Origin of the sequence: Microbispora sp. ZYX-F-249, assembly GCF_039649665.1 — a bacterium.
Lineage (GTDB): Bacteria > Actinomycetota > Actinomycetes > Streptosporangiales > Streptosporangiaceae > Microbispora > Microbispora maris.
Genome location: NZ_JBDJAW010000046.1, coordinates 1 through 55851 on the forward strand (window position 1 = coordinate 1; position 55851 = coordinate 55851).

General features: G+C 71.0%; 54 protein-coding genes, 2 tRNA genes and 1 pseudogene (1 of these 57 only partly in view). 20 read left to right on the forward strand and 37 right to left on the reverse strand.

From position 1 onward, the window contains the following. Positions 1 to 198: 198 nt before the first annotated feature. Complete coding sequence (locus AAH991_RS34285) at positions 199 to 1779, forward strand: trypsin-like serine peptidase (RefSeq protein ID WP_346230087.1); 1581 nt, start codon at positions 199 to 201, stop codon at positions 1777 to 1779. A gap of 76 nt (positions 1780 to 1855) precedes the next feature. Here the strand turns inward: AAH991_RS34285 and AAH991_RS34290 are convergent, their stop codons facing one another. From AAH991_RS34290 to AAH991_RS34310, 5 genes are all read right to left on the reverse strand, one after another. After that, the gene (locus AAH991_RS34290) at positions 1856 to 3664 is read right to left on the reverse strand and encodes an ABC-F family ATP-binding cassette domain-containing protein (RefSeq protein ID WP_346230088.1); all 1809 of its coding nucleotides are present in this window, start codon (positions 3662 to 3664) and stop codon (positions 1856 to 1858) included. 12 nt (positions 3665 to 3676) lie between these two features. Then, positions 3677 to 4615 (reverse strand): 4-(cytidine 5'-diphospho)-2-C-methyl-D-erythritol kinase, encoded by a 939-nt coding sequence (locus tag AAH991_RS34295; RefSeq protein ID WP_346230089.1) that lies wholly within the window; start codon positions 4613 to 4615, stop codon positions 3677 to 3679. 234 nt (positions 4616 to 4849) lie between these two features. Next, a complete protein-coding gene (locus tag AAH991_RS34300) occupies positions 4850 to 6361 on the reverse strand; it encodes a trypsin-like serine peptidase (protein WP_346230090.1) in 1512 nt (503 codons plus the stop codon). A gap of 392 nt (positions 6362 to 6753) precedes the next feature. Next, positions 6754 to 7788, reverse strand: coding sequence for a M36 family metallopeptidase (locus tag AAH991_RS34305; protein ID WP_346230091.1), 1035 nt, complete (start codon positions 7786 to 7788; stop codon positions 6754 to 6756). A 105-nt stretch (positions 7789 to 7893) separates the two neighbouring features. After that, positions 7894 to 8547 carry a TetR/AcrR family transcriptional regulator gene (locus tag AAH991_RS34310; RefSeq protein WP_346230092.1) on the reverse strand — a complete coding sequence of 218 codons (654 nt, stop codon included), beginning with the start codon at positions 8545 to 8547 and terminating at the stop codon, positions 7894 to 7896. A gap of 97 nt (positions 8548 to 8644) precedes the next feature. Between AAH991_RS34310 and AAH991_RS34315 the strand changes: the two genes are divergently transcribed. After that, positions 8645 to 9244: a TIGR03086 family metal-binding protein gene (locus tag AAH991_RS34315; protein WP_346230093.1), complete on the forward strand. Its 600-nt coding sequence runs from the start codon at positions 8645 to 8647 to the stop codon at positions 9242 to 9244. 73 nt (positions 9245 to 9317) lie between these two features. Here the strand turns inward: AAH991_RS34315 and AAH991_RS34320 are convergent, their stop codons facing one another. Continuing rightward, entirely contained in the window at positions 9318 to 10022 is a 705-nt protein-coding gene (locus AAH991_RS34320; protein ID WP_346230094.1) for a hypothetical protein, read from the reverse strand. Positions 10023 to 10210: 188 nt separating this feature from the next. Between AAH991_RS34320 and AAH991_RS34325 the strand changes: the two genes are divergently transcribed. Beyond that, positions 10211 to 12205 carry a sensor histidine kinase gene (locus tag AAH991_RS34325; protein ID WP_346230095.1) on the forward strand — a complete coding sequence of 665 codons (1995 nt, stop codon included), beginning with the start codon at positions 10211 to 10213 and terminating at the stop codon, positions 12203 to 12205. A gap of 2 nt (positions 12206 to 12207) precedes the next feature. Next, positions 12208 to 12900, forward strand: a complete 693-nt coding sequence (locus tag AAH991_RS34330; RefSeq protein ID WP_346230096.1) for a response regulator — start codon at positions 12208 to 12210, stop codon at positions 12898 to 12900. A gap of 62 nt (positions 12901 to 12962) precedes the next feature. Here AAH991_RS34330 and rsmA read toward each other — a convergent pair whose 3' ends face one another. Genes rsmA through AAH991_RS34350 form a run of 4 tightly spaced genes read right to left on the reverse strand, consistent with a single transcriptional unit; the run spans position 12963 to position 17581 of the window. Then, complete coding sequence (gene rsmA / locus AAH991_RS34335; RefSeq protein ID WP_346230097.1) at positions 12963 to 13814, reverse strand: 16S rRNA (adenine(1518)-N(6)/adenine(1519)-N(6))-dimethyltransferase RsmA; 852 nt, start codon at positions 13812 to 13814, stop codon at positions 12963 to 12965. Between the two features lie 26 nt (positions 13815 to 13840). Beyond that, positions 13841 to 14698, reverse strand: coding sequence for a TatD family hydrolase (locus AAH991_RS34340; protein WP_346230098.1), 858 nt, complete (start codon positions 14696 to 14698; stop codon positions 13841 to 13843). 2 nt (positions 14699 to 14700) lie between these two features. Continuing rightward, positions 14701 to 16287: a methionine--tRNA ligase gene (metG, locus tag AAH991_RS34345; RefSeq protein WP_346230099.1), complete on the reverse strand. Its 1587-nt coding sequence runs from the start codon at positions 16285 to 16287 to the stop codon at positions 14701 to 14703. 55 nt (positions 16288 to 16342) lie between these two features. Continuing rightward, positions 16343 to 17581 (reverse strand): glycosyltransferase family 2 protein, encoded by a 1239-nt coding sequence (locus AAH991_RS34350; protein ID WP_346230100.1) that lies wholly within the window; start codon positions 17579 to 17581, stop codon positions 16343 to 16345. Positions 17582 to 17965: 384 nt separating this feature from the next. Between AAH991_RS34350 and AAH991_RS34355 the strand changes: the two genes are divergently transcribed. After that, positions 17966 to 19402 carry a hypothetical protein gene (locus AAH991_RS34355; RefSeq protein WP_346230101.1) on the forward strand — a complete coding sequence of 479 codons (1437 nt, stop codon included), beginning with the start codon at positions 17966 to 17968 and terminating at the stop codon, positions 19400 to 19402. Positions 19403 to 19628: 226 nt separating this feature from the next. Here the strand turns inward: AAH991_RS34355 and rsmI are convergent, their stop codons facing one another. After that, a complete protein-coding gene (rsmI, locus tag AAH991_RS34360; RefSeq protein WP_346230102.1) occupies positions 19629 to 20459 on the reverse strand; it encodes a 16S rRNA (cytidine(1402)-2'-O)-methyltransferase in 831 nt (276 codons plus the stop codon). Positions 20460 to 20566: 107 nt separating this feature from the next. Between rsmI and AAH991_RS34365 the strand changes: the two genes are divergently transcribed. Next, positions 20567 to 22174 (forward strand): dolichyl-phosphate-mannose--protein mannosyltransferase, encoded by a 1608-nt coding sequence (locus tag AAH991_RS34365; protein ID WP_428834060.1) that lies wholly within the window; start codon positions 20567 to 20569, stop codon positions 22172 to 22174. Positions 22175 to 22277: 103 nt separating this feature from the next. Next, complete coding sequence (locus AAH991_RS34370) at positions 22278 to 23714, forward strand: hypothetical protein (RefSeq protein ID WP_346230103.1); 1437 nt, start codon at positions 22278 to 22280, stop codon at positions 23712 to 23714. Between the two features lie 69 nt (positions 23715 to 23783). On the opposite strand, the gene AAH991_RS34375 is transcribed toward AAH991_RS34370, so the two are convergent. Both AAH991_RS34375 and AAH991_RS34380 read right to left on the reverse strand, forming a co-directional pair. Beyond that, positions 23784 to 24626 (reverse strand): cellulose binding domain-containing protein, encoded by an 843-nt coding sequence (locus AAH991_RS34375; protein ID WP_346230104.1) that lies wholly within the window; start codon positions 24624 to 24626, stop codon positions 23784 to 23786. Positions 24627 to 24755: 129 nt separating this feature from the next. Continuing rightward, positions 24756 to 25166 carry a VOC family protein gene (locus AAH991_RS34380; protein WP_346230105.1) on the reverse strand — a complete coding sequence of 137 codons (411 nt, stop codon included), beginning with the start codon at positions 25164 to 25166 and terminating at the stop codon, positions 24756 to 24758. An 83-nt stretch (positions 25167 to 25249) separates the two neighbouring features. Between AAH991_RS34380 and AAH991_RS34385 the strand changes: the two genes are divergently transcribed. Together AAH991_RS34385 and AAH991_RS34390 are read left to right on the forward strand one after the other, a co-directional pair. After that, the gene (locus AAH991_RS34385) at positions 25250 to 26212 is read left to right on the forward strand and encodes a helix-turn-helix transcriptional regulator (protein WP_346230106.1); all 963 of its coding nucleotides are present in this window, start codon (positions 25250 to 25252) and stop codon (positions 26210 to 26212) included. A gap of 4 nt (positions 26213 to 26216) precedes the next feature. Continuing rightward, positions 26217 to 27134, forward strand: a complete 918-nt coding sequence (locus tag AAH991_RS34390; protein ID WP_346230107.1) for an amidohydrolase family protein — start codon at positions 26217 to 26219, stop codon at positions 27132 to 27134. Here the strand turns inward: AAH991_RS34390 and AAH991_RS34395 are convergent. The 10 genes from AAH991_RS34395 to galU form a co-directional block, all read right to left on the reverse strand. Continuing rightward, positions 27118 to 27492, reverse strand: coding sequence for a VOC family protein (locus AAH991_RS34395; RefSeq protein WP_346230108.1), 375 nt, complete (start codon positions 27490 to 27492; stop codon positions 27118 to 27120). The genes AAH991_RS34390 and AAH991_RS34395 overlap by 17 nt on opposite strands. Further along, positions 27489 to 28127 (reverse strand): TetR/AcrR family transcriptional regulator, encoded by a 639-nt coding sequence (locus AAH991_RS34400; protein WP_346230109.1) that lies wholly within the window; start codon positions 28125 to 28127, stop codon positions 27489 to 27491. Before AAH991_RS34400 ends, AAH991_RS34395 begins: the two co-directional genes overlap by 4 nt. Positions 28128 to 28204: 77 nt before the next feature. Beyond that, on the reverse strand, positions 28205 to 29632 hold the full coding sequence (locus tag AAH991_RS34405) for a sensor histidine kinase (protein WP_346230110.1): 1428 nt from the start codon (positions 29630 to 29632) through the stop codon (positions 28205 to 28207). Positions 29633 to 29874: 242 nt separating this feature from the next. Then, positions 29875 to 29951, reverse strand: a tRNA-Ala gene (locus tag AAH991_RS34410). A gap of 50 nt (positions 29952 to 30001) precedes the next feature. Beyond that, positions 30002 to 30709, reverse strand: a complete 708-nt coding sequence (sepX, locus tag AAH991_RS34415) for a divisome protein SepX/GlpR (protein WP_346230111.1) — start codon at positions 30707 to 30709, stop codon at positions 30002 to 30004. A gap of 381 nt (positions 30710 to 31090) precedes the next feature. Then, positions 31091 to 31732 carry a GNAT family N-acetyltransferase gene (locus tag AAH991_RS34420; protein ID WP_079313233.1) on the reverse strand — a complete coding sequence of 214 codons (642 nt, stop codon included), beginning with the start codon at positions 31730 to 31732 and terminating at the stop codon, positions 31091 to 31093. Between the two features lie 55 nt (positions 31733 to 31787). Beyond that, a complete protein-coding gene (locus AAH991_RS34425; RefSeq protein ID WP_346230112.1) occupies positions 31788 to 32264 on the reverse strand; it encodes a MogA/MoaB family molybdenum cofactor biosynthesis protein in 477 nt (158 codons plus the stop codon). Between the two features lie 3 nt (positions 32265 to 32267). Then, positions 32268 to 32744 carry a cyclic pyranopterin monophosphate synthase MoaC gene (moaC, locus tag AAH991_RS34430; protein WP_079313231.1) on the reverse strand — a complete coding sequence of 159 codons (477 nt, stop codon included), beginning with the start codon at positions 32742 to 32744 and terminating at the stop codon, positions 32268 to 32270. Then, on the reverse strand, positions 32741 to 33925 hold the full coding sequence (gene glp, locus AAH991_RS34435) for a molybdotransferase-like divisome protein Glp (RefSeq protein WP_346230113.1): 1185 nt from the start codon (positions 33923 to 33925) through the stop codon (positions 32741 to 32743). Before glp ends, moaC begins: the two co-directional genes overlap by 4 nt. A gap of 4 nt (positions 33926 to 33929) precedes the next feature. Beyond that, positions 33930 to 34835: a UTP--glucose-1-phosphate uridylyltransferase GalU gene (gene galU, locus AAH991_RS34440; RefSeq protein ID WP_346230114.1), complete on the reverse strand. Its 906-nt coding sequence runs from the start codon at positions 34833 to 34835 to the stop codon at positions 33930 to 33932. 33 nt (positions 34836 to 34868) lie between these two features. On the opposite strand from galU, the gene AAH991_RS34445 reads away from it, so the two are divergent. From AAH991_RS34445 to AAH991_RS34455, 3 genes and pseudogenes are all read left to right on the forward strand, one after another. After that, positions 34869 to 35435, forward strand: a complete 567-nt coding sequence (locus AAH991_RS34445; RefSeq protein ID WP_346230138.1) for a 5-formyltetrahydrofolate cyclo-ligase — start codon at positions 34869 to 34871, stop codon at positions 35433 to 35435. Positions 35436 to 35468: 33 nt separating this feature from the next. Beyond that, positions 35469 to 36974: a potassium/proton antiporter gene (locus tag AAH991_RS34450; RefSeq protein WP_346230115.1), complete on the forward strand. Its 1506-nt coding sequence runs from the start codon at positions 35469 to 35471 to the stop codon at positions 36972 to 36974. Positions 36975 to 37026: 52 nt separating this feature from the next. Then, positions 37027 to 37248, forward strand: a pseudogene (locus AAH991_RS34455) (FmdB family zinc ribbon protein); the annotation flags it as partial. A 14-nt stretch (positions 37249 to 37262) separates the two neighbouring features. Here AAH991_RS34455 and AAH991_RS34460 read toward each other — a convergent pair. Beyond that, positions 37263 to 37430 (reverse strand): hypothetical protein, encoded by a 168-nt coding sequence (locus AAH991_RS34460; protein ID WP_346230139.1) that lies wholly within the window; start codon positions 37428 to 37430, stop codon positions 37263 to 37265. Between the two features lie 75 nt (positions 37431 to 37505). Between AAH991_RS34460 and AAH991_RS34465 the strand changes: the two genes are divergently transcribed. Both AAH991_RS34465 and AAH991_RS34470 read left to right on the forward strand, forming a co-directional pair. Beyond that, on the forward strand, positions 37506 to 38312 hold the full coding sequence (locus AAH991_RS34465) for an S-methyl-5'-thioadenosine phosphorylase (RefSeq protein WP_346230116.1): 807 nt from the start codon (positions 37506 to 37508) through the stop codon (positions 38310 to 38312). A 133-nt stretch (positions 38313 to 38445) separates the two neighbouring features. Beyond that, positions 38446 to 39207 (forward strand): SAF domain-containing protein, encoded by a 762-nt coding sequence (locus AAH991_RS34470; protein ID WP_346230117.1) that lies wholly within the window; start codon positions 38446 to 38448, stop codon positions 39205 to 39207. Between the two features lie 26 nt (positions 39208 to 39233). Here AAH991_RS34470 and AAH991_RS34475 read toward each other — a convergent pair whose 3' ends face one another. Further along, entirely contained in the window at positions 39234 to 40475 is a 1242-nt protein-coding gene (locus tag AAH991_RS34475) for an MFS transporter (RefSeq protein WP_346230118.1), read from the reverse strand. Further along, positions 40472 to 41560: an alkene reductase gene (locus tag AAH991_RS34480; protein ID WP_346230119.1), complete on the reverse strand. Its 1089-nt coding sequence runs from the start codon at positions 41558 to 41560 to the stop codon at positions 40472 to 40474. Before AAH991_RS34480 ends, AAH991_RS34475 begins: the two co-directional genes overlap by 4 nt. Before the next feature lie 132 nt (positions 41561 to 41692). Between AAH991_RS34480 and AAH991_RS34485 the strand changes: the two genes are divergently transcribed. Continuing rightward, entirely contained in the window at positions 41693 to 44416 is a 2724-nt protein-coding gene (locus AAH991_RS34485) for an ATP-binding protein (protein ID WP_346230120.1), read from the forward strand. A gap of 13 nt (positions 44417 to 44429) precedes the next feature. Here the strand turns inward: AAH991_RS34485 and AAH991_RS34490 are convergent, their stop codons facing one another. Continuing rightward, complete coding sequence (locus AAH991_RS34490; protein ID WP_346230121.1) at positions 44430 to 44876, reverse strand: MarR family winged helix-turn-helix transcriptional regulator; 447 nt, start codon at positions 44874 to 44876, stop codon at positions 44430 to 44432. A gap of 101 nt (positions 44877 to 44977) precedes the next feature. Between AAH991_RS34490 and AAH991_RS34495 the strand changes: the two genes are divergently transcribed. Together AAH991_RS34495 and AAH991_RS34500 are read left to right on the forward strand one after the other, a co-directional pair. After that, a complete protein-coding gene (locus AAH991_RS34495) occupies positions 44978 to 45370 on the forward strand; it encodes a VOC family protein (RefSeq protein WP_346230122.1) in 393 nt (130 codons plus the stop codon). Between the two features lie 13 nt (positions 45371 to 45383). Next, positions 45384 to 45734, forward strand: a complete 351-nt coding sequence (locus AAH991_RS34500; RefSeq protein ID WP_346230123.1) for a DUF1801 domain-containing protein — start codon at positions 45384 to 45386, stop codon at positions 45732 to 45734. 63 nt (positions 45735 to 45797) lie between these two features. On the opposite strand, the gene AAH991_RS34505 is transcribed toward AAH991_RS34500, so the two are convergent. Then, complete coding sequence (locus tag AAH991_RS34505; RefSeq protein ID WP_346230124.1) at positions 45798 to 46922, reverse strand: D-alanyl-D-alanine carboxypeptidase family protein; 1125 nt, start codon at positions 46920 to 46922, stop codon at positions 45798 to 45800. Between the two features lie 863 nt (positions 46923 to 47785). Here AAH991_RS34505 and AAH991_RS34510 point away from each other — a divergent pair. Further along, positions 47786 to 47858 (forward strand) — tRNA-Arg (locus AAH991_RS34510). A 188-nt stretch (positions 47859 to 48046) separates the two neighbouring features. On the opposite strand, the gene AAH991_RS34515 is transcribed toward AAH991_RS34510, so the two are convergent. The 8 genes from AAH991_RS34515 to AAH991_RS34550 all read right to left on the reverse strand — a co-directional run bounded on the left by AAH991_RS34515 (position 48047) and on the right by AAH991_RS34550 (position 54569). Continuing rightward, positions 48047 to 48568 carry a hypothetical protein gene (locus AAH991_RS34515; RefSeq protein ID WP_346230125.1) on the reverse strand — a complete coding sequence of 174 codons (522 nt, stop codon included), beginning with the start codon at positions 48566 to 48568 and terminating at the stop codon, positions 48047 to 48049. A 67-nt stretch (positions 48569 to 48635) separates the two neighbouring features. Further along, positions 48636 to 50000: a tyrosine-type recombinase/integrase gene (locus AAH991_RS34520; RefSeq protein ID WP_346230126.1), complete on the reverse strand. Its 1365-nt coding sequence runs from the start codon at positions 49998 to 50000 to the stop codon at positions 48636 to 48638. After that, complete coding sequence (locus AAH991_RS34525; protein ID WP_169983532.1) at positions 49997 to 50188, reverse strand: helix-turn-helix transcriptional regulator; 192 nt, start codon at positions 50186 to 50188, stop codon at positions 49997 to 49999. The genes AAH991_RS34520 and AAH991_RS34525 overlap by 4 nt, the downstream gene beginning before the upstream one ends. After that, positions 50185 to 51576 carry a replication initiator gene (locus AAH991_RS34530; RefSeq protein WP_346230127.1) on the reverse strand — a complete coding sequence of 464 codons (1392 nt, stop codon included), beginning with the start codon at positions 51574 to 51576 and terminating at the stop codon, positions 50185 to 50187. Before AAH991_RS34530 ends, AAH991_RS34525 begins: the two co-directional genes overlap by 4 nt. A gap of 257 nt (positions 51577 to 51833) precedes the next feature. Further along, a complete protein-coding gene (locus tag AAH991_RS34535) occupies positions 51834 to 52196 on the reverse strand; it encodes a hypothetical protein (RefSeq protein WP_346230128.1) in 363 nt (120 codons plus the stop codon). 17 nt (positions 52197 to 52213) lie between these two features. After that, positions 52214 to 52864 (reverse strand): DUF2637 domain-containing protein, encoded by a 651-nt coding sequence (locus AAH991_RS34540; RefSeq protein WP_346230129.1) that lies wholly within the window; start codon positions 52862 to 52864, stop codon positions 52214 to 52216. An 18-nt stretch (positions 52865 to 52882) separates the two neighbouring features. After that, on the reverse strand, positions 52883 to 54235 hold the full coding sequence (locus AAH991_RS34545; protein WP_346230130.1) for an FtsK/SpoIIIE domain-containing protein: 1353 nt from the start codon (positions 54233 to 54235) through the stop codon (positions 52883 to 52885). Beyond that, a complete protein-coding gene (locus AAH991_RS34550; protein ID WP_346230131.1) occupies positions 54228 to 54569 on the reverse strand; it encodes an SCO3933 family regulatory protein in 342 nt (113 codons plus the stop codon). Before AAH991_RS34550 ends, AAH991_RS34545 begins: the two co-directional genes overlap by 8 nt. 125 nt (positions 54570 to 54694) lie before the next feature. On the opposite strand from AAH991_RS34550, the gene AAH991_RS34555 reads away from it, so the two are divergent. Then, positions 54695 to 55051: a GntR family transcriptional regulator gene (locus AAH991_RS34555; RefSeq protein ID WP_346230132.1), complete on the forward strand. Its 357-nt coding sequence runs from the start codon at positions 54695 to 54697 to the stop codon at positions 55049 to 55051. A gap of 177 nt (positions 55052 to 55228) precedes the next feature. On the opposite strand, the gene AAH991_RS34560 is transcribed toward AAH991_RS34555, so the two are convergent. Beyond that, on the reverse strand, positions 55229 to 55447 hold the full coding sequence (locus AAH991_RS34560) for a hypothetical protein (RefSeq protein ID WP_346230133.1): 219 nt from the start codon (positions 55445 to 55447) through the stop codon (positions 55229 to 55231). Between the two features lie 150 nt (positions 55448 to 55597). Here AAH991_RS34560 and AAH991_RS34565 point away from each other — a divergent pair, with 150 nt between their 5' ends. Next, positions 55598 to 55851 carry the start of an XRE family transcriptional regulator gene (locus tag AAH991_RS34565; RefSeq protein ID WP_346230134.1) on the forward strand. 487 nt of this gene lie beyond the right edge of the window, so the window shows 254 of its 741 coding nt (coding positions 1-254); its start codon is at positions 55598 to 55600; its stop codon lies off the right edge, out of view.

Sequence of the window (55851 nt, forward strand, 5' to 3'; positions counted from 1 at the left end):
CCGCTCTGACGCTCTGACTGGACCATAGGAAAGGGCCCGGCCTTGAGCCGGGCCCTTTTCTTATATCCCGGGACGGCTGTCGCGCATCGCTCCAGTAACAGCCCTTACGTCCCACTGATCTTCTCCGATAACTTTATTTCCATCCTTTACTGACGCATGGGGCAAATGTCACGCCCCACGCCAGACCTGGGAGAACAAGTGAAGCGCACCCTCGCTATCGGCGGCGTGGCGGCCGGCCTGCTGGCTTCCGCACTCGTCGCCTCCCCTGCACAGGCGGAGAAGGTTCCGGTCAAGCCTCTGGCCGAGACCAACTTCGCCGCCAAGCAGGTGGCAGCGTTCTGGTACGGCCAGAAGATGGCCAACCTGATCAACGCCACGCCGTACAACGTCGAGACCAAGGTCTCCTCCAAGGTCGTCGCCCACCTGCCGAAGGAGCCCGCCTCCGTCAAGGCGGGTGTCGTCGGGTCCAGCGGTGACCAGAAGGCCACCGGCACCTCGAAGAACGTCAACCTGCCCCGGTCCTCCGGCAAGGTGTTCTTCGTCGGCGCCGACAACAAGCCGCACTGGTGCTCCGCCACGGCCATCCAGAGCGGGCACAAGAACCTCGTGGCGACCGCCGGGCACTGTGTCTTCAGCACGGCGAAAGAGAAGGCCACGATGAACAAGTGGGTCTTCGTCCCCGGCTACTACCAGGGCAAGACCCCGTGGGGCCTCTACGTCGGCAAGACGGCATTCACCCACTTCGACTACGAGGTCTACGGCGACGGCGACTTCGACTACGCGTTCGTCGCCGTCTACAACGGTGTCCAGGTCACCGACGTGAAGACCGACAGCGTCAAGAACTGGGTCGACAAGCGCGTCTTCAAGACCCTGGCCGAGGCCGAGAAGGCGCAGAAGGACGTCGAGATCAAGCAGACCGGCTGGGCCGGCAAGATCGTGCCGTTCGTGTCGAAGCCCGAGACGGTCGTCAGGGACAAGAAGAACAAGGAATACCAGCAGACGTGGATCGACGTCTGCAGCTGGGCGTACTGGCAGAACCTCCAGGCGCCGGCTCTCACCGCCGACAACAAGGCCCCCGCGACCAAGGACGCCGTGGAGATCCTGAACAAGGGCCGCGGTCAGACGACGGACTTCAAGACCGCGCCCGGCACCGGGGTCAAGATCACCCGCGTCTCGCTGACCGAGTACAACTCGGCCAAGGACGAGGTGAAAATCAACGACGTCGTGTTCCGGGTCTCGGAGGACGGCAAGAGCGTCTACTTCATCTACGACCACGGCTACTACAAGGTCAACTTCTGGGCCAAGTACGACCTGGACTACAAGCTCGTCGGCAAGATCGTGGACATCACGCTGAAGGACGTCGGCCGCCTCGGCGACAACGTCCCCGGCCAGGGCCTCGCCTACAACCAGAAGGTCGGCCAGCCGACCTACGTGTTCGGCTACCCGAGCGGGTCGCACCCGGACGGCAACTACGCCTTCACCGGCAAGACCCTCAAGTACAGCTACGGCAAGACCTTCCCGGCCGTGGCGCCGTCCATCAAGGGCGAGGCCCTGCAGGGCATCAAGTCGTCCTTCACCGGTGAGGGCGCCCTCGGCTCCGGCTGGCTGTTCAAGTACGACAACAGCAAGCGGTTCGGCTACCTGAACGGCGTCACCATCGGCGTCTCGGACACCGACGGCAACGACCGGTACGACACCAGCATCTCGCCCTACTTCGACGGCGAGACCCTGGGCGTCTACAAGGTCGCCGCGGCCACCGCGTCCGGCAAGATCGTCTAGTCGCCGATCACATGCGAAGGGCCCGGCAGCCTGCCGGGCCCTTTCCTTTTATCCGCCTACTCGCCGAACTGCCCGCCTACTGGTCGAGCCGTTCGGCGAGCGTCATCCACTCCAGCTCGGCCGCCTCCTTCTGCGCGGCGATGTCGCGCAGCTCGGCGTCGAGCGTGCCCAGGCGCTCGAAGTCGCTCGCCGCCTCCGCCATCTGGGCGTGCAGCTTCGCCTCGCGCTCGCCGAACTTGTCGATCTGCCGCTCCAGGCGGTTGAGCTCCTTCTGCAGCTCGCGCAGCTCCTTGGCGGACAGCCCGGCGTCCTGCACCGGCTGACTGTCCGGCCGCACCTGCTCGGCAGGGCCGGCCGCGCCGGAGGCCGCGCGGGCCGACAGGGCCTGGCCCGCCGCCCGGCGCTCCAGGTATTCGTCCACCCCGCCCGGCAGCATCGACATCGTGCCGTCCCCGAGGAGCGCGACGCAGCGGTCGGCCACCCTCTCCAGGAAGTACCGGTCGTGGCTGACCACCACGAGCGTGCCCGGCCACGCGTCGAGCAGGTCCTCCAGCTCGGTGAGCGTCTCGATGTCGAGGTCGTTGGTCGGCTCGTCGAGCAGCAGCACGTTCGGCTCATCCATGATCAGCCGCAGGAGCTGCAGCCGCCGGCGCTCGCCGCCGGACAGGTCGCCGACGACCTTCCACTGCGCCTCGCCCCGGAAGCCGAGACGTTCCAGCAGCTGGGAGGCCGACCACTCCTTCTTGCCCACCTGGACGTACTTGCGGATCTCCTCGACCGTCTCCAGCACCCGCCGTGTGGGGTCCAGCTCGGCGAGCTCCTGCGACAGATGCGCGAGCCGTACGGTCTTGCCGCGTACGACGCGGCCGGAGTCGTGTTCGACCGTGCCGGACAGCAGGCGCAGCACCGACGACTTGCCCGAGCCGTTGACCCCGATCAGCCCGATCCGGTCCCCCGGCCCGAGCTGGTAGGTGCACCGGTCGAGCACCAGCGGACCCGATCCCGGCCCGCCGGCGTGGAGCGTCACGTCCTCCAGGTCCACGACGGTCTTGCCGAGCCGCGCCGAGGCGAAGTTGAGCAGCTCGACCGTCTCCCGCACCGGCGGCTCGTTGGCGATGAGCGCCTCGGCGGCGTTGATCCGGAACTTGGGCTTGGAGGTCCGGGCCGGCGGTCCGCGCCGCAGCCAGGCGATCTCCTTGCGCATGAGGTTCTGCCGGCGGTCCTCCGCGGCCTGCGCGATCCGCGCCCGCTCGGCCTTGGCCAGCACGTACGCCGCGTAGCCGCCCTCGTAGCGCTCGACCGAGCCGTCGACGACCTCCCACGTGCGGGTGGAGACCGCGTCGAGGAACCACCGGTCGTGCGTGACCACCAGCAGCGCGGACTTGCGCTGGACGAGATGCCCGGCGAGCCAGGCGATGGCCTCGATGTCGAGGTGGTTGGTGGGCTCGTCGAGGATCAGCAGGTCGTGCTCCTCGACCAGCAGCCGCGCCAGTGCCGTACGGCGGCGCTCACCGCCGGACAGCGCGCCCGCGGGAGCCGCGAGGTCGATGTCGCCGAGCAGGTTGGCGAGGATCTCTCTGATCGCGGGGTCGCCGGCCCACTCGTGCTCGGCCCGTCCGCCCAGCACGATGTCCTTCACGGCGGTGTCCGGGTCGAACTGGTCACGCTGTGAGAGCGTGCCGACGCGCAGGCCGCGGGTGTGCGTCACGCGGCCGCTGTCGGGCTTCAGCGTCCCCGCGATGATCGAGATGAGCGTGGTCTTGCCACCGCCGTTGCGGCCGACGACGCCGATCCGGTCGCCCTGCTCGAGCCCGAGCGAGACGTCGGCGAGCAGCGGCTTGGGCCCGAAGGCGTGGGAGACAGACTCCAGATTGACCAGATTCATGGCCTGTAAAGCTTATCCGGCCCCCGCACCGGCGATGGTCGCGCCGGGGACGGGACCATGGGCGGTGACGACGGCCCGGCAGCCGTCGACGTCCGTGATCAGACCGGCCAGCTCGTGCGCGTGCTCGGCCGACTCGGCCAGGAACGCGCAGGTGGGGCCGGACCCGGACACGAGCGCGCCGAGCGCTCCGTGCTCACGCCCGGCGGCGAGCGTGTCCGCGAGCGAGGGACGCAGCGCCAGCGCCGCGGGCTGGAGGTCGTTGGCCAGCGCCTGCCCCAGCGCCTTGGCGTCGCCCCGGCGCAGGGCGTCGAGCAGCGCCTCGCTCACCACGGGACGCGGCGCGGCCTCACCCGCCTCCTCGCGCAGCCGGTCGCACTCGCCGTACACCCTCGGGGTCGACAGGCCGCCGTCGGCGAGCGCGAAGACCCAGTGGAAGACCCCCGCGGTCTCCAGCGGCGCGAGCCGCTCGCCGCGTCCGGTGCCCACGGCGGTGCCGCCGAGCAGCGCGAACGGCACGTCGCTGCCGATGTCTGCGGCGATCTCCATCAGGTCCTCGACCGGCAGCCCGAGACCCCACAGCTCGTTGCAGGCGACCAGGGCCGCGGCGGCGTCGGCGCTCCCCCCGGCCATGCCGCCCGCCACGGGGATCGACTTGCGGATCAGCAGATCGGCCCGGTACGTACGGCCCGCCCGGCCGGCCAGCGCCATGGCGGCCCGGACGGCGAGGTTGTCGTCGCTCACCGGAACCCCGCCGGTGTGGTCCCCCTCGACCCTGACCGTGAGCGGAGCGGCGGTGGCGTCCCCGTCCGCCGGCTCGGCGGCGGTGACCTCGTCGAACAGCGAGACCGCGTGGAAGACGTTCACCAGGTCGTGGTAGCCGTCCTCGCGCAGCGGGCCGACCGCGAGCTGGAGGTTGACCTTCGCCGGCACGCGCACCGTGATCGCGCTCATCGCCCGCTCCCCCGCTCGCGTCGTCCCGGTGCGTGTCGTCTTGGTTCTGGGCGACGGGCGAGGCCACGTCGTCTGTGCCTGACCATGGGACCCGAGCTTAGCGGCACCCGCCCACGGGGACATCTCGCGGATTTCCGCTGGTCACCGGTGGATCACCCGGGCCCGTACATGCGGAAAGGGCCCGGCTTGACGCCGAGCCCTTCCCTCAGTTCACCCGATGGCCGCGGGAGAACCTCAGACGATCTTGCCGGAAGCGAACTTCGCGGCGTACTTGTAGACCGCCAGGGTCTCACCGTCGAAGTACGGGGAGACGCTGGTGTCGATGCGCTTGTTGCCGTCGGTGTCGGAGACCGCGATGGTCACACCGTTCAGGTAACCGAGACGCTTGGTGCTGCTGTAGCGGTAGAGCCACGAGGAACCGATCGAGCCCTGGCCGGTGAAGGAGGACTTGATGCCGACGAGCTCCTCGGCCTTCATGGCCGGAGCAGCGGCCTTGAAGGTCTTGCCGTAGCTCCACTTGAGGGTCTTGCCGGTGAAGGCGTAGCTGCCGTCCGGGTGCGACCCGCTCGGGTAACCGAACACGAAGACGTTCGTGCCGATCTTCTGGTTGTAGGCCAGGCCCTGACCACCGACGTTGGCGCCGAGGGTGCCGACGTCCTTGAGGGCGATGTCGACCAGCTTGCCCTTGAGGCGGTAGTCGACGTCGAAGTTGCCCCAGAAGGTGGCCTTGTACCAGGCGTTGTCCTTGGCGAAGTAGTAGGCCTTGCCGTCGGACGACCAGCCGCCGTCGCCGAACTCCCGCTTGGAGACCCGGCTGACGACGACGCCCCACGTCTTGTCCTGGTAGGTGGAGGTGCCGTACTTCTCAGCCTGCTCCGCCAGGGTCTTCTTGGCCGAGTCGATGGTCTTCGGGTCGACCGCGATCTGAGCGACGCTGGCCTCGACCTTCTTCGAGTCCCGGGTGCGCAGCGGCACCTTGTGGGCCCAGTCGATCCGGCTGACGATCTTGCCCGCGAAGCCGGTGCTCTTGAGCTCCAGCTCCTTACGCGCCTTCTCGGCCTCGGCCTTGGTCTCGAAGTTGCGGTTGTCGACCCAGTTCTTGACCTTGTCGGTCTTGACGTCGGTGACCTGGACGCCGTTGTAGACCGTCACGAACGCGTAGTCGCGGTCGCCGTCCTCGTAGACGTCGAAGTCGTAGTGGGTGTACGCGGTCTTACCGACGTAGATGCCCCACGGGGTCTTGCCCTGGTAGTAACCCGGGATGAACACCCACTTGTCGAGGGTGTCCTTGTTGCTCACCGTGTCGTAGACGCAGTGACCGGCGGTCGCGACCAGGTTCTTGTACTGGCTCTGCACCGCGGTCGCGGAGCACCAGTGCGGCTTCTTGTCGGCGCCGATGAAGAACACCTTGCCGGTGGTCTTCGGCAGGTTGACGTTCTTCGACGTGCCGGTGGACGCCTTCTTGTCACCGCTGGAGCCGACGACGCCGGCCTTGCTGTCAGCGGAGGCACCGCCGGTCGACACGTGCTTGGTGGGCAGCGTGGTCTCGACGTTGTACGGCGTCGCGTTGACGAGGTTGGCCTTGCTCTGGCCGTACCAGAACGCGGCGACCTGCTTGGCGGCGAAGTTCGTGTTGGCCAGGTTGACCGGCGGAGCGATGTCGGTGTCGGCCTGGGCCGGGGTGGCGACAGCGGCGGCGGCCAGCATGCCGACCGCGATGCCGCCGAGGGTGAGGGTGCGCTTCAACTTACTACTCCCTGGTCTGATCGTCGGGCGCCGCTTGCGCCCCATCCGTCAGTAAAGGACGGGTAAGAAGCTATCCGAGGTTTTGCCAGTTGTGACCCCGTCTAGTGGTTTGAGTCTGATCAGCCGGTCAAGATCCAAGCCTTCGCCGCCGCCGGAATCGCTCAGCGCGCCGTCGCGTTTCCGCTGATCACAGAGGCCGCCGTCGCGACGCCGTCACCGAGCGTCACTGATCCACGCAAGCCGCCAATGTGACCCAAATCACATTAATCTGATGGAACGAGATGGCTAGTTGATCACGTCAAACTCGCTCCGTCAGAGCGGATTCACCCGCGCCACGGGGCGCGCCCGGGGTGCGCCCCCGCCCGGCGCACCGGCCGGGCGGGGCGCGGCGCTCACAGGATGCCGCGGTCGGCGAACGCCGCGGTCACGGCGCTCGCGGCGCTCGTGCCGCACAGACGGCGGGCGGCGGCGACGGTCGCCTCGGCCGCCGCCTTGAACGTGGTGCCGGGCACGAAGTCGAACTGCGCCTCGATGATCAGCGTGCTCGCCTTCCGGTCGCCGAGCGCCCGGCGGATGTCCCACAGGGCGCGGGACCAGATCTCGCCGTCCGCGTGGACCTCGCCCCGGACGTCCTCGGGGTAGTGCTTGGTGCCGTCGAGACGGCGCAGGCAGTGCGGCGCGCGCGAGTAGCTCACCGAGTCCCAGTCGGCCACGCACGCCTCGTCGGTCCCGGCCGGGACCCCGGTCGCCCAGCTGCTCACGACCACGGCCAGGTAGTCGCCGAACGCCTCGCCGATCGCGCCGGCCTCCAGCGTGGTGCCGAAGCCGGGCACCTGGCCGTCCTGGACGCTGTGGCCGTACTCGTGGACGATCACCTCGGCGTCCTCGCCGTCGTCGACGCCCCCCTTGCCGAGGGTGATGTTGGCCTTGTCCTCACGGAAGAAGGAGTTGTCGCTGCCGTACTGGTTGATGCGCAACTCGATCTGCCGCTGGTTCACCGGCCGCAGCGTGCCGCCGAAGCCGAGCGACTGGATGTAGTGCTGCGCGGTCGTCACCCAGTGGTAGCCCATGACCTGCTCGAACTGGTCCACATCACGGTGGTACGCCGGGAAGGCGCCGCCGGCGGCCTTCGCGGCCGCGCCGGTCGAGCTCTTCACCCGGACGTACCTGCCGGTGAGCGTGCCGGAGCCGTCCAGGTCGGTCAGCGTGACCTTCGTGTACGCCGGGCCGAACGCGGGCAGGTCGGCGTCCTTGGCGTCGGCCAGGTCCTGCAGGCCGAGTTGCTGCACGGGGTTCGGAGCGAAGACGGTCGCCGTAGCGGTGTCGGCGGCCGCCGTCGCGGTGGCGGGCGTGGCGGCCACGCCCGCCACCGCGACGGCGAGGGCACCGGCCAGGGCGGCAGAGCGCATGAAGGACGTGGGGGGCATGGATTCTCCCGGATCAGGCGATGGGTACGAGGAATCGTTGCCCCGTCCCCACCTTCTCCACAAGAGTTGACGCCTGTCCGTAATGATCGAATCCGGACAGGTGATCTAACCGGATCGGCGCCACCGCCACTCCAGCTCGCCCGGCGCGGGCGGCGGCCCGGGCAACGGACCCGCGCCGTCTGCGGCCAGGCCGGCGAGCAGCATCGCCAGGCAGCGCCGCCGCAGCTCCCCGGTCCGGCCGGGGTCGGGCACACGGACGGCGGCGCAGCTCTCGAGCACCAGCCCCATGTCCTCGGCGACCACGTCGCGGCGCAGCCGTCCGGCCGCGTGGGCCCGCTCCACCAGCCGGTCCATCAGCACGCCGGCCCGCTGCGCGTCGCGCCGCATCTCCTCGGTCGGCGTGAAGGTCCCGGCGAGGTGGACGGTGAGGGAGTGCACGTCGGCGTCGACGATCCGGGTGAGGAAACCGGTGAGGGCCGTCCAGGCGTCCGGCTCGGTCTCGGCGGCCTCCGCCTCCTCGATCCAGTGGCGCAGCCCGTCGTGGCACAGCTTCCGCAGCAGGTCCTCCTTGCCGGGATATCTCCGGTAGAGCGCGCTCATTCCCACCCCGGCCCGCTCGGCCACGGCGGCGACCGGGGCCTTGGGGTCGGCGAGGAAGACCTCTCTGGCGGCGTCGAGGATGGCCGCGTCATTACGCGCCGCCCGCCCCCGCCGCCCGGCGAGGCCGGCGGCGCCGTTGTCGTCTGTCCGCTGTGGCATGCCCACACGGTAGCAGTGGAACAGAACATTCCGTTCTGATAGAGTGGTCAGTAACGGAACGGAACATTCCACTCCGGATTTGACGAAAGGGCACCTGATGAGCGAGACCATGACGGCGAGCTGGCGGACCCTGCTGGCCGAGTCCCACGACGCGCTGCGCGGGGCGATCACCGGCGTCACCCCCGGGGGCTGGGACGCCCCGACGCCCTGCGAGAAGTGGTCGGTCACCCAGGTGCTGCAGCACGCGGCCGGCGACCAGATCGCGTACGCCGCGGCGATCACAGGTGGGCCGTGGCCGTCCGAGGACCCGTTCTCCCCCTCCGGCCACGTCGACGGCGACCCCGTGGCGTACCTCGCCGCGGCGCTGGACGCCTCGGCCGGCGCCTGGGCGACCGTCGACGACCGGGCCGAGCAGGTGCCGGTGCCGCTGCCGCAGGGCCCCATGCCCGCCTGGCTCGCGGCCGGCGCGTGCGCGCTCGACGCCGCCGTCCACGCCTGGGACATCGCGACGGCCACCGGGCAGCCCTCGCCGCTCACGCCCGCGATGGCCCGGCCGCTGATGGAGGTCGCCACCCGGATCGTCGAGCCGCTGCGCGCCTACGGCGCGTACGCCGCGGCCCTCGATGCGGGCGACGACGCCGATGACGTGGTCATGCTTCTCGCCTATCTCGGCCGCCGGCCGGTCCGCGCGTCCTGATCCGCGCTTTCTGATCCGCGCTTTTCGGCGGCGGCACACGCCCCGGGCCCGGGAACGGGCCCGGGGGCGGACCTCATCGCCGCAGGCGAGCCCAGCGCAGCCCGAAGACGATCGCGGCGAGCAGCGGCCAGAGCATCCACCCGTAGAGACCGGCGAGCCACGCCGTGTCGAACACCGCCGACGGCACGACCACGCCGACGACGCTGACCAGGCCCGTCACGGCGAGCACGACGCCGAGCCAGCACAGCCAGCGCATGACGATCCCGCCCCGCAGCGCCGCGACCGAGAACGCCCCCATCAGCAGCGACTGGACGACCACGGCGACCTCTCCGAGCATCTGGCCGAACCAGGACAAGGAGTGCCACGTCAGCACCGTGGCATCGCCGGTCGCGGGCAAGTCCGGCAGCACCCAGAGCAGCGTGATTCCCGTGACGACGGCGTTGACGGCAGCGAGCAGGCCGCCGCTGACCAGGACCACTCCGGCCAGCGGCGAACCGGGGACGGACGCGCGGGCCAGCCGGGCCAGCGCGGCCGTCAGCACGATCAGCGCGACGACGGCCAGCACCCCCGCGAAGGCGTTGACCCGCAGGGTCGTCGTCGACTCGGCCGCCCACGCGCGTACGGCCGCCGCGTCCGCCTTGCCGGCCTGCGGGGACTCGGGCGCCCAGGTGCCGAACATCACCACGAAGAGGGCGAGCGCGGCGATCGCCGCGGTGCCGAGCGCGGGCCGTACGACGGCGGGCGCGTCCTCGGCCGTTCCTGCGTTGACGGTGGACATCTCTCCTCCAGATCACGTGGACTCCCACTGACGCACCCGACCTTCGGCCGCCCGCCGCCCCGGCGGCCACCGGCGGACGTCCTCCCCGATCCCGTGGTCGCGCCCGTGCGGGGACGGGACGGACGTCCCGGGACGGCAGGACACGCGCGGCGTTATGGTTTCCCGGTCGCGAACGCTGGGAGAAGAACGTGGTGACCCGTCTGTCGCGCCCGGCCGCCGGAGGCCTGCTCGGCGCGTCGGCCGTCCTGTTCGCCGCGACGGCGTGGGGCGCGGCGTTCGTCACCGGGGTGACCGCTCCGGCCGCCTCCGACATCGTGTGGTTCGCCGGGTTCCTCGCCTTCCCGCTGGTCGGCGCGCTCATCGCCTGGCACCGTCCGGGCAATCCCGTCGGCTGGTTCTTCCTGGCCGTGGGAGTGCTGCAGTTCGGCGCGGCCGTCGTGGACGGGCTGGCCCAGCACGCCGTCGCGACGGACCCGGCCTCCGTGCTGGGCCCGCTGCTGGTGCTGGTGCAGAACGCGCTGTTCGCCGTGGCCTGGGTGACCGCCACGACCTATCCCCTGCTGCTCTATCCCGACGGGCGCCCGCCGACGCCCCGGTGGCGGTGGGCGCTGCACGCCACGACGGCCGCCCTGGTGGTCCTCATCGCCTCGATCGCCGTCACCCCGGGACGGATCAGCGAGGACGACCCCGCAGTCAACCCCCTCGGCGTACCGCGGCTGGGGCCGGTCGCGCCCGCGGTCACGACCGGCATGCTCGTCGTCCTGCTCGGGCTGACCCTGACCGCGACGGCGTCGATCATCGTGCGCTGGAGCCGGGCCGACGGCGCGGGCCGCGAACGCCTGGCGTGGCTGGCGCTGGCCGCCGTCGTGGTCATCGCCGGCATCGTGGCGCAGCCGCTGACGGACGCGTGGACGCCGGACTGGTTCGGCGCGATCCTGGAGAGCCTCACGGTGGCCGCGATGCCCGTCGCGACCGGGGTCGCGATCCTGCGCACCGATCTGTTCGACATCGCGGCCGTGCTGGACCGCGCCATCGTCTACGCGGCGCTCACCGCGATCGTGGTCGTGACCTACCTGGCCTGCCTCGCCGTGACGTCCACGATCCTCGCCCCCGATCCGAGCCGCGGCTCCGCGCTGCTCGCGACGGCAGTCGTCGCGGTCTCGCTGAGTCCGGTGAAGGAGCGGCTGCTGCGCGGGGTCGACCGGCTGCTGTTCGGCGATCGCGGTCATCCGTACGAGGTGCTGACCGGGCTGGCGGAACGGCTGTCCCGGATCGACGTGCTGGAGGAGCTGCTGCGCACGGTCACCGAGACGCTCACCACCATGCTGCGCCTGCCGCAGGCGCGGGTCGTGACAGGCCGTGACGTCCCCGCCCCGCCCGGCATGCTCGCGTTTCCCCTGGTCGCCCACGGCCGTCAGGAGGGAACGCTGCTGGTCGGCCGCCGCTCCGGGCAGAGCAGGTTCGACGCCCGGGAGCAGGAGCTGCTCGCCGACCTCGCCGGCCAGATCGCCGTCGCGATCCGGGCGGCGCGCCTGTCGGAGGACCTGCGCGAGTCGCGGGAACGCATCGTCCGGGCACGCGAGGAGGAACGGCTGCGCGTCCGCAGAGATCTGCACGACGGCCTGGGACCGCTGCTGGCCGCGGCCAGCCTGCAGATCGACGTGCTCGCCGACCGGGTGGGGGACGCCGACACGGCCCACCTGGTCGCGAAGATCAAAGCGTTGATCAGCCGGTCCGTGACCGACGTACGGCAGGTCGTGCACGGGCTGCGCCCGCCCGCCCTCGACGATCTGGGTCTCGCGGGCGTCGTGCGGGAACACGCCGCGGCGCTGCGTGCGGCGGGTCTGCGCGTAGAGGTGCGCTGTCCCGGCGACCTGGCCGTGCCCAGCGCGGCCGTGGAGGTCGCGGCCTACCGGATCGTGACCGAGGCGATGACCAACGTCGTACGGCACGCCGGGGCCGCGAGCTGCACCGTCACCCTCATGCCGGAGGACCCGTGGCTGCGGGTCGAGGTGGCGGACGACGGGATCGGGGTCGCGTCGCCGCACCGGGACGGCGTCGGCCTGGCCTCCATGCGCGAACGCGCCGACGAGCTCGGGGGCACGCTCACGATCGGGCCCGGCCCCGGCGGAGGGACACGCGTGACCGCTCTGCTCCCCCTGCACGGCTCTGGGAGGATCTGACCATGACCACGCCGGTACGGGTCCTGCTCGTCGACGACCATCCGATCTTCCTCGACGGCCTGCGGACGGCCCTCACCGGACTGCCCGAGATCGAGGTCGTGGACTGCGCCGGCGACGGGCTCGCGGCGCTTACTGCGGTCGCGCGGTCACGGCCCGACGTGGTGCTGATGGACCTGACGATGCCCGGCATGAGCGGCGTCGAGGCCACCCGCCGGATCACCGCGCGCGACGACGGGCCGGCCGTGCTCGTGCTGACCATGCACGCCGACGACGACTCCGTCTACGCCGCCATCCGGGCCGGCGCCTCCGGATATCTGCTCAAGGGCTCCGACCGGGCCGACGTGGTGCGTGCCGTACTGGCGGTCGCGGCGGGCGAGGCGGTCTTCGGCCCGGAGATCGCCCAGCGGGTGCTGCGGTCGTTCGCGGAGGGCCCGCGCGGCGCCTCCCCGCGGCCGTTCCCCGAGCTGACCTCGCGTGAGCTGGAGATCCTCGACCTCGTGGCGACCGGGCTCGGCAACCAGGCCATCGCCCGCAGGCTCTCGATCAGCCCGAAGACCGTGCGCAACAGCGTTTCGACCATCCTCGGCAAGCTGCACGCCGCCGACCGGGGTGAGGCCGTCGCCCGGGCTCGGGCCCACGGACTCGGACAGGCCGCGCGGGGCACGGGCGCGCACGACCCCCACCGCGCGGTCTAGGAAATCCGCACCCCCTGGGGATCCGCACGCTCCGGTCCCACGGCCGGGGAGATCCGTACGGTCTAGGCGATCACGGCCCGCTGCTCGGCGATGCGGGCGAAGTCCTCGATTCGCAGCTGCTCCCCGCGCGCCGATGGGTCGATCCCCGCTCCGACCAGCGCCTTCTCGGCGGCGGCCGGCGTGCCGGCCCAGGAGGCGAGCGCGGCGCGCAGCGTCTTGCGGCGCTGCGCGAAGGCCGCGTCGACGGCGGCGAAGACCTCCTGGCGGGTCGCCGTCGTCGCCGGCGGCTCCCGTCGTACGAGCGAGACGAGTCCGGAGTCGACGTTCGGCGCGGGCCAGAAGACGTTGCGCCCGACCGGCCCGGCCCGGCGCACGTCGGCGTACCAGGCCGCCTTCACCGAGGGAACCCCGTAGATGCGCGATCCCGGCGACGCGGCGAGCCGGTCGGCGACCTCCGACTGCACCATCACCAGCCCGCGCCGCAGCGACGGCAGCACCTCGAGCAGGTGCAGCACGACCGGCACGGACACGTTGTACGGCAGGTTGGCCACGAGCGCGGTCGGCTCGGCCCCGAGGTCGGCGGGCCCGACCTTGAGCGCGTCGGCGTGCACCACCTTCAACCGGCCGGCCACATCGGGGGCCCGTTGCGCGACGGTCAGCGGCAACTGCTCCGCCAGCACCGGGTCGATCTCCACGGCGACGACCTCGGCGACCTCCGGGAGCAGGGCGAGGGTGAGCGAGCCGAGCCCCGGCCCGACCTCGATCGCCACGTCTTCCGGGGTGACCTCGGCGAGCCGGACGATCCGGCGGACGGTGCCGCCGTCGATCACGAAGTTCTGCCCCAGCTTCTTCGTCGGCCGGAGGTTCAGCTTCTCCGCCAGCACACGCACTTCGACCGGCCCGAGCAGACTCATGCCTCCAGTGTGGGGCATCGGCGCGACTACCAGGCGCCGAAGACGGTCTCGCCGTTGGCCGTGATCCGGGCGGCGAGGTCGGCGACGTCCATGCCCTTGACGTCCGCGAGGCAGCGCAGCGTGAGGGGGATCAGGTAGGGCGCGTTGGGCTTGCCCCGGTGCGGCGTCGGCGGCAGGTAGGGCGCGTCGGTCTCGACCAGCATCAGCTCGGGCGGGGCCACCACCGCCGCCTCCCGCAGATATCCGGCGTTCTTGTACGTCACCGGGCCGGAGAACGACATGAAGTAACCGGCGTCCACGCACCGCTTGGCCATCTCGGCGTCGCCGGAGAAGCTGTGGAAGACCACCACGTCGGGGGCGCCCTGGTCGGCGAGCACGGCGAGCACGTCGTCGTGCGCGTCACGGTCGTGGATGACCAGCGCCCTGCCGGTCCGCTTGGCGATCTCGATGTGCGCGCGGAAGCTCGCGTGCTGGTCGTCCTTCGACGCCCAGTCGCGGAAGTAGTCGAGACCGGTCTCCCCCACCGCCCGCACGTGCGGCAGCCGCGCGAGGTCCTCGATCTCGGCGAGCACCTCGGGTGTCGCGGCGTGCGCCTCGTTCGGGTGGATGGCCACCGCCGCGTAGACGTCCCGGTGCTCCCCGGCCACCGCGGCGTTCCACCGCGAGGACGGCAGGTCGTAACCGACCGTCACCAGGCGCGTCACGCCGACCGACTTCGCCTCGGCGAGGATCGACTCGACGCTCGCCCCGGCGGCCTGGGCCGCCAGCGCGACCGGGTCGCCCGAGGACGCCTGCCGGTTGCCGACCATGATGTCCAGGTGGCAGTGGCTGTCGAACACCTCACCCGGCAACGCCTCGGGCTTCACGGGACGCTCGCGCGACATGGTCAGGCGTTCTCGAGGCGTGGGAAGAGGATCTCGCCCTTGACGACCTGGGCGCCGGCGGGCAGCTTGCCCCAGGTGGCGACGTCGGCGATCCGCTGGTCCGCGAGCGCGCCGAGGTGCGGCTCCGCACCGAGGGAGGCCCACAGCTTCTCGCCGGTGGCGGGCATGATCGGGTGCAGCAGCACCGCGATCGCGCGCAGCGACTCGGCCGCCGTGTAGAGGATCGTCGCGAGGCGCGCCTGACCCTCCGGCGAGTCGTCCTTGGCCACCTTCCACGGCGCCTGGTCGCTCAGGTAGCCGTTGACCTGCTTGACGAAGTCGAAGACGGCGCCGATGCCGCCGGCGAAATCGAGGTTGTCGCCGATCAGGGTGTCCGCCTGGGCCGCCGCCGCGGCGAGGCCGTCCGCGACCGCCTGCTCGGCCGGACCCGCGTCCTTGGCCTCCGGCAGCACACCGTCGAAGTACTTGCCGATCATCGCCGCGACCCGGGAGGCCAGGTTGCCGAAGTCGTTGGCGAGTTCGGAGGTGTAGCGGGCGGAGAAGTCCTCCCAGGAGAACGAGCCGTCCTGGCCGAACGGAATCGCCCGCAGGAAGTAGTAGCGGTAGGCGTCCACGCCGAAGTGGCTCGTCAGGTCGCGCGGCGAGATGCCGGTGAGGTTGGACTTGCTCATCTTCTCGCCGCCGACCATGAGCCAGCCGTTGGCGAAGACCTTGCGCGGCAGCGGCAGGTCGTTCGCCATCAGCATGGCCGGCCAGATCGCCGCGTGGAACCGGAGGATGTCCTTGCCGACCAGGTGGACGTTCGCCGGCCAGGTGGCGTCGAACTTCGCCTGGTCCGAGCCGTACCCGACGGCCGTGGCGTAGTTGAGCAGCGCGTCGATCCACACGTAGATGACGTGCTTGGGGTCCCAGGGGATCGGGACGCCCCAGTCGAACGTCGAGCGGGAGATCGACAGGTCCTGCAGGCCCTGCTTCACCAGCTGCACGATCTCGTTGCGCGCCGAGGCGGGCTGGATGAAGTCCGGGTTCTGCTCGTAGTGCTCCAGCAGGCGCGGGCCGTACGCGGAGAGCCTGAAGAAGTAGTTCTCCTCCTTCAGCCACTCGACCGGGCGCTTGTGGATCGGGCACAGGTCGCCCTCGAGCAGGTCGCCGGGCGACTTGTACTCCTCGCACCCCACGCAGTAGGGGCCCTCGTACTCGCCCTTGTAGATCTCGCCCTTGTCGTACAGGTCCTGCACGAACTCCTGGACGCGGTCGGTGTGGCGCGGCTCGGTGGTGCGGATGAAGTCGTCGTTGGCGATCTGCAGATGCTCCCAGAGCGGCTTCCAGGAGTCCTCGACGAGCTTGTCGCACCACTCCTGGGGCGTCACGCCGTTCGCCTCGGCCGTACGCATGATCTTCTGACCGTGCTCGTCCGTGCCGGTGAGGTACCACACCTTCTCGCCCCGCTGGCGGTGCCAGCGGGTGAGCACGTCGCCCGCGACGGTCGTGTAGGCGTGGCCCAGGTGCGGGGCGTCGTTGACGTAGTAGATCGGCGTCGTCACGTAGAACGCCGACTCCCCGGATGCAGTCGTTCCTGTAGCCGCCATGTGCGAATCCTATCGGCCCCGGGGAGGTGACTCCCCGGGATGAAACCGTGGTGTGTCAGGCGACGGACTCGCGTCCGGCGGTCTCGGGCTCGCGGCTGACGGCCTCGGCGGCCTCCTCGGCGGCGGACGCCGCGATGTCGACCGGGTTCTCCCGCGTACGGCGGATGCCGAGGATGCTGATGAACAGCGAGGCGAAGATCGTCTGGAAGCTCATGACGAACGCGGTCGCCGAGGGGACGACGAGGCGCAGCGACTCGGCCGGGATCAGCTCGCCGAAGCCGCGGCCGCCCCAGTGGGCGAGCGAGGCCACCAAACCGACCAGACCGGCCACGGCCAGGGCGCCACCCGCGAGCAGGCCCTTCTCCAGCGTGACGACGTCCACCAGCCTCCGGATGCGCCGGTCCTCGGGGAGGAAGCCCTCCTCGGCCGCGTACACCTTGGTGAACAGCGCGAACAGCACGGCCTGGAATCCGATGATCACCATCGCGGACGCGCCGACCAGCGTGTCGACGTCGAAGGCGAGCTTGCCGATGTAGACCGGGCCGAACGTCAGCGCGGCCCCGGCGACGAGGCCGAGGCTCATGAGCACCAGGCCCGGGATGAAGAACAGCCAGCGGGGGCTGTACAGCATGAGGAAGCGCAGGTGACGCCAGCCGTCCCGCCAGGAGCGCAGGTGCGGCGGGCGGGAGCGGCCGTCGGGCGACAGGGTGGTCGGCACCTCGCGGACGTCGAGCCCCTGCAGCGTGGCCTTCACGACCATCTCGGAGGCGAACTCCATGCCGCCGGTCTGCAGTCCCAGCCGCAGGATCGACTCGCGGCGGAAGCCCCGCAGGCCGCAGTGGAAGTCGCCGATCTCGCTGGGGAAGAACAGCCGGCCGATGAACGACAGGACCGGGTTGCCCAGGTAGCGGTGCAGCGGAGGCATGGCCCCCGGAGCGATGCCGCCGCGGAACCGGTTGCCCATGACCAGCTCGGCGCCGTCCCGGAGCTGCTCGACGAAGGGCATCAGGCTCGTGAAGTCATAGGAGTCGTCGGCGTCGCCCATGATGACGTACTTGCCGCGCGCGGCGCGGATTCCGCCGATCAGGGCGTTGCCGTAGCCCTTCTCGTCAATGTGGACAACCCGGGCGCCCGCGTCGCGGGCCAGCTGTTGCGAGCCGTCGGTGCTGCCGTTGTCGGCGATGACCACCTCGCCGTCGATTCCGTTCTCACGCATGCAGGTGAGGGCCTTGCGAACACAGATCTCCACGGTCTCGGCCTCATTGAGGCATGGCATGACAACGGTAAGTTCCACGTCGCAACTCCTCGCATATGACGGCAGGACACCAATGATGCCCGCTTCCCAGTAGCGTCCGAGTCAAGTCCGCGAAACGGCTGGCATTCTGTAACCGTGACTCCACCCACCGCTGGAGCGGCGGGCTTCCCGCGCCGCCGGCCGAGCGGCGACGCGCAGGACGAGCCCGGCCCGGACTATTCCCAGGGCGCCGGCCACGCCGGTGCGCACGGCATGCCCGCAGGTCACGCGGCCGATTTCGGCGGGGACGGCGGAGTTCTCCTTCGCCGTTTCCAGTGGAAGGCGCCGACAATCGAGGGGAGGAAGCGCGGAAAGACCGGCCGGCCGACGCGGGCCGTTCCCTCCGCGCGACTGTGAATGGTCGCGATCGCTGATCCTCCCTCCGTGAACGCCTCGCCCGCCGGCGGCTGGAGCCGTACGGTCGCCTTACTGCGCCGGCACCGGGTCTTCGCGGTCGCGCTCGGCGTCGCCTTCGTGCTGCGGATCGTCACGATGCTGGGCTTCGGCCCGGCCATGTGGTTCAACGACTCCTACGACTACGTGTCGGTGGCGCTGCGCCCGCGTCCGCACCCGATCCGCCCGGACGGGTACAGCTTCTGGCTGCTGCTGCTCAAGCCGTTCCACAGTTTCTCGCTGGTGGTGTTGACCCAGCACCTCATGGGCCTGGCGACGGCGTTCCTTATCTATGCGCTGCTGACCAGAAGATTTGGGATGCCAGGCTGGGGGGCGACGCTGGCCGCCGTTCCCGTGATGTTCGACGCCTACCAGATCCAGCTCGAACAGCTGATCATGTCGGACACCATGTTCATCCTGCTCGTGGTGGGCGTGGTGACGCTCGTGCTGTGGCGGGAGCGGCTGACCTGGCGCGGCGGCACCGTGGTCGGGCTGCTGCTCGCGCTGACGGCGCTGACCCGGAGCATCGGCCTGCCCATCCTCGCCCTGGTCGTGGCGTATCTGGTGATCAAACGGGCGGGCTGGAAGCCGATCGCCGCCATGGTCACCGCGTGCGCGCTGCCCGTGCTCGCGTACATGGGCTGGTTCAAGGCGGTGAACGGCCAGTTCGCGATGACCAACAGCGACGGGGTCATCCTCTACATGAGGACGTCGCTGTTCGCCGACTGCCACAAGATGAACATCGACGAGCGCCGCGAGCTGGAGCTGGCGCTGCTGTGCATCAACGTCGCGCCCAAGGACCGCGGGCTGTCCGCGCAGGCGTACCTGTGGTGGGACGACCAGAACCAGCTCCACGTCTTCGGCTCGGGCATGAAGTTCACGCCGGAGATCAACGCCAACGCGAGCACGTTCGCGAAGAGGGCGATCCTGTCCCAGCCGGCTGACTACCTGGCCGCGGTGGCGAAGGACTTCTTCCGCGCCTTCCAGTGGGGCCGGCCCCGGTTCCCGGACGCCAAGACCTTCCTGCAGTACGAGTTCGACAACGAGTACACCCGCAAGCTGCCCAAGTGGAGCTCCTATCACAGCACCACGGACAAGGACGCCGAGGCGTACGAGAACGGCCCGGCCGCGACGCACGTGGTCTCGCCGTGGTCGGACATCATGATCGGATACCAGAAGGTCGTACGGCTGCCGGGCCTCGTGCTGGGCCTGCTGCTGCTGGCCGGTCTGTACGGCGTGGTGCGCCGCTGGCGCGACCTCGGCGGGCCCGCGCTACTGCCCTGGTTGGGGGCGGCGGGCCTGATCCTGGCCCCGGCGGCGACCGCGGAGTTCGACTACCGCTATCTGCTGCCCGCGGTGCCGCTCGCCTGTCTCGCCGCCGCCATCACCGCGCGTGATCTTGTAGTTAGTCGCAGGGATGGCCGCTGACCTGGGCAACCACTCGCCGTGATCATGCAGAATTTCCCGCTCTCACGGCATGACCTGGGCCTTTCCATTTCATGATCTTGCACTCGACAGGAACAGGGAGCCGGCGACTTCTCTGCAAGATCACAAAGTGCGTTCACCCAGGTAGATGGGGCGGCATGCCATTTACTGCATGATCACGGAGGACATCGGACCAGGTCAGACCACATCGGTGCGACAAATTACAAGATCACGGCGACGGGGTGGCGTGGACGGCGTTGTAGAGGTCGCGCTTGGGGACGCCGGCCGACTTGGCCACGTCGGCGATGGCCTGCTTGCGCGGCACGCCCGTGCCCTCGCGCCTGGCCACCTCCTCGACCAGGTCCTCGATGCGCGGCGCGGCCTCCTCGGCGGTCCGTCCCGCCACCACCAGCGTGATCTCACCCCTGACCTCGCCGGCCGCCCATTCGGCCAGCTCGCCGAGGCCCCCGCGCCGCACCTCCTCGTACGTCTTGGTGAGCTCCCGGCAGACCGCGGCGGGCCGCTGGGCCCCGAAGGCCTCCGCCATCGCCTCCAGCGTCGCGTGCAGGCGGTGCGGCGCCTCGAAGAACACCATCGTGCGCTCCTCCGCCGCCAGCGCCGCCAGGCGCCTGGCCCGCTCCCCCGGCTTGCGCGGCGGGAACCCCTCGAAGCAGAACCGGTCGCTCGGCAGGCCGGAGACGACGAGGGCGGTCGTCACCGCCGACGGACCGGGCAGCGCCGTCACGGGCAGGCCGGCCTCGACCGCGAGGCGGGTGAGCCGGTATCCGGGGTCGGAGACGCCCGGCATCCCGGCGTCGGTGATCACGACCACCGTGCGCCCCTCGCGCAGCGCCTCCAGCAACTCGGCGGCCCGCGCGCTCTCGTTGGCGTCGTAGTAGGACACCACGCGGCCGCCGATGGCGATCTCCAGGTCGGCGGCGAGCCGCCGCAGCCTGCGGGTGTCCTCCGCCGCGATCACGTCGGCGGCGGCGAGCAGATCGCGCAGCCGTGGGGACGCGTCTTTGGGCTGGCCGATCGGGGCTGCGGCGAGAACGAGCACCCGTCCACCCTATGACCGGTGTGAAACATTCATCGCCGAAAGGCCTGTTGCCGCAATCCTCACGCGAGTCGTGTCCATGACGGGGACGCACCAGTAATCTGTCGAACGTGACCGTGACCGACCATTCCCACAAGGCGTTCGAGCAGCCGGAAGAGGGAGCGCAGGACGAGGCTCCCACGGTGTCCCTGCGCGACCGGCTGGTGCCGCCCATGCCCGGCGATGCCATGTGGGGCTGGCTCGGCCCCATCCTGGTCGCCCTCTTCGGCGGCTTCCTGCGGTTCTACCGGCTGGGCACGCCCCACTCGGTCGTCTTCGACGAGACGTACTACGCCAAGGACGCCTTCGCGACCATCAAGTACGGCGTCGAGCGGCAGTTCGTGGAGGGCGCGGACCAGCTCCTGCTCGCCGGCAACGAGAACATCTTCAAGCAGTGCGGCACGGTGGGCGAGTGCGCCTCCTACGTGGTGCACCCGCCGGTCGGCAAGTGGATGATCGGCCTCGGCGAGCTCATCTTCGGCGCGAACCCCTTCGGGTGGCGCTTCGCCGCCGCGCTGGTCGGCTCGCTGTCCATCCTGATCCTCGCCCGCACGGCCCGCAGGATGACCCGCTCGACGCTGCTCGGCTGCGTGGCCGGTCTGCTGCTGTCCGTCGACGCACTCCACTTCGTGCTGTCCCGTACGGCGCTGCTGGACATCTTCCTGATGTTCTGGGTGCTGGCCGGGTTCGCCTGCCTGGTGGCCGACCGCGACTGGTTCCGCAGCCGCCTGGCCGACTGGCACGAGGCGGGATCACCGGCCGGCGGGGCCTGGCTGGGCCTGCGCCCCTGGCGTCTGGCCGCCGGGCTGTGCCTGGGCGCGGCCATGGCCACCAAGTGGACCGGCGGCCTTTACATCGCCGCCTTCGCGATCATGTCGCTGCTGTGGGACGCGGGCGCCCGGCGGGCGGTCGGGACCGGCCGGCCGTACGGCACGGTCGTCCGCCGCGATCTGCCGCTCGCCGCGGCGTGGATGGCGGCCGTCCCGGTCCTCACCTACATCGTCTCGTTCACGGGATGGTTCGTCACCGACAAGGGGTACGGCCGCAACTGGGACCAGGCCACCGCGAACGGGCCGATCTACTTCGTCATCGACTCGTTCCGGTCGTGGTTCGACTACCAGAAGCAGGTGCTCACCTTCCACACCGGCCTGGAGACGAGCCACCCGTACCAGTCCGAGCCCTGGCAGTGGCCGTTGCTGCTGCGCCCGGTGGCGTTCTTCTACGAGCAGCCGAAGAACTGCGGCGCCTCCACCTGCTCCTGGGCGGTCCTCGGGACCGGGACGCCGATCATCTGGTTCGCCGGCGTCGCCGCGCTGATCGGCATGATCGCGTGGTACGTCGCGACCCGCGACTGGCGTGCCGGCGCGGTGCTGCTCGGCTACGCCGCCGGGTGGCTGCCGTGGTTCTACTTCGCCATCGCGGACAACCGGACGATGTTCATGTTCTACGCGATGCCGATGGTGCCGTTCATGATCCTGGCACTCGTGCTGGCCTGCGGGCTGATCCTCGGCAAGGAGAACCCGGCCCGGCCCAACCGGCGCGTGGTCGGCTCGGCCGTGGTCGGCGCGTTCGTGCTCCTGGCCCTGGTCAACTTCGGCTGGCTCTATCCCGTCATCGCCGCCGAGGTCATTCCGTACGACTCCTGGCACGCGAGGATGCTGTTCGACCGGTGGATCTGAGACCCCCGTATCGTTGGGCGCATAGCGTTGCGCTCAGAGGGGGTGGTCGCGAGTGATACCGGGTCGTCGTCAACGATGGGGTCGATACGGCAGACTGCGGGTCATGCCCGCACCTGACGTCGCCGCGCTCCTCGCGCAACTGGAGCGCTCCGATCCGGACATCGCCGAGCCCGCCCGCGTCGCGGTCGAGTGGCTCGCCGGTGGCGAGGCGCTCGAGACCATCAGCCAGTTCGACGTGTGCGAGTTCCTCTGGTACACGCTGCCGATCAAGGTGCCGGGCGACCAGGCGACCATCGCGCGCGCCCTCGGCGAGCTGCTCAGGCTCGCCGGCATGGAGCGCTACGCCGCCCTGTGCGACTCCCCCGCCACCGCCCGGATCCTGCTGACGTACGCCACGGAGGGCGAGGAGGCCGGGGCCGCGGCCTATCACCGGGAGCTGGAGGCCACCGGGGTGGTCCCCCCGGACATCGCCGAGCTCTCGTGGAGCTCGATCATGGGGCCGGAGGAGCTCGGGGCGCACGTCGCCTGCGCCGCCGCCCTGGAGCTGGCCATCGTCGCGGGCGACCCGGTGGACCGCGAGGACCTGACCCGCCGCTGGCTCACCACCCCCCGTCCCGAGCTGGGCGGCGACTGCTGGCTGCACCGGGTCCACGGCGAGCGGCTGAACCGCTGGGTGCTCGGGCGCGGCACCGCCCGCCGCGAGCTCGCCCAGCCCTTCGAGGTGCGGCTGCACGCGCCGATCACGGCGCCGGACGAGCCGCACCTGGAACCGCTGCGCTGGCTGCTCGACCTGGCCCGCACCGGGGTCCGCCTGACCGAGCGGCTCAACGTCGGGCGTGCCGTCGCCGTCGAGGCGGCCGGCCGGTTCGGCTGGGCGGATCGGACGGTGCGCGGCGAGAACGACGTGCCCGCCCTCACCGAACTGCGGCAGATCGCCGTGGACGACCTCGGGGCGCTGCGGCGCAGCGGCCGGAGGCTGGTGCTCACCACCACGGGCAGGAACCTGCTGGACGACCGCGCCGCCCTGTGGGAGGCGGCCACGACCACGTTGCTCGTCCCCGCCCCCGGCGAGCACGACTTCGAGGTCTCGATCCGCGAGTCGGCGCTGATGATCCTGGTGGACGGCGGGGTGGTGCGGGACGACGACCTGCGCGACCGGGTCGCCGAGGTGGTCAACGGCGAGGGCTGGCGCACGACGGACGGCGGCCGGGTCGGCGGCGCCGACCTCACCGGCCCGCTCGCCCGGCTCCGCCACCGCCTCGACGCCCTGGGCCTGGGCTCCGCGTCCCACACACCCGAAGGCGCGTCCCACACACCCGAAGGCGCGTCCCACACACCCGAAGGCGCGTCCCACAACGGCGGCGCGGCGGTCCGCGAGCCCGGGGCGGCCGGACGCGAGCCCGGGGCGGCCGGACGCGAGCCCGTGAGGCGTGGCGGGGGCGCGCGGACGTGGCGGCTCACGACCGCCGGGCGCCGCGCCGCGCTGGCCGCGCTGCGCGCCCAGGCGCTGCGCCCCCGCCAGTACGCCGGCCTCGGCTGAGCCCTCGCGGGGCACCCCCGTGGCGCACCGGCACCCCATGCCGCACTGGGATGGCCGCGAAGGCGGCGCTCAGGAGGTGAGGACCCTCAGGGTGCAGGGTTCGCCGTTGAGGCGCCACTGCACGGCGCCGCCCTCGGAGGGGGAGCCGTTGAAGCCGAGATGCACCGTCTGCCCGGCGGCGATGTCGGTGCTCCAGGAGGGGGCCGCCGCCGTGACCTCGCGACCGGTCTGGGACCAGGTGGCCGACCATCCCGTGGACACCGTCTGGCCGGGGTCGGTGAACAGGAACGTGAGCCGCCAGTCCCGTACGGGCGTGCTTTTCGTGTTGGTGACCTCGACCGTCGCGGTCATCCCGCCCGGCCAGGTGATCGGCCGGTAGTCCACCCGGCAGGTGATCCGCAGCGGGGACGGCGACGGCGACGGCGAGGCGATGATGTCGTTGTAGATCCGCACGGTCACGGATCCCGACGCGGGTGAGACGGCCCCCTCCTTGTCGATGGCCACGAGGTACAGCTCGTGGTCCTCGAAGGCGACGCCGCTGGGCGGCCAGCGCAGGGAGAAGACGCCACCGGTGGCGTCCGGCCCGAAGGTCGCGACTCCGGACGTGACGCCGTCGCGGGTCTCCATCACCCGGTAACAGGCGATGCCGTCCTCGTCGGTGGCGGGCGTCCAGCTCAGGCCGACACTGTTCAGGAGCACGCTGCCGATCCGCGGAGTTCCCGGCGCGGTCGGCGGCGTGCCCGACGGTGACGTGCTCGGCTCGCACGGGATGGGAGTGGGCGGCGGCGGCGCCGTCGTGAGGGCGTAGGCCGTGCCACCCGCCCCGCTCTCGACCACCGCGGGGACGACGAACGCGGCGGCCGCCAGGAGCCCCGCCGTCATCCAGGCGCTCAGCGCCGTCTTCGATCTCATCGCCGGCACTCCTCGTCTCGGTCGACCGCCCCGGTGACGGTGATCGTCCGCGTCGGACGGCGGCCGGTCAACGGACGCCGGCACGGCGGGCCGTACGCGCCTGGTGGGCGGCGCAGGGCTTTGCAACTTTCATCCGCGGCCTTCGAGCATCTCCAGATAGTGGGCGTTGTACATGATCCCCAGGATGTTGCCGAACGGGTCGGTCACCGAGGCGGTGACGAAGCCGGGGCCGCGCTCCGTCACCGCCCCGTGCAGCTTGGCGCCCATCGACAGCAGTCTGCCGAGGCTCGCCGCCACGTCGTCGACGTGCCAGTAGACGACGGCCCCGGCCGGTTCGGCCGCCGGGTGCGGCGCGTGGCGCCGGTCGATGAAACCGAGCTCGTGCCGGTGGTCACCGAGGCGGAACTCGGCGTAGGCGAGCCGGCCGTCCGGCCCCCTGCGCCGGAAGTAGGCCTCCACGCCGAGCACCTCCGCGTACCACCTCGACGCCTCCTCGACGTCGTCGGCCCAGAAGCTCACAGTCGTCAGTCCACGCAACATCGGTTGCTCCTTCCGTCGATGGCGTGAACGCTAGGATGCATTGAGGAACGTACGGTTCCTCAATCGACGGGAGGCTGCTCGGCATGCTGGAAACCTCCGTACGGCTGCTGCGGCTGCTGGCGTTGCTGCAGACCCGGCCCGGCTGGCAGGGCGCCGACCTGGCGGACCGGCTCGGCGTGACCACGAGGACCGTGCGCAACGACGTCGAGCGGCTGCGCCACCTGGGATACGAGATCCGCTCGGCCACCGGCGCGGCCGGCGGATACCGGCTGGGCGCGGGGTCTTCCCTTCCCCCGCTGCTGCTCGACGACGACGAGGTCGTCGCGGTGGTCGTCGGCCTGCAGGCCGCCGCGGGCAGCACCGTGACCGGCATCGAGGAGACCTCGCTGCGCGCGCTCACCAAGCTCCAGCGGATGCTGCCGTCCCGGCTGCGCCACCGGATCGAGGCCGTGCGCGCCGCGACGGTCGCGGTGCCGGGGCATGGTCCCACGGTGGACCCGGAGACGCTGACCTCGATCGCCGCGGCCATCCGCGACCACGAGACGCTGCGGTTCGACTACCTCGACCACCGGGGGCACGAGGGGCGCCGCACCGCCGAGCCGCACCGGCTCGTCTTCACCGGGCGGCGCTGGTATCTGCTGGCCTGGGACGTCGACCGCCGCGACTGGCGGACCTTCCGCGCCGACCGGGTGCGGCCGCGCGTCCCGAACGGCCCCCGCTTCACCCCGCGCGAACCACCCGAGGGCGACGCCGCCGCCCACGTCGTACGCGGGACGGGTTCGGCCGCCTGGAAGCACCGGGCCGTCGTACGGCTGCACGCCCCGGTCGAGGTCATGGGCGCGCGGCTCACCCCCGCGGCCGGGCTGCTGCGCGCCGACGGGGCGGACGCCTGCGTGCTGGAGACCGGCGGCGACTCACTGCACAACCTGACGACCTTCCTCACCTCGCTCGACGTGCCCTTCGCCGTGCTCGGCCCGCCCGCCCTGCGCGCCCACCTGCGTACGCTCGCCGAGCGCTACCTGGCCGCGGGGGCGGATAACGTGTGAAGTCATGCCGGACGAGACGATCGCCAAGGAAGACGACATCCGGAGCGTGAACGCGTTCTGGCGGAGCCTGGGCCTGCCCGGCCTCGTCGACGTGCACACCCATTTCATGCCGCACCGCGTCCTGACCAAGGTGTGGGCCTACTTCGACTCCGCCGGGCCGCTGGTCGGCCGGGCCTGGCCCATCACCTATCGGCTGCCGGAGGACGACCGCGTCGAACGGCTCAGGGCCTTCGGCGTGCGGGCGTTCACCTCCATGCTCTATCCCCACAAGCCCGGCATGGCCGAGTGGCTGAACGACTGGGCCGCCGGCTTCGCCGCCCGGGTCCCCGGCTGCCTGCACACGGCGACGTTCTTCCCCGAGCCCGGCGCCTCGCGATACGTCGCGCGGGCGATCGAGGCGGGCGCCCGGGTGTTCAAGGCACATCTCCAGGTCGGCGCGTACGACCCGAACGACCCGCTGCTCGACGGAGTCTGGGGGCTGCTGGAGGACCACGGCATTCCGGTGGTGACGCACTGCGGGTCGGGCCCGGTTCCCGGGCCCCACACCGGGCCGGAACCGATCGCGGCCCTGCTCTCCCGGCATCCCCGGCTGCGGCTCGTGATCGCCCACATGGGCACGCCCGAGTACGCCGAGTTCCTCGCGCTGGCCCTGCGTCATCCGTCGGTCCGCCTGGACACGACGATGACCTTCACCCGCTTCACCGAGGAGACCGCGCCCTTTCCCCGGAACGCCGTGCCGCTCCTGCTGGATCTTCAGGACCGCATCCTGCTCGGCACGGACTTCCCCAACATCCCCTATCCGTACGCCGAGGCGCTGTCGGCCCTCGCCGATCTGGACCTCGGGGACGGGTGGCTGCGCGCCGTCTGCCACGACAACGCCGCCGGGGTCTTCGGCCTCGGGCCGCTCACGCCGGGGACATGACCTCGTAGAGGTTGCGCGCCGCGTCGACGAAGAACAGCCCGCGCGGGCACAGCGGATGGTCGATCCGGCCGTTCGCGGGATCGGCCGGGTCGTCGCCGTAGGGCACCCCGGCCTCCCGCAGGCGGGCCAGGATCCCGTCGAAGGTGACCGGATCCACGTCGAAGGCCAGATGCACGCCGACGGGCTCCGCCACGGTCATGAAGTCCAGGGTCAGCGTGTCGTTCACCCGTACGGGCGCGAAGTGACCGTCGCGCCCGGCGGGCGGCAGCTCCGCCAGGCCCATGACCGAGGCGAAGAAGCGGGCCGCCTCGCGGTTGTCCACGGCGGGGACGATGGTGTGGTTCAGCGTGATCGTCATGCCGCGCTCCCCCCGCTCTTGAGGGCGCCGTGCAGGAGGATGTCGACGAGTTCCTCCGGGGACGGCTCCCGGGAACGGGTGAAGAGCATCCCGAGGAAGACCGAGGCGAACTTCCCGGGTTCCAGGCGCAGCGCCGCCCGGTCGGGTTCGATCAGTTCGACGATCGCCTCCCGGGTCGCCGTCATCGAGGCCTCCCGGTTTCCCGGGGCCGGCCGGTCGCCCTCCCTGCCGCCTTCCCGGCCGCCTTCCCGGCCGCCGCGGTCTCGCTCGCGGCGATGACCGGTGCCGTGCAGGGCCCCGATCACGGTCCCCATGCGTCCCAGGTGGGCGTGCAGTGCCTCGGCCGCCTGCGTCAGCCGATCGGGCAGCGGTTCGTCGAGGGAGATCGAGGCCAGCTCGCGCAGCACGTGGCCGGGGTTCATCGCCTCGGCCAGGCACGCGTCGAGCAGTTCGTCCTTGTCGCCGAAGGCCCGGAAGACGGTGCCCTCGCCGATGCCGGCGGCCCGGGCGATCTGGCTGGTGGTGACGGCGGCGCCGTGCTCGGCGACCAGCGGAAGCGCCGCGGCGACGATCATCGCCCTGCGCTGCTCGGTGCTCATCGCCGGCGCGCGCCGGCGTGTGGGGGAATCTGTCATGCCTTCAACGGTACGGAGTGAGTGCTCACTCCGTCAATGGATTATTCACCCCGGCCGCCATGGTCGTCTCACTGGTGTCATCGGTTCGCATGGGGAGGCGGTCGCTCGGCCGCGGCCGTCGCCGCGGCGGGAACGGCCGGGAGGCGCAGGACGAAGCGGGCGCCGACGGGGCTGTCCTCGATTCTCAGGCTGCCTCCGTGGACCTCCGCGATCTGCCTGGCTATCGCCAGCCCCAGCCCCGCACCCCCCGCGTCCCTGCTGCGCGCCGCGTCCAGCCGGGTGAACCGGTCGAACACCAACTCGCGCTTGTCCCGGTCGATGCCCGGCCCGTCGTCGACGACTTCCAGCACGGCCGCGCCGGGATCCTCGCCGGGGTCGTGCCGTACGGACACGGTGATCGTCGTCTTGGCGTGCCGTTCGGCGTTGTCGAGAAGGTTGGTCAGCAGCCGAGCGAGAGACACCCTGTCGCCGACCACGACGACCCCGGGCTCGAGCGCGGATTCGACCCGCTTGGCCGGGTGACGGCGGTTGCGCAGCTCCGCGGACACGACCGTGGCCAGATCGAGCCTGCACTGCTCGCCGCGCATGCCGTGATCCAGCCGATCGAGGGTCAGCAGGTCGTGCACGATCGCCTGCAGCCGGTCGAGGCTGGGCAGGAGGACCGAACCCAGCTGGGGCACGCTGGTCTCCTCCGGTGCGAGCATGCCGTCCTCCACCTCGGCACGCATCGCGGCTATCGGGGTGCGCAGATCGTGGGAGGCGTTGGAGACGAACTGACGCTGGTGCCGCAGCGCGCTCTGCACCTGCTGCAGCGCGCCTTCCAACCGGCCCAGCGTGCGGTTGACGCTCTCGGCCATCGCCCGGATCTCGTCATCGGTGGCCGGCACCGGCACCCGGCGGCTCGGGCAGTTTCCGTTGATCTCGTCCAGCTCCACGCGAATGGCGTTGACCGGTCTGAGCGATGCCCGCACGTTCCGGTAGCCGACATAGGTGATGGCCGCGGCCAGCGCCGCCGCACTCGCCCCCACCAGCGCGGCCAGCCAGGGATCGACCCATGGCGGCACAACCGGGGAGGCGCTGTAGACCATCCATCTGTCGCCCATGCGGTGCGCCCACTGCGCCACCACGATGTTGCATTCGGCGGCGGGGAAGATGTCGCCGCACACGACGCAGCTGATGCTGTTCCTGGTGTCCGGCGGAATGAAGCGCGCCATTCTGGGCTTGCCCCGCATCTTCGTCGTCGACGCGACCACGCGGCCGGACGGGTCGACCACCTGGAGATTGCGGGACTTGTATTCGACGAGAGGGTAGGTCAGCTGTCCCCGCTCGAGCTCGACGGCCACCCGGCCACCCGCCGCCGCGACCTCCCTGGTGACGGTGTCGCTGGCGTAACGATGAACGCCCATCATGACGGACGTGGCCAGCAGCGCGCACAGCAGGATGGCCGTCGCCCCGGTGAACAGGGTGATTCGGCGCGTGATGGAGAAGCGGTCGTGCAGGCGCATCCTCCCCCCTCCTGGCCAGTGGACCACATGGGGCGGAAAGAGCCGGAAAAGAAGTGGCCGTCCGAACGCGACAGGTCGCCACGGTCCCACCCGCATCTCCGGCGGAACACCAAGGGTCGCCCGCCTCTCGTCCTCGTACGTCCAGGACGGCGGGATGGGACACGCGTAGAGGCCCGGCCGGTCGCGCGGTCGCCCGGAGAAGCAGAGAGGCCGGTCCCGCTGGGCGGAACCGGCCTCTGTCGTGGTGGAGCTATGGGGATTTGAACCCCAGACCCCTTCGATGCGAACGAAGTGCGCTACCGGACTGCGCTATAGCCCCAACGACCTCGACTAGATTAGCAAACTCTGCGGGGTGTTCGCGCCACCCGGTCAGTCTCCGGCCGCGCGGCGTCCGTCGGCGTACTGGTCGAAGACCTGAACGCGCTTGCGCGCCTCGAACTTGATGATCTCCGCCTCGCGGGCCAGCGCGGCCAGGGCGCGGCGGCGTTCCCGCTGGCGGCGCAGGTGCTCGGCCCGCGCCCGGGCGGCCTTCTCCCGCTGCTCCCGGTCCACGCGTACGGCCACGCGCAGCACGGCGAGGTAGCCGACGAGGAGCACGCCCGATGGCGCGACGGCCCACCAGGGCATCACGCGGACGGCCGCGGTGACCACGGAGGCCAGCACGAGCAGGATGCTCCACAGGAGCCGCCGCCGGCGCCGGGCGAGGATACGGGCGCGGCGGTGGGCGGCGACACGGCGGGCCCGCGCGTGCCGCTCCGCCGCGACCTGTTCCGCCGTGGCGACCTCGGCCTGGTCCGCGGTGACTGTTCCGGCGCCCGGGGCCACCTCCGCGGAGGACGCGGCCGGCGGCGTGACGACCGTGTCGGCGTCGCCGCCCTCCGCCTCACCGCCGGCGTCGTCGGAGCCGGCCTCCGGGGCCTCGGCGGAGACGGCGGCGGGCGGTTCGGACAGCGTGGACGCCTCGGCCTGCTCCTCGAACAGGTCGTCGTCGGTGTGCCGGTCCCTGCGCAGCCACATGGGCAGCAGGACGCTGAGCCACATGACGACGATGGCCAGGTAGAGGACGGCGCTACCCATGCGCCCACCTCCACACCCCCGGACGAAGGGCATGGTGAACACGTCCGTGGACCTGTGTCGGCGGAGAGGTGTTCACGTCACGCACCGTAGGACTGCGTGTCACTGGATGACGAGCATTCGGTCCGGTGTGTCGCGAGATCGTCAAAGCTCTTCATGTAATTCGATCCCGTGCGAGCGCGTGATCCTCACAGGCCACGCCCGTCACCGCGGGGACGGCCACCCGGGTCGCGGTGGACGGAGCCTGCGTGCATCCGGACGTCTCCCCTGGCGCGGTTTCACCTTTCGTCAGGCAGCATCACAGCGCACGCTGGTGATCGGTTTGCTCTTCGATTGCAGCGGGCCGGGCGAAGCGCCCGTCGCCGGCCTCCGTGGCCGGTACGCCTAGCCGGGGCTCGACTCGCTGCGGCGGGCGGCGGAGTTCATTGTGCGCCGCCACTGGACGAGCAGCCCGCGCGGCACGTCCTCGACGGTCAGCGCGTAACAGATGTGATCGCGCCATGCGCCGTCGATGTGCAGCTGACGCCGGCGGATGCCCTCCTCGCGGAACCCGAGCTTCTCCACGACCCTGCGGCTGGCGTGGTTCTCCGGCCGGATGTTGGCCTCCAGACGGTGTAAACCGGTCGTGAAGAAGCAGTGGTCGACGGCCATGGCGAGCGCGGTCGGAATGATGCCCCGCCCCGCGAGCGCGCCGTCGACCCAGTAGCCCACCTGCGCGGAGCGGGCCGACCCCCACACGATCGCCCCCACGGTGAGCTGCCCGGCGAAGCGTCCCTCGTACGTGACGACCCAGGGCATGGCCATCCCCTGGCGGGCCTCGCGGCGCAGCGTGCCGACCATCGAGACGTACGGCCCGAGGCCGGTGCGGAACAGCGGGGTCTCGGGGTTGCTCGGCTCCCAGGGACGGAGCCATTCGGCGTTGCGCAGCCGGGTGTCACGCCAGTCACGGACGTCACGCAGGCGCAGCGGCCGCAGCCCGACGGGCCCCTCGGCCATGGACGCCGGCCAGCCGCGAAGTCGATCCATTCGTCAATCATCCACCGGAACACGGTCAACGCGCCACGCGGGACGCCACCCGTCCTCAGCGCGCATGGTCGCCGCCGTGGATCTGGTCGACCACATGGGCCAGGATCGGGGCCAGCACGGCCATGCCGTCCCGTACGCCACCGGAGGAACCGGGCAGGTTGACCACCAGCGTCTTGCCCGCCTGCCCGGCGAGACCGCGGGACAGGATCGACGTCGGCACCTTCTCCCTGTTGACCTGGCGTACGGCCTCGGCGATGCCCGGGATCTCCCGGTCCAGCACCCGGGCGGTCATCTCCGGAGTGAGGTCGAGAGGCGTCACCCCGGTCCCGCCCGTGGTGACGATCACGTCGTAGCCCGCGGCGACGCCCTCGCGCAGCGCGGCCTCGACGGCGTCCCCGTCGGGGACGACCCGGGGCCCGTCCACCCGGTCGCAGCCCGCCTCCTTCAAAAGGGAGGCCAGCAGCGGCCCGGAGCGGTCCTCGTAGACGCCCGCCGACGCCCTGTTGGAGACGGTGACCACCAACGCGCGCACGCCTTACTCCTGTCCGGAACGGGTCCAGTGGCCCGTCTTGCCGCCCGTCTTCTCCTCCACCCTGACGTCGCTGATCACCGCCGCCGGGTCGACCGCCTTGACCATGTCCACCAGCGCGAGCGCCGCGACGGTGACGGCCGTGAGCGCCTCCATCTCGACGCCCGTCCTGTCGGCCGTACGGACCCGGGCGGTGATCTCCACCCCCTCGTCCACGACGGCCAGGTCGACCTTCACGCCCGTCAGGGCGATGGGGTGGCACAGCGGCACGAGGTCGGGGGTGCGCTTGGCGCCCATGATCCCGGCGATCCGCGCCACACCGAGCGCGTCGCCCTTCGGCACGTCCCCCGCGCGCAGCACGGCCACCGCCTCGGGCGACAGCAGCACCCGTCCGGTCGCGACGGAGGTCCGCGCGCTCACGTCCTTCTCCGAGACGTCCACCATCCGGGCGGCGCCCGACTCGTCGACATGGGTCAGTTTCATAGCGGTATCACCTCCACCTCACTGCCCTCGGGCAGCGAGGTCACGTCCTCGGGCACCACGATCAACGCGTTCGCCCCGGCCAGCGCCGCGAGCTGGTGCGAGCCCTGCCGGGTCACCGGCGCGACGGTATCGCCGGTCAGCACGGCCCGCAGGTACGACCGCTTGCCCGCCGGGGAGCGCACCGGGGCGGTGACGGTCGCGCGTACCGTCGCCGGCGGCCCGGCCGGGAGGCCCTGCATCACCCGCAGGGCCGGCTTCACGAAGAGGACGAACGACACGAACGACGAGACCGGATTGCCCGGCAGCGTGAAGATCGGCACCTGGTCCGGCCCCACGACGCCGAAGCCCTGCGGCATGCCCGGCTGCATGGCGACCTTCTCGAAGGTCACCGTGCCCAGCGGCGACAGGGCCTCCTTGACCGGCTCGTACGCCCCCATCGAGACGCCGCCGCTGGTGATCACGGCGTCGGCCCGCACGAGCTGGGCGTCCAGGGTGTCCAGGAACTCCTTGGGGTCGTCGGTCACCGAACCGGCCCGGAACCCCTCCGCCCCCGCCTCGCGCACGGCCGCGGTCAGCATGAAGCTGTTGGACTCCCAGATCCGCCCGGCGCCCAGCGGGGTGCCGGGCTCGGCGAGCTCGGCACCCGTGGACAGCACGACGACCCTCGGCCGGGGCCGCACCCGCACCCGGCGGCGGCCGACCCCGGCGAGGATGCCGATCTGCGCGGGCCCGATCCTGGTGCCCTCGCGGAGCACCACGTCGCCCGCCCGGACGTCCTCGCCCGCCCGCCGGATCGCGTTGCCGGGCGGGGCCGGTCTGTCGATCCGTACGCGGGCGGTGCCGCCGTCGGTCCATTCGACCGGGACGACGGCGTCGGCGCCGGTGGGCAGGGGCGCGCCGGTCATGATGCGGGTGACCAGGCCGGGCCCGAGGGCGTTCAGCCCGCCGTCGCCGGCCGCCACGTCCCCGATCACGGGCAGCGTGACGGGCGCGGCGGCCACGTCCTCGGCCCGTACGGCGTAGCCGTCCATCGCCGAGTTGTCGAACGGCGGCAGCGGGACGGGCGAGGCGACGTCCTCGGCCAGCACGGCACCGAGGGCGGCGTCGATCTCGACCTCGAGCGGCGCGAGCGGGCGCACCGCCGCGAGGATGTCGGCGAGATGGCGGTCGACCGGCTTCATCGGCTCACTGTCCGGACTTGTCGAGGAACTCCCGCAGCCACGGCAGGAACTCGGGAGCGAGGTCGTCCCGGTTCGCGGCGAACTGCACCACGGTCTGCAGATACTCCAGCTTGTTGCCGGTGTCGTAGCGACGGCCGCGGAACAGCACGCCGTGCACCGGACCGCCCTCCTCCGGGCTCGCCGAGGCCAGCGTACGCAGGGCGTCGGTGAGCTGGATCTCGCCGCCACGCCCGGGCGGGGTCCGCTCCAGCACGCCGAACACGGCCGGGTCGATCACGTAACGGCCGATGATGGCCCAGTTCGAGGGCGCCTCGTCGGCCGGGGGCTTCTCCACGAGGTCGGTGACGCGGACGACGTCGTCCTCGTCGGTCGGCTCGATGGCGGCGGCGCCGTACAGGGAGACGTGCTCGCGCGGCACCTCCATCAGCGCGACGACGCTGCCGCCGTAGGTCGCGCGCACCTCGATCATGCGCTTGAGCAGCGGATCGCGCGGGTCGATGAGGTCGTCGCCGAGCAGACAGGCGAACGGCTCGTGGCCGACGTGCTGCTTGGCGCACAGGACGGCGTGGCCCAGGCCCTTGGGCTCCCCCTGCCGCACGTAGTGCATGGTGGCGAGGTCGACGGGCTCTTTCACCTGGTTGAGCCGCTCTTCGTCGCCCTTGGCGCGAAGAGCGTCCTCAAGCTCGTACGCTACGTCGAAGTGGTCCTCGATCGAGCGCTTGTTGCGGCCGGTCACCATGAGGACGTCCAGCAGCCCGGCGGAGACGGCCTCCTCCACCACGTACTGGATGGCCGGCTTGTCGACGATGGGCAACATCTCCTTGGGGGTCGCCTTCGTCGCGGGAAGGAAGCGGGTGCCGAGACCCGCGGCGGGCACGACGGCTTTGGTCACGGGATCGAAGTCAGCCATGAGTAGACACTAACGGAGCGGTCTTTGGACAAGATGAACCTACGTCGGCGCATCCTGCGCGCCCGGTCGGAACTCGATGCCGGGACGCTGCGCGAGTCGTCGGCGTCCATCCGGGAGTTACTCCTCGACCAGCCGTGGGTGCAGATGGCGGGCCTGGTCGCCTGCTACTGGTCGACCGGCACCGAGCCGTCCACACAGGGGCTGATCCTTGCCCTGTGGAAGCACGGCGCCACGGTGATCCTGCCGGTCCAGCGCCCGGACGGCGACCTCGACTGGGCGGTGTACGACGGTCCTGACTCGCTGGCGCCCGGCCCCAATGGGATCATGGAGCCCGTGGACGTCCGGCGCGGCGTCGACGCGATCCGTACCGCCGCGCTGGTCATCGCGCCGGCCCTGGCGGTCGACCGGGTCACCGGCGTACGACTCGGCCGCGGCGGCGGCTTCTACGACCGCGCGCTCGCCCGCGTCGGGCCGAACGTGCCGACGGTGGCACTCCTGCACGAAGGCGAGCTGATGGAAGGGGTTCCGGCCGAGCCGCACGACCAGCGCGTACGCTTCGCCGCCCTCCCGAGTGGAATCGCCCGTTTGGTACAGATGTGACAAGATTGACGTAATGGACGGCGAAGGGAGCGGGTGGGTCTGAACGTCTGGCTGCTCCTGTCCGCCGTCGTCGTCATCGCGGCCATCGCGTCCGTACGGATCGCGCACCGCACCGGCCTTCCCACGCTGCTCCTCTATCTCGGCCTCGGACTGCTGCTCGGTGAGGGCGGCATCGTCGGCATCAACTTCGACAACGCCCAGACGGCCCAGCAGCTCGGCATGATCGCGCTCGCCGTCATCCTCGCCGAGGGCGGTCTCACCACCAACTGGAACCACGTACGCGACGCCGTGCCGACGGCGCTCGTGCTCGCCACGGTCGGGATCGCGGTCAGCGTCGTCGTGCTCGCGGCGGGCGTCGCCGTCCTGCTCGGCATGGAGTGGCGGATGGCGCTGCTGCTCGGCGCGTTCCTGGCGTCGACCGACGCGGCGGCCGTGTTCTCCGTGCTGAGACGGCTGCCGCTGCCGCCCCGGCTCGCCGGGATCCTGGAGGCCGAGTCGGGCTTCAACGACGCCCCGACCGTCATCCTCGTGATCATGCTGAGCGCGGGCTCGACGCTGACCCTGTCGCTGCCGCACGTCCTGCTGGACACCACCGTCGAACTGGTCATCGGCGCGGCCGTCGGCCTCGCCGTGGGCCCGGCGGGGGTGTACGCGCTGCGCCGGGTCGCCCTGCCCGCCTCCGGCCTCTACCCGATCGCGGTGCTGGCGCTCGCGTTCGTCACCTACAGCGGGGCGACTCTGCTGCACGGCAGCGGGTTCCTCGCGGTCTACCTGACGACGCTGGTCCTGGGCAACGCCAAGCTCCCCCACCGCGCCGCCACGCGCGGCTTCGCGGAGGGCGCCGCCTGGCTCGCCCAGATCGGGCTGTTCGTCATGCTCGGCATGCTCGCGGATCCGCGCGAACTGCCGGGTGTGCTCGTCCCGGCCCTGGTGTCGGGCCTGCTGCTGGTCCTGCTCGCCCGCCCGGCGTCCGTGCTGCTGTCCGCGGCGGTCGCGCGGCTCCTGCGCCTTGGTGCGCTGTCGTGGCGCGAGCAGGTGTTCCTGTCGTGGGCGGGACTGCGCGGCGCGGTGCCCATCGTGCTGGCCGCGATCCCCTGGGCCGCCGGCCTGCCGGGGGCGAAGGGACTGTTCAACGACGTCTTCATCATCGTCATCGTGTTCACGATCCTGCAGGGGCCCACGCTGCCGTACCTCGCCAAGGTGCTCGGCCTGGCGGCGGAGGGCGAGGCGCGCGACCTCGACGTGGAGGCCGCGCCGCTGGAGGAGTTGAACGCCGACCTGCTGCAGGTCCGCATTCCGTCCGGCTCGCTCATGCACGGCGTGGAGATCTTCGAGCTCCGGCTGCCCGCGAACACCATGGTCACGCTCGTCGTACGGAACGGGCAGTCGTTCGTGCCCGCGCAGACGACCCGGCTGCTGGCGGGCGACCAGCTTCTCGTGGTCACCACGGCCGCCCAGCGGGAGACGGTCGAACGCCGCCTGCGCGCCGTGAGCCGCCGCGGCAAGCTCGCCGGTTGGTACGGCGAACGCGGCAACTGAGCGGAGCTGCCGAAGGGGTCACGGGCGAAAGGGACACCCGGGGGCAATAAACATGGCTGGAGTGGCGTTTGCGCTTGTTGATTGCGTACGATTAGCAATCGACCCGGTCGAGTGCCAGTCTCAGGAGGAGCGAGTGCCTACCTACCAGTACGCCTGTACCGCTTGCGGTGAGCAGCTGGAGGCCGTCCAGAAGTTCTCTGACGACCCGCTCACGGAGTGCCCGGCCTGCCAGGGCAAGCTGCGCAAGGTCTTCTCCGCCGTTGGCATCGTGTTCAAGGGCTCCGGCTTCTACCGGACCGACAGCCGTTCGTCGAGCTCGTCGTCGACGCCGGCCTCCACCACGTCGTCGGCCTCGAAGTCGTCCGGCGACTCGGGCAAGAAGGAGGCGGCCGCCTCCACGAGCTCGTCGAGCTCGTCGAGCACCTCCTCGTCCAGCACGTCGTCGTCCGGCTCCACGGCCGCCGCCTGAGGTTATCCACAGGGGTCGGCGGGACGCGCCGGGTGTGCCGCGGCGTTCGCTAGGGTCGGCCCATGGTCAATCGCGCAGACATCGGGGTCATCGGCGGTTCGGGGTTCTACTCGCTGCTGGAGGACGCCGAAGAGATCGACGTGACGACGCCGTACGGCCCGCCGAGTGACTCGATCACCGTGGGCCGCATCGGCGAGCGGACCGTCGCGTTCGTCCCCCGGCACGGCCGCGGCCACACTTTTCCTCCCCACCGCATCCCCTATCGGGCGAACATGTGGGCGCTGCGGTCCCTCGGCGTCCGCCAGGTGCTCGCGCCCAGCGCGGTCGGGTCCTTGCGCCCGGAGATCGGCCCGGGCGCCCTCGTGATCCCCGACCAGCTCGTGGACCGCACCCAGGGCCGCGAGCAGACCTATTACGACATGGGCGGGGCCGTCCACGTCTCGTTCTCCGACCCCTACTGCCCCTCGGGCCGGGCGGCCGCCGTCGCCACGGCGCGCGAGACGGGCTGGGACACGGTCGACGGCGGCACCCTGGTCGTGGTCCAGGGGCCCCGCTTCTCCACCCGGGCCGAGTCGAAGTGGTTCTCGGGCGCGGGGTGGTCGATCATCGGCATGACCGGGCACCCCGAGGCCGTCCTCGCCCGTGAGCTCGCCCTCTGCTACACGACGCTCGCCCTCGTGACCGACCACGACGCCGGCGTCGAGGCCGGTGAGGGGGTCACCCACGAGGAGGTCCTGGCCTTCTTCGCCGCCAACGTCGAGCGGATGCGCGCTCTGGTCGCCCAGGTCGTCGAGGCCCTGCCGGAGCAGCGTGGCTGCCCCTGCGGCAGCGCGCTCGACGGCGTCGAACTGCCGATCGAGCTCCCCTGAGACCACCGATGCGTGCCATGACCCGTGATCGGCGGCGACACACCGCACGCCGAGCGCCCCTGACGGTTCCCGCCGACGGAACAGGCGACCGTCCGGGGCATGAAGCCCGGTCCCGGGCGGTGGCGAGGACGCCGTGCGAGGCCTGAGGCGCCTGGCGGGGCGCCGTCGCCGTCCGATCGCCGCCGTCCTCGCCGGTGCGGCGGTGGCCTGCGTGCTGCTGGCCGTCCGGACCCCTGACGGCGTGGAGGTCCTCGCCGCCGCCCGAGACCTTCCCGGAGGCCGGCTCGCCTCCTCCGACGTCATGGTCGTACGGCTGCCGCCCGACGCGGTGCCCGCCGGGGCATACGCGCCCGGCACGCCGGTGACGGGCCGCGTCGTCGCCGGTGCGCTGCGCCGGGGCGAGCCGCTCACCGACGCGCGGCTGCTCGGCCCCGGCCTGTTCCGCCGGGTCCTGGCCGTGGGGACGGCGCAGGGACAGGAGCCCGGCGCACAGACGTCCGGCGGGCAGGTGGCTGAGGGCGCGGTCGGCGGTGCTCCGGACGCCGAGGGGAAGGCGGCGCAGGTCACGGAGCCCGAAGCCGCGGGACCCATTGAGTCTCAGCCCGCGGGGACGCAGGTCACGGGGGCGGGATTGGTCGCGACGCCGATCCGGATCGCCGATCCCGACGCCGCCCGGCTGCTGTTCCCGGGTGACGTCATCGATGTCCTCGCGGCCTTCGAGGACGGGCCCTTCCAGGCCCGGACCGTCGCCCAGGAGGTGCGGGTGATCGCCCGGCCACCGGGCCGTACGGACGGCGGCGCGCTGCTCGTGCTGGCCACGACCCCCGGCCAGGCCGCGCAACTCGCCCAGGCCCAGGCGCAGGGCAGGCTGTTCGTCGCCATCCACCCGCGCTGAGGGAACAGCGCGGGGGCCCGGGAGGCTCAACCGACCAGGAGCGTCGCGATGGCGGGGCCGAACGCGGCCCCGAGCAGGTAGGCGAGGTTGAACAGGCCCATCGCCGCCGGCCGTTCCGATGCGGGCACGGCAGCGGCGGCGCGGGCGGCGTACGCCCCCTGCCCGGAGGCGGCGGCGACCGAGGCGAGCGCCTGGGCGGCGAGCAACGCACCCGGCCCGCGGCCCAGCACGGCCAGCACCCCGCCCGCCGCGCTCAGCACAGGGAACACCACCGCCGCCACGCCGAACGAACCGCGGGCGGTGGCCGCGATCACCGGATAGGACGCGAGCCCGCCGAACAGCAACGGCCAGGTGATGGCCAGGCCGACCTGCCCGCGGCTCCAGCCCGAGTGCTCGGCGAGCAGCGGCGGCAACGCGTAGATCATCCCGAAGTTGACCACCGCCAGCAGGAACGCCAGCCCTGCCGAGACCAGGAACACCGGGGCGCGTAGGACCGCCGTCGGCACGAACCCGTCCGGCCGGGCGCGCAACCGCAGCGCCAGCAGCACCCCGGCCGCGACCGCCGCGCCACTCGCGGCCTGCCACGCGTGCGGCAGGACCACCAGAGCCGTCACCAGCGCCGTCACCAGCACCGCGCCGACGAGGTCGAACGGCATGGCCGACAGCGGGGTCACGGGCCGTCCGCGCAGGACGAACGGCACAGAGAGCAGGCTGAGTGCGGGCAGCGCCAGTGTGGCCCGCCAGCCGAGCAGGCCCGCGACCACGTCACCGGTGAGCGGGGCGGCGGCCCCGATCGTCGCGAGCGACGCCGTGACCAGCCCCATCACGCGGGCCGAGCCGGCGAGGCTCATCGCGATCGTGGTGAGCCCGGCGGCGCCGAGGCCCTGGATCGCGCTCCCGGCGACCAGCAGGGGCAGCGCCGGGGCCACGACCGTCAGGGCCGCGCCCAGCAGGACGAGTGCGGCACCGGTGAGCAGCGCCGCGGGGGTCCCCCGGCGGCGCTGCAGACCGGCCATCAGCGGTGTGCCCACCGCGATGGCCCATCCGAAGGCCGTGACGATGAAGGTCGCCGCGTCCACCGTCGTGCCGAGGTCCCGGGCCGTGTCCGCGAGCACCAGGGCCGACCCGGCGATCCCGAAGGACATCGGTCCGGCCAGCAGCGCCAGCCACACCCCCGGCACCCCTCGCGCCGCGCCGCGCGCGTCCGCGCCGCGGTCGCCCTCCGGGTCCCGCGTCCGCGCGACGGCCGGGTCCTGCCCCCCGCTCATCGGGCGGCCCCCACCGGCAGCGCCGGATAGTCGGTGTAGCCGCGGTGGTCGCCGCCGTAGTAGGTGGCCGGGTCGGCCTCGTTGTACGGCCCGCCGGCCGCGACGCGTACGTGCAGGTCGGGATTGGCCAGCCAGAGCCGGCCGAAGGCGATCGCGTCGGCCAGGCCGGAGCGCAGCGCCTCGACGCCGTCGTCGACGGTCGCCGCCTCCTCTCCGCCGTACGGGTGCGGGTTGAGCACGAGCGCGCCCGGCCACTCGGTGCGCAGCGCCTTGGTGAGGGCGCGCGTGCCGTTCTCGGAGACGTGCAGGTAGGCCAGGCCGTACGGGGCCAGCGCACGAGCCAGCTCGGGATAGAGCGAGTCGGGGTCGCTCTCGTCGATTCCGTTGTAGGTGATGCCGGGCGAGATGCGGATTCCCGTGCGGGCCGGGCCGATGGCGTCGGCGACCGCCTGCACGACCTCGACGGCGAAGCGGATGCGCCCCTCGACGGACCCGCCGTAGGCGTCGGTGCGCCGATTGGTGTTGTCCGACAGGAACTGGTGGACGAGGTAGCCGCTCGCCCCGTGCACCTCGACACCGTCGAAGCCCGCGTCCATGGCGTACCTGGCCGCGACGGCGAACTCCTCGATGACCCGGGCGATGTCCGCCGTGGTCATCTGCCGTGGCGTCGGCAGGTCGAGCAGACCCGTGGGCGTGTAGAGCCGCTCGCTGTCGCACCGGATCGGCGACGGCGCCAAGGGGAGATCGCCGTCCGGATACAGGTAGGGGTGGCCCATCCGGCCCGCGTGCATGAGCTGGACGAAGATGCGGCCGCCACGCCGGTGCACCTCGTCCGTGACCAGCCGCCAGGCGGCTGCCTGCTCAGGCGTGTGCAGGCCGGGCGTGTCGATGTAGCCCTGGCCCAGCACGCAGGGCTGGGTGCTCTCGGCGATGACGAGCCCGGCTCCCGCGCGCTGGCCGTAGTAGTCCGCCGTGAGGGCGTTCACCAGGCCGTTCCGCGCGCGGTTGCGGGTCATCGGAGCCATGACCAGACGGTTGGGCAGGTCAAGCGTGCCCAGGGTCGTCGGCTCCAGCAGTTCGCTCATGTCGTCCTCCCCACTTCAGGTGAGCGTCTGTGCCGGTCCGACGGTACGAGCGGGCGGTTACGGGCCGAATCGGTAAGGTTTCGGTACTGCGGTACGGGTGTCAGATGTACGTACCTACCGAGCGGGGGCGCTGTGCTGTACGGGAGGGCGGATGAGCAGGCCGCGATCCGAGCCCTCGTGGACGCGGCGCGCACCGGCCGCAGCGGCGGCCTCGTCCTGCGGGGCGAGAGTGGGATAGGCAAGTCCGCGCTCCTGTCCTGGGCCGCCGGTTACGCGGAGGAGACCGGGCTCCGGACATTGCGGGTCACGGGTCTCGAGGCCGAGGCCGACCTGGCCTTCGCCGGTCTGGTGCAGCTCCTGTGGCCGGTCCAGGATCGGATCGGCGTCCTGCCCCGGCCACAGGCCGACGCGCTGCGGGCGGTGCTGGCGCCGCCGCAGGACGGGCAGCAGGGCGGACCCGACCGGTTTCTGACTGGGCTGGCCGTGCTGACCCTCCTCGCCGAGGTGGCCGTCGACGGTCCGTTGCTCTGCCTGGTGGACGACGCGCACTGGCTGGACCAGGCGAGCGCCGACGCGTTGCGCTTCGCCGCCCGCCGGCTGAACGCCGAAGGGGTGGCCATCCTGTTCGGCGCGAGGGAGGAGGGCTTCGCGGCCACCGGCCTCCCCGAGCTGCGGCCGTCGCGTCTGTCGCCGCAGGACGCGGCCCTGCTGCTGGCCGACCGGAAACTCGCGCCGAGCAGCCGTGAGCAGGTGATCGAGGAGTCGGCGGGCAACCCGCTGGCGCTCATCGAGTTCGCCGCGGCGCGGCGGAGCCACCACTTCGCCGCCGGGCCCATGCCCGTCTCCGATCGGGTGCTCGCCTCGTTCCGGTCGCGGATCGCGCTGCTGCCCGAGAGGACCCGCCTGATGATGCTCACGGCCGCCGCCGAGGGGCGCGGGCACCTGCCGACGCTGCTGGGGGCGGCCGGCGCGCTGGATGTGGGGCTGGAGGATCTGGCGGAGGCCGAGCAGGCCGGGCTGGTCGACGTGACCGCCAACGTCGTGACCTTCCGCCACCCCCTGATCGCCACCGCCGCCTACCACGGTGCGGCGCTGGCACGGCGGATCGCGGTGCACGAGGCGCTGGCGGGCGCGGCCACGGACGACGACTGCCGGGCCAGGCACCTCGCCGCGGCGACCACGAAGACGGACGAGCGGGTCGCGGAGGTGATCGCCCGCGCGGCCGAGCGCGCCCGTGCCCGCACCGCCTACGCCGCCGCGGCGGGCCTGTACGAGCAGGCCGCGCGGCTCACCCCGCACCCGCGATCACGAGCCGGGCGGTTGGGTGAGGCGGCGTGGCTGGCACTGTCCGCCGGGCACCCCAAGCAGGCCGCCGACCTCGTTGACCAGGCCGAGCGTCTGGTCGACGACCCGGGGTCGCTGGCCGGGCTGGCGCCGGTGCGGGCGGCCGTGGAGTTCGAGGTGGGCGAGCGGCGGCTGGCGGCCCGCGTGCTGGTCGAGCGCTCGGCGCACGCGGACCCGGAGCAGGCCGCGCCGATGCTGCGCACCAGCGCGGGGTACGGCTGGTTCTACGGCGACCGGGATGCGATCCTCGCCGCGGCGGAACGGCTGCGCGAGCTGGGGTTGCGCGACCCGATGGTGGCGGGGATGGCGGCTCTCGTACAGGACGACTACGCGTGTGGGCTGCCTCTGCTCACCGAGTTCGTGGCCGGCACGCCACGACCGGCGCCGGACTTCCCGGCCGGTACGGCCCGGCCGGGCGCCGCGCCGGGTTCCGCCGCGTGGGCGGGGCACCCGGCGGGCGGACTGACGATGGCGTGGGGTGCCTTCTGCGCGATGATCATCGGGGACGACACGGCCTCGGCCGAGCTGGCCGAGGCCGAGGTCGGCCGGTGTCGCCGGCATGGGCTCGTCGGCGCGCTGCCACAGGTGCTGCAGGACCTGGCGGGCGTGCAGGTGCAGGCCGGACTGCACCGCGATGCCGAGATGTCCGTCGCGGAGGCCGTCCGGCTGGTCCACGACATCGGACTGGAGCAGCGGGTGCCCCGGCTCAACTCGGTGCTGGCGCGGGTCGCCGCGATCGAGGGCGACGAGGAGCGTTGCGTGCGGTTGGCCAGTCAGGAGCTCGACACCGGGGGCATGGCCGGTGTCGCGGCGCTGAGCCTGCTCGATCTCGGGCTGGGCCGTCACGCAGCGGCTCTCGATCGGCTGGAGGCCGCCGTACGCGGTCCGTTGCGGCACGCGTCCGGGCTGGTCGCGGCAGGTGCCGACCAGGTGGAGGCGGCCGTACGGCTGGGTGAGCCCGAGCGGGCGGCCGAACCGCTGCGCCGCATCGAGGCATGGGCGCGGGCCGGCGGGCAGCGCTGGGCAGAGGCGGTGAGCGCGCGCTGCCGCGCCCTGCTGAGCGACGACGAGACCGACTACCTGCGCGCTCTGACGGCGCACGAGGGGTCAGGGCGGCCGTTCGAGCGGGCCCGCACCGAGCTGCTGTACGGAGAGTGGCTGCGGCGGGCCAGGCGACGCAGTGACGCACGGGTGCCGCTGCGCTCGGCGCTGGCCGTCTTCGAGCGCCTGCGCGCCGCGCCGTGGGTCCAGCGGGCACGGGCCGAGCTGCACGCGACCGGCGAGGTCCTCCTGCCGGCGGAACCCACGGCCGTCGATCCGGTGGAGCGGCTCACCGCGCAGGAGCTTCAGGTGGTCCGGCTGGCGGCGGACGGCGGCACCAGCAGGGAGATCGCGGCACAACTGTTCCTGAGCCCGCGGACCGTCGAGCACCATCTGTACCGCGCCTTCCGGAAGCTCGGCATCCGCTCCCGCCGCGAACTCGCCCGGCTCGGCCTCTCCAGTCGGCGCTGACCGCGGAACAGGGTCAGGTGGTGCTGGCCGGAGCCTGCCGCCAGGCCCGCTGGTCACGCGTGACCTGCCGGAGCATCTCCATGAACGCGGCGTAGCGCTCGGCGCCGAGGGTCCGTTCATGCCGTTCCTCGATGGCGGCGAGGATGGCGCGAGCTTTGGTGATCTCGTCGATGCCGTGCTCGGTGGGGACGATGAGCTTGGCCCGGCGATCGGCGGGATCGGGTTCGCGGGTGACGTAGCCGAGCCTGACGAGCTCGTCGAGGATCGTGCCGATGATCTGCTTGTGCTGACCCGACCGCGCCGCGAGGTCCGTCGCGCGAACGCCCTCCGGATCGAGGAACGCCAGAACCGTCCCGTGCCGCGGGCGCACGTCGGGGTGCCCCTGCTCGGCGAGCGTCTCGAACAGCTCCTCCTGCAGGGCACGTATCAACTGGCCGGCCAGCACACCGATGTCCCCCACGGTCCACCGTCTTTCATTTAGTCACGATCATTGACTGTCAACAATCGTGATTATAGTATGGACTCCGGAACACGGCACACCCCCATCCCCCTGGAGTGCTCATGCTGTTCGTCAACCTGCCGGTCAAGGACCTCGCCGCCTCCCGGCGGTTCTTCACCGCACTCGGATTCGCCTTCAACGACCAGTTCGCCGACGAGAAGATGGAGGCGATGATCATCGGTCCGGAGACCTTCGCGATGCTGCTGACCGAGGAATACTTCGCGACCTACACCGACAAGAAGATCGCCGACACCGGTGAGGTGACGGAGGCCATCTTCGCCCTCGGCGTGGAGAGCCGCCGGCGTGTCGACGAGCTCGCCGAGGCCGCCGCGGCCAACGGCGGCGCTCTGTCCGGCGAGACGAAGGACTTCGGCTTCGTCTACACCCGGGCGTTCACCGACCCCGACGGCCACCTCTGGGAGGCCACCCACATGAACTTCGCCGCGACGCAGTGAGGGAGCCGCGACCATGACCACCAACGAGATCGACGCCTACGTCGAGACGAAGCTCGACCCGAAGTACCGCGAGATCGTGGCGGCCCTGCGCCGGCTTGTCGCCGAAGAGGCCCCCGCGGCCGTCGAATGCCTCACGTACGGCTCGCCCGCCTGGCGAGGCGACAAGATCCTCGCCGTCATCAGCCAGAGCAAGACCCACCTCACCTTCGCCTTCGAGCGGGGCGCCGAGATGACCGACCCGCACGGCCTCCTCGAAGGGGTCGGCAAGAAGACCCGCCACGTCAAGATCAAGACGATGGACGGGATGAACGAGGCCGCGCTGCGCGACTACATCGGCCAGGCCGTACGCCTCGACGCGAGCTGAAGCCGTTCTCCTTGACCGTGGAAGCCTTCGACGGGCCCGTCTTCGTCCAGCCGCCGGGGCCCGTCAGAGGAGCGAGCCGAGCTTGGGGTCGTACTCCCAGTGCCAGGGCTCGAACGGGCTGCTGTAAGCCCAGTCGGGGTGGAACCAGCCGAACCGCTTGCCGTTGGCCTCCAGCCAGTTGAACTGCGCCGAACGGAAGTTCTGCACGCCGCCGCACAGGTCGACGGCGAGCCCCAGCCCGTGATTGCTCTTGCCGGGAGTGGCCGCGAAACCGGGCCGCCGGTAGTAGACCGACTGCTGCTCGCTGAGGCTGCGATAGCTGTCGGAGATGCACATCGAGGTGCCGAACCGCTTCTTGTAGGCGATGTTGAGATCGGCGAAGGCGATCGCCGCGTCCGCCCGCAGCGTCTCTCCGTTCTGCGGCAGCGGGCACAGGATGTTCTTGGGCAGCAGGCCGTTCGGGTACTGCTCCGCCTGGGTGATCCTGGTGGGGTCGCATCCCCCCGCCCCCTGCGTCCCGTCGCCGATCTTCACACCGAGCTTGATCAGTGCTTTGGTCAGCGATCGCACCAGGGTGGACGAGCGCTTGCGCAGAGCGGCCACCTGGGCGCTCAGCTGCGCCTCCTGCAGGAGGCTCGCCGCCCGGAGCTCCTGGGCCTCCTGCGCGAGCTGCTGCTGCCGCTCCAGCAACTTGATCGCGTCGCCGAGCACGTTGTTGCGCCCGGCGACCAGGTGATCGAGGTCGGCGATCCTCCGAAGGGTGTCCGTGCCGTTTCCCACCCGGAAGAACGGGCTGAGCCCGTCGACGGACGGGTCCTGATACAGCGACGACGCCAGGTCGGACAGCGGCTTGCGCATCTTGTTGAGCTCCGCCGTGGCCTGCTGGAGGCTCTCGAGCTTCGTCACCAGCTGTTTCTCCACGGCGCCGAACTTCTTCTGGCGCGCCACCAGGGCCCTGTTCGCGTCCTCGATGGACTTGTACGCCTTCTGGGCCTCACGCCGCAGCTCGGTCAGCGAGGTGGGCTCCTTGCCGAGCTCGCCGGCCCAGGCGGTCGCGGTCGTCGATTCCGGCGCGGTGGTCGTGGCGCCTGCCGAGGCGGCCTCGGCCATGCCGTACGGCGCGCAGACGGCCAGCGAAGTCATCGCCGTGACGACCGCGATCAGCCTGGCTGATCGAGGAGATGACACGATCGACTCCCCCGTTTGCGAACTCGTGACCTGGGTCAGGGACGCACGTTACTACAGCGCCCTGTGTGTCCGAGCCCCGGTTCGCACAAGCGCTATCGACCGGTCACGTCGCATTTGCGCGTTTCCAGCTCATCGCCCGCCTTCGGAATGAGCCTCCTGCTCCCGGCAGAGCTCCCACAGCCATGTGTCCCGCCACTCGGGCGCGCACCTGAAGGTCGTCTCCTCGCGAGATTCCGGCTTCGCCTCCGCCGGACGCCGCACCGCCGGGGCAGCCCTGGGGACGACCTCACGGATGGGCCGGACGATCGGAAGGATCCGTACGAACCCCTCGTAAAGACGCGCCGGCCCAGTCGGCTCGGGCACCGGAGTCGGATCCAGCAAGGGCTCGCGGACCGCCCCCGCCATCGGGACCACGGCGATTCTTCGGGCCTCCGCAGTGTCCCCGGCGGGCGGCACACTCGGCCCCACGCCACGCGCCCGGCCTTCCACGATCGCGGCGGGCGCTCCGGCACTCCCTTCACGCGCCGTCCCGGCCGGTTCCGTCCCTATGGTCGCACCCGGCGCGAAATCGCCCCGGGCGCGTTCCCCGTAGCCGGTGAAGTCGGCCATGAGCATGCCCGAGGCCAGGAACGCCGGCACGAGCAACGCCACGACGAGCACCACCGATCGCAGCCCACGCGCGGCTCCACGTCGCGTTACGGTCACGGCCAGCGACGGTAACCGCCCCGCCTACTCCGCCGTACGGCGACTTGCCATGCCTTTACCGCAGGTCAGCCCGCCGGTGACCGGGGAACTCGAAACGACACCCCCGGTGGAGGCGCGAGCGGGCCCAACCTTTCGCTAGGCTTACTGATGCACATCATGCCTCCGTAGCTCAGGGGATAGAGCACCGCTCTCCTAAAGCGGGTGCCGCAGGTTCGAATCCTGCCGGGGGCACCTAGTTGACCTTGTTGTATGCCGTCCGACCTGGAGGTTCTCTCCGGGTGCGGCTTCCGCCCGTGTGCAGCCGTAGGCCACCGCGAGCAGCCCTGAATCACCGTTCACGGAATATGCACGGGATGATCTTTGGGCTGTTCGGCCAGGTCAACGCAGACAGTGGTGGCGTTCTCCGGTCAGGTCTCGCATCAGTCGTCAGCGGCCACGAGCAGCGAGAGGACGCCGGCCGTGCGGTCGATGAGGATCAGTTCGTGGAAGTCGGTATGGACTCCGCCCCAGTCATGGAAGGCTTCGTGGCCGAGGTCTTCAAGCTGATATCGGCTCGTCGCCGCCGTGAGCAATGAGTAGACCTCTTGTTCCAGGAGGGCGGTCAGGGCAGGGGGAAGCACCCCGAACTGTTCGGCCCAGCCGCGAAGGAGTTCGTTCGCGTGCTCCTCATTGATCTGGACATATCGGGCTGGGGTGATGTGCTGCAGCCAGTAGGGCCCATGCCGCAGTCCTTCGGCCTCTATGCCTCCCCCTGCGTAGTCGTCGCGAAAGGCCACATGGCCGGTTAACGCCGTCAACAACCAGTCGTCGCCGGGATCAGAGCGAGGCAGATCAAACCGCTTGACGTCGACCCATCGGAACGCATGCCCGGTTGGGGAGTCGAAGTGGAAGTCACGAAAGTTGATGAAGGTCTGATCCCGGTAGGCGAGGGTTTCCGACACCTCTCAACGATAAAAGCGGCCGGGGCAACGACCCGACCGCTTGTCTTGAGACCAGTAGGGCGGAACCTTACAGCTCCAGGGCTTTAGTGATCTGCCCGTTGGCGCGAGCCCGTTGCCCCTCGATGCACTTCGCATAGACGCGTAGGAGCACGTCAACGCCGTGCCCTGCACGCTGGGCGACCTCAGTTGGCGGGACGCCCGCGTTGAGCCACAAGGAGACCGCCGCATGCCGGAGGTCGTATGGGCGAGCCGCCAACGGCGACGCGACCTGTTCAACGGTGAAGGCCAGCCGCCGAGCCTCCTGCCAGACGGCGGAGTACGCCGACGAGGAGAACGGCCGACCCTTGCTCGTTCGGAAGAGCCTGCCGTCCTTCGCTGTGCCGTACGTCTCGATGTGCTCGCGAAGGATCGCGACGAGGACCTGAGGGATCGGAATTTCGCGGGTGTCGTCCTTGGCCCGGTGTTTTAGGCCGCGTTCATCGTGGGTCTCCCCCGAGTTCGTCCACCGCTTGTTCGCCTGTGGCCGCGCCTTCTCCAGCGTGATCAGGCCCCACCCCTCGGCGGGGAGATCGCAGTTCTGTTGGCACAGCCCCGAAGCCTCCTCCGGGCGGAGGGCGGCGTAGTACACGCAGGCGAACATGGCCATCATCCGAGGGCCGCGCGTACGGCCCACCTGGGTCACCGCGTCCAGCAACGCCCGCGCTTGAGCCGGATTTACCACCGTTCGAGGGTCGACGGCCCCGGCGGCTTTCGGAGGTTTCCACTTCACCGCATGCAGCGGGTTTGCGGGCAGCTTCTTGAGCTCCACCGCGGATTCCATCATGTGATGGAGCACGGCCCGCTTGCGCCGTACGGTATTGGCCGCCGCCGGCTCGCCGTCGAAGCGGAGGGCGATGGCGTCGAGGGCCGAGCGGATCACGGCCGGCTCCATCAGGTCAACGAGGGGCAAAGACGCCGCTTCCAGCCAGGCGAGCGCCGCCTTGTGTTCCGGCCGCAGCTCTCCACGCCGCTTGTCCGGCAGGAAGGCGTACTCCCGCAGCACCGCGCGGAGGTCCTCGTCCTCCGGCCTGCCCTTCAGATCCTTGACGAGAGCGGGGACGAGAGACAGCAGGGCGTACGTCATCGTCTCGCGAGTCCGGGCCGCCGAGTGGACCCAGCGGGCCGCCATGTATGACCGAGCGAAGTCGAAGAATGTCGGCCCGGTATCGGCTGGCTTGGCCATCGACTCGGGAAGCCCCGTACTCAGGTCGAAAGCCTCGCCCCGCTTGGCCGCCTGCCGCAGATCGGACACAAAGTTCTCGGCGAGTGCCTTCGTACGGAAGGTCTTGGACTTCTCCTTGGGGCCGACCTTCCACCGCGTAACGTACGAAGGCGTCTTGCTGGAGGCGTTGCGACGGATGTCCCAGAACTTCACGTCATAACTGGTGCTCACGCGGCCTCCTGAAGTGAGGCCAGCCAGGCTGTGAGGTCGCTGCGCCAGACGCGGAGTTCGCCGTTGGGAAGCTTGATGCACTTGGGCGCGTGACCGAGTTCGCGCCAGCGGTAGAAGGTCCGGCGGGAGACGCCGCCCAGCTCGGCGAGGACCTCGGGCACCGTCAAGAGTTCGTCGCGCCGGGTCATCGGGCATCGCCCCCATCCGGTGGCGACGATTGCGGCAAGGGCACGCCCGCAAGTCCGGCGACGAGTGCGTCTCCCGGGGAGTAGCCCTTTCCGGCGTACTCCCATTCGCTGATCACAAGGACGGTGTCTTCGTCGAGGAGGGGCAGGCGGCCGGTGGTGACGTCTTCGTCTCGGGCGTGGTTTTGGCGGTCGGCGCGGATGTCTCCGAGGGTGGTGGAGTAACGGCGGGATCGGGTGGAGAAGTGGCCGCGGAAGCCCAGCATGTGCGCCCACTGGGTGACCCGAAGTTCGGCCAACTCCTCAAAGGCACCGAGGCGAAGGCATTCGGCGATGAGTCGCCGGGCGTGGTCGCGGACGGGCAAGGCGGTCAGGTCCTCGCCGGGAACGATGCGCCGGTCGATGGTGCCGACGCATTCGGCGGCCTTCGTGGCGTACTTGGCCACGTACCCGGCTACGGCCTGGTCGGTCAGCTCGCCGTCGATTTTGATCGGGCGGGCGTCGAGCTGCGTACCCCATCGGAGTACGCGTTCCGGTTGGCCGACGCACGCGGGCACCTTAGCCGTGACCACTGAGGTGGCGTGCTCTACGGCCTGCCTCAGCAGGTCGAGCGTCGCCCAGGCCGGGGGCGGGGAGATGGGTCCGGCCGGGCCGTCCAGGCGGATCACGGCGTGCAGGTGGACGACGCCGCGTCGCTGGTACTCAGCCACCTTGGCGAAGGAGACGACGAGCTGGTCGCGCATGTCGCGGAGGGTCAGGCCGCCGAGCTTGGCCAGGTGCCGGCGAAGGGCGTCGGCGAAGCGTTTCCACAGCAGCGGCGCGACCGCGTTGAACAGGACCGAGCCGGTGTAGTCGTAGCAGTCGGGGCACAGCGGCTCGCCGAGGCGGTCATCGTCGGCCCCGTGCCGGGCTGTGCAGGACAGGAGTCGCCCGTGCGGGCAGGTCTCGGCGTCGCGTCGAGGGTGGCAGGGCAGGACGCTCCCGTTGTGCTGCCTGCGGGTGTGGACCGGGCCGAATGACGGCGCGGTGAGCGTGACGAACAGACACGGGTGCGCGGTCACTGTGTCGGGGACGCCCTTACCGCCGACGAGTCCGGCCCGGATGAGGTGATAGGTGTCGGCCCGGTAGGTCTCGGCGCAGGCCGGGCAGCGGGAGGCGCGGCGGGTCTTGCACGGCACGCGAAGGACGCCGTCGGGTTCGAGACGGGTGCTGTAGCGGTGCAGCAGGGTCCCGGTAGCCCTGTCCCAGTGTTCGACCTTGCCACGCAGGTGGATCGGCTGTCGACAGCCGCCCGTGTGGCGGATCTGGAAGGCGAAGCGGGAGCAGTTGGGGTCGTTGAGTCGGGCGATGGCACCGCGGATGGCGTGCGCGTTGGCGGATGTTACGGGCAAGATGGAGACCTCCTTTCGCTCGATGGGTGGAGGGATGGCCCCCGACCTGGCAGGCGTCTTGGCGGATGTACGGCCAGGCCGGGGGCGCGGACGGATCAGCAGAAGCCGAGCCCGTCACAGTGGCGGCAGGTCTCGCCGTAGGAGTCGAGACCGCCTCCACCGCAGTGGCAGCACTGCCACCGCTGAGGCCTGATCGGCACAGGTTTCGTGGTCGGTGCCTGTTCGGTGTCGGGCATAGGTGTCACCTCCTTTCGTGGTCAGGCGGCCTGCGCCGCGTTCTGGTCGGGGATGGGGTCGGGCTGGATGCAGCCCTCGTAGCTGCGTTCGGCTTCGTACTGGGCGCGGCGGGCGGCCAGGATGGCCACGGCCCGGTACTCCACAGGGCCGAAGCAGATCGAGGCGGCGTAGTGGCCGGCCTCGCGCTCGCGCGGGTCGATCGACGTGCCGAGCAGTTCGGCGATGTGGTCGACCTCGGTGCACATGTCTGCGTCCGTGGCGCGGTGCGGGAAGTGCAGGACGTTGACAGTGCGTGGGACGGGAACGGCCGGGTTGGCGTCCAGGAAGTCGGCCAGGGCGCGGAGCCCGGCAATGAGCGCGGGCCGGTAGTCGTCGTTGGTCATGCGGTGATCTCCTTTCGTCAGGCGGGTTCGGATGCGGTTCGCAGGGTGCGCAGCAGGTCGGAGGCGAGCTGGTTGGACACACCGAGGCGGGCGCGCAGCAGGTCGCGGGTGATCGGTTTGCCGTGCTTGGCCTGGTGTTCGTCGGCCACGCGGCGGGCGTAGTCGACCAGGGCCGGGGACGGTCCCGGCTCGCCGTCCTGCGCGGCGGGGACGAGCGCCGGAGCGGGGGACGGCGAGGACGGGACGGCGTCGACGGTCAGGGCGGGCGCGGACGGATCAGTACGAGGGGCGGCGGCACGGCGTTCGAGCATCGAGACGGCGATGAGGAACGCCCCGGCGGGGGTGGCCGCCGTCAGCCAGCCCCACACGGTCGGTTCGGCTTGGTGCAGGTTGGCGGCCAGGGACAACACGATCCCGCTGGCTAGGACGAGCGTCGGCCAGGACACCCACCCGTTGCGTTGCCGTCCGGTCTTCTTGTCGCGCTGCCGTTCTCGGGCGGCCATGACGCAGGTGAGGTCGACGCAGACGGCCACGGCCCACGACATCCAGCCGGTCTGTCCGTGGTCGGTGGCGGTCTCGCGGATGTGGGTGAACGATCCGGCACCCGCGATGGCGGCCAGGACGAGAACCGGCCCGGTGTCGAGAAGCCATGAGGCGAGGCGTCGCATCGTTACCCCCTTTCGTGATCAGGCGGACAACAACTCGGACAGCGCGACCTCATCAAGGCCGGTGACGCGGCCGGGCTGGGCGATCTCGGACCACGTGGGAGTGAGCCGGGACCAGTGCCGGGCGGTGTGTTCTGCGGTCTGCTCGGAGACGTGGAAGGAGCGGGCGCGGTACCACTGGCCGTCCTGGCTGGCGACGATCGCGACGCCGGGCGTTTCGGCGGGGATCGCGCGAGCGGAGACCAGGGCGGCGGGGTCGAGGTCGCCGAGCGTCATGGTCGCGGTCTCGGGGTCGTTGACCCGGTGGCAGATCCGCCCTGAGCACTGGGCGCGTAGGGCGGTGACGCCGGGGCCGAGGTCGGAGCCGATTCGCTGGCCGGAGCAGAACAGGTAGATGCCGAACGCCCGCCCGAGCTGGGCGATGCGCAGCAGCGCGGTCGAGGTGTGGGCGATCTCGTCTTTCTCGGACTTGTCGGCCATCAGGTACAGCTCGGCCAGCTCGTCGACCAGCACCACGACCGGGACTGGTCGCACGCCGGGCGGTAGTTGCCAGATGTTGCGCGCGCCGGCCGTACGGCACAGCCCCATTCGGTCGACCATGAGTGCCACCAGGTCATCCAGCAGGGTCACGCTCTCGGCCCGCGTGGTCGCCAGGGCCGACAGGCGTGGTGCGTACGGGGTGAACTCGACGCCGCCTTTGAGATCGATGCCGACCAGGGCGACCGGTTGCGGAGCGAGCCCAACCAGCAGGGCGTTGGCGAGGTTGGACTTGCCCGATTGGGTGGCACCCGCGTTGATCCAGTGCGGCACCGTGCGGAAGTCGATCGTCCACAGCCCCCCGGTCTCCAGCCGCCCGACGTGGACGGTGAGGAGCTCGCCGGAGGCTGGGAGGTGGTCGAGCCGGACGAGCGGGTCCCGCACGGTGGCGGCCAGGACCACACGGCCGGGCCGCGGGGACGAGACCCGTACGGCGTGGACCCCCCAGGAGTGCGCGAGCCGTTCGGCGGCCTGGGCGTAGTCGGCGGGGATCTGCCCTTCCAGGGTGTGGACGGTGACGCGCCAGCCGTGCCGGGTCGGCAAGGGCACCGACATGAACGGCTTGGTGTCGACCGCGACCCGTTGGAAGCGCCGCCGTACTTTGACGAGCCCGGTTGAGGCGATCGCGCCGGGAACAAGGGTGAACCACCAGCGTTGCCGCTTTTTGGTCAGGCCACAACCGAGGGCGACCTTGCGCCAGGTCGCCCAGATGGTGACGGCCATCAGTGGGAAGCCGACGAGCAGCCAGTACGACCGGTAGTGCAGGTGGCGCCAGGCCCATAGGCCGGCCGCCGAAGCGGCCAGGCCCGGGAGCAGCACCAGCAGGGCGTCACGCATGGGCGGTCACCCCTGCCGGGACGATCGAGCTGGCTCGGTAGCTGATGCCCCATCGGGCCTCGCCGCCCCGGGACATTTCCCAGACGTAGCCGACCAGGCCGACCGGGGTGACGTCCTGTCCGGCGGTGACCTGGGGCTCGCCGCTGGTTCCGACCTTGACGAGTTCGATCCGGCCGAACTCGTCCTCGACCGACAGGACGATCTCGTAGACGGTGTTGCCGTTCTTGTCGGTCTTGATCTCGCCCGTGTCCTGGTTCAGGACGCGCGGGCGAGGCGCGCGGACGCAGACGAACTGCAGCTTGGTCACATCGACCGGGATCGGAATGGTGCGCATCTTGTGGACCTCCTTAGTCTCGTGGCCAACATAGTTAACTAGGTTGGCCTGGTTGTCAATGTCCTCTCGGTTGGCTTGGTCGCCGTGGCGTGGTGTGATACTTGTGGCCGTACGACAGGAGAGGGATGGTCAAGAAGACGGGACGGCCCGGTTACCTCCAAATCGCCGACGATCTGCGTGAGCAGATCCGCGGCGGATCTCTGTCGCCCGGCTCCCCACTGCCGTCGACCACCCAGCTCGCCGCCCGGTACGACGCCTCACTCAGCGTGGTGAAGCTGGCGGTCGGGATCTTGCGGACCGAGGGCCTGGTGATCGGCCAGCAGGGCAAGGGCGTGTTCGTCCGGGAAGACGTCCCGGACACCGATCCGGGGTCGGCGGGCGACTTGGCGAGCGAGGTCATCGCGCTACGCACCGCCGTACAGGACTTGTCGGAACGCTTGGCGCGGGTCGAAGCGACCTTGTCTCAGCGATCCGAGAGTTAGGACCACCGTCCCGGACCTTTAAGCCGGTGACGTGGCGAGCGAGCCGCGCGGAGGCGTTCCCGGAGGCGACCCCGCCACGCATGGCCTTGTCCTCCCGCCGGATGCCGACCAAGACCGTCACGTAGCCGACGGTCACAACCGCGCTGAGCGCCAGGGCGATGATCAGAGGCAGCGCGCTCACGACCAGATCACCCCCAGGGCGGCGGCGCCGAGCGGGCCACGTGGGGGACGACGGGTGATGGCGCGACGCCGAGCGGCCCGGCGGCGGGCGACCTGACGGCGTGCCCACCGGTCACGAGCGATGCACTTAGAGCACCGGGTCTGTCCCTCCTCCAGCAGCGCCCCGCACTCGCAGCCGGGCACCTCCTCCGGAGGGGCGATCGTGGTGTCTGTCATTGGTCTGTTCTCCTTTCGTCGCAGGTAGTGGTGCGTTGTGACACCGAGAGTGCGGCGAAAGGGGAGGACGAGATCACTACACGACGGGACATGTTCAAGACGTCCCGTCTACGATTGCCACGTCCCTGGACGTCCTACGCGGCAGGTGAGATGGCCAACGAGCGACTACGCGCGGCCCTTCTGGAACGCGGCGTGAGCATCGCCGAGCTGGCGACTGCCATCGAGGTGGACCCCAAGACCGTCGAACGCTGGATCACCAAAGGCCGCGCACCGTACCGAAAGCACAGATACGCCGTCGCCACCCACCTGGGGATGGACGAGAGCTACCTGTGGCCAGAGGCGTTGACACGCGAGCAGGTGGCATCGGCGTCCGAAAGTGAGATCGTCACCGTCTACCCGCACCG

Coding starts and splice junctions, on each gene's coding strand:
- AAH991_RS34495 (WP_346230122.1), top strand. CDS start 44,978: ATGCTGTTCGTCAACCTGCCGGTCAAGGACCTCGCCGCCTCCCGGCGG.
- AAH991_RS34375 (WP_346230104.1), bottom strand. CDS start 24,626: ATGAGATCGAAGACGGCGCTGAGCGCCTGGATGACGGCGGGGCTCCTG.
- rsmA (WP_346230097.1), bottom strand. CDS start 13,814: ATGAGTCTGCTCGGGCCGGTCGAAGTGCGTGTGCTGGCGGAGAAGCTG.
- AAH991_RS34310 (WP_346230092.1), bottom strand. CDS start 8,547: ATGCCACAGCGGACAGACGACAACGGCGCCGCCGGCCTCGCCGGGCGG.
- AAH991_RS34305 (WP_346230091.1), bottom strand. CDS start 7,788: ATGCCCCCCACGTCCTTCATGCGCTCTGCCGCCCTGGCCGGTGCCCTC.
- AAH991_RS34340 (WP_346230098.1), bottom strand. CDS start 14,698: ATGTCGCGCGAGCGTCCCGTGAAGCCCGAGGCGTTGCCGGGTGAGGTG.
- metG (WP_346230099.1), bottom strand. CDS start 16,287: ATGGCGGCTACAGGAACGACTGCATCCGGGGAGTCGGCGTTCTACGTG.
- AAH991_RS34500 (WP_346230123.1), top strand. CDS start 45,384: ATGACCACCAACGAGATCGACGCCTACGTCGAGACGAAGCTCGACCCG.
- AAH991_RS34475 (WP_346230118.1), bottom strand. CDS start 40,475: ATGAGCGGGGGGCAGGACCCGGCCGTCGCGCGGACGCGGGACCCGGAG.
- AAH991_RS34405 (WP_346230110.1), bottom strand. CDS start 29,632: ATGCGCCTGCACGACCGCTTCTCCATCACGCGCCGAATCACCCTGTTC.
- glp (WP_346230113.1), bottom strand. CDS start 33,925: ATGAAGCCGGTCGACCGCCATCTCGCCGACATCCTCGCGGCGGTGCGC.
- AAH991_RS34540 (WP_346230129.1), bottom strand. CDS start 52,864: ATGCGACGCCTCGCCTCATGGCTTCTCGACACCGGGCCGGTTCTCGTC.
- AAH991_RS34290 (WP_346230088.1), bottom strand. CDS start 3,664: ATGAATCTGGTCAATCTGGAGTCTGTCTCCCACGCCTTCGGGCCCAAG.
- AAH991_RS34400 (WP_346230109.1), bottom strand. CDS start 28,127: ATGACAGATTCCCCCACACGCCGGCGCGCGCCGGCGATGAGCACCGAG.
- moaC (WP_079313231.1), bottom strand. CDS start 32,744: ATGAAACTGACCCATGTCGACGAGTCGGGCGCCGCCCGGATGGTGGAC.
- AAH991_RS34555 (WP_346230132.1), top strand. CDS start 54,695: ATGGTCAAGAAGACGGGACGGCCCGGTTACCTCCAAATCGCCGACGAT.
- sepX (WP_346230111.1), bottom strand. CDS start 30,709: ATGGGTAGCGCCGTCCTCTACCTGGCCATCGTCGTCATGTGGCTCAGC.
- galU (WP_346230114.1), bottom strand. CDS start 34,835: ATGGCTGACTTCGATCCCGTGACCAAAGCCGTCGTGCCCGCCGCGGGT.
- AAH991_RS34465 (WP_346230116.1), top strand. CDS start 37,506: ATGGTCAATCGCGCAGACATCGGGGTCATCGGCGGTTCGGGGTTCTAC.
- AAH991_RS34295 (WP_346230089.1), bottom strand. CDS start 4,615: ATGAGCGCGATCACGGTGCGCGTGCCGGCGAAGGTCAACCTCCAGCTC.
- AAH991_RS34535 (WP_346230128.1), bottom strand. CDS start 52,196: ATGACCAACGACGACTACCGGCCCGCGCTCATTGCCGGGCTCCGCGCC.
- AAH991_RS34395 (WP_346230108.1), bottom strand. CDS start 27,492: ATGACGATCACGCTGAACCACACCATCGTCCCCGCCGTGGACAACCGC.
- AAH991_RS34560 (WP_346230133.1), bottom strand. CDS start 55,447: ATGACAGACACCACGATCGCCCCTCCGGAGGAGGTGCCCGGCTGCGAG.
- AAH991_RS34545 (WP_346230130.1), bottom strand. CDS start 54,235: ATGCGTGACGCCCTGCTGGTGCTGCTCCCGGGCCTGGCCGCTTCGGCG.
- AAH991_RS34385 (WP_346230106.1), top strand. CDS start 25,250: ATGCTGGAAACCTCCGTACGGCTGCTGCGGCTGCTGGCGTTGCTGCAG.
- AAH991_RS34420 (WP_079313233.1), bottom strand. CDS start 31,732: ATGGATCGACTTCGCGGCTGGCCGGCGTCCATGGCCGAGGGGCCCGTC.
- AAH991_RS34315 (WP_346230093.1), top strand. CDS start 8,645: ATGAGCGAGACCATGACGGCGAGCTGGCGGACCCTGCTGGCCGAGTCC.
- AAH991_RS34370 (WP_346230103.1), top strand. CDS start 22,278: ATGCCCGCACCTGACGTCGCCGCGCTCCTCGCGCAACTGGAGCGCTCC.
- AAH991_RS34550 (WP_346230131.1), bottom strand. CDS start 54,569: ATGCGCACCATTCCGATCCCGGTCGATGTGACCAAGCTGCAGTTCGTC.
- AAH991_RS34445 (WP_346230138.1), top strand. CDS start 34,869: ATGAACCTACGTCGGCGCATCCTGCGCGCCCGGTCGGAACTCGATGCC.
- AAH991_RS34525 (WP_169983532.1), bottom strand. CDS start 50,188: ATGACCCGGCGCGACGAACTCTTGACGGTGCCCGAGGTCCTCGCCGAG.
- AAH991_RS34320 (WP_346230094.1), bottom strand. CDS start 10,022: ATGTCCACCGTCAACGCAGGAACGGCCGAGGACGCGCCCGCCGTCGTA.
- AAH991_RS34480 (WP_346230119.1), bottom strand. CDS start 41,560: ATGAGCGAACTGCTGGAGCCGACGACCCTGGGCACGCTTGACCTGCCC.
- AAH991_RS34380 (WP_346230105.1), bottom strand. CDS start 25,166: ATGTTGCGTGGACTGACGACTGTGAGCTTCTGGGCCGACGACGTCGAG.
- AAH991_RS34390 (WP_346230107.1), top strand. CDS start 26,217: ATGCCGGACGAGACGATCGCCAAGGAAGACGACATCCGGAGCGTGAAC.
- AAH991_RS34330 (WP_346230096.1), top strand. CDS start 12,208: ATGACCACGCCGGTACGGGTCCTGCTCGTCGACGACCATCCGATCTTC.